This is a genomic window from Streptomyces sp. NPDC005438 (assembly GCF_040606315.1).
Taxonomy (GTDB): domain Bacteria; phylum Actinomycetota; class Actinomycetes; order Streptomycetales; family Streptomycetaceae; genus Streptomyces.
Window position 1 is genome coordinate 285635 of sequence record NZ_JBEXEP010000007.1, and the last position, 57257, is coordinate 342891.

48 protein-coding genes and 1 riboswitch are annotated in these 57257 nt (G+C 72.7%); of the genes, 31 read left to right on the forward strand and 17 right to left on the reverse strand.

The genetic code is table 11. The features are described 5' to 3' along the window. The first annotated feature begins 143 nt into the window (after window positions 1-143). On the forward strand, window positions 144-986 hold the full coding sequence (locus tag ABZT14_RS17135) for a MurR/RpiR family transcriptional regulator (protein ID WP_356302890.1): 843 nt from the start codon (window positions 144-146) through the stop codon (window positions 984-986). A gap of 80 nt (window positions 987-1066) precedes the next feature. On the opposite strand, the gene hutI is transcribed toward ABZT14_RS17135, so the two are convergent. From hutI to hutU, 4 genes are read right to left on the reverse strand one after another with little or no spacing between them, the layout of a single operon-like run. Continuing rightward, window positions 1067-2266: an imidazolonepropionase gene (gene hutI, locus ABZT14_RS17140; RefSeq protein ID WP_356302893.1), complete on the reverse strand. Its 1200-nt coding sequence runs from the start codon at window positions 2264-2266 to the stop codon at window positions 1067-1069. 5 nt (window positions 2267-2271) lie between these two features. Continuing rightward, window positions 2272-3627 carry a formimidoylglutamate deiminase gene (locus tag ABZT14_RS17145; protein ID WP_356302896.1) on the reverse strand — a complete coding sequence of 452 codons (1356 nt, stop codon included), beginning with the start codon at window positions 3625-3627 and terminating at the stop codon, window positions 2272-2274. Then, complete coding sequence (locus ABZT14_RS17150) at window positions 3624-4853, reverse strand: allantoate amidohydrolase (protein WP_356303131.1); 1230 nt, start codon at window positions 4851-4853, stop codon at window positions 3624-3626. The genes ABZT14_RS17145 and ABZT14_RS17150 overlap by 4 nt, the downstream gene beginning before the upstream one ends. A gap of 44 nt (window positions 4854-4897) precedes the next feature. After that, window positions 4898-6568: a urocanate hydratase gene (gene hutU, locus ABZT14_RS17155; RefSeq protein WP_356302899.1), complete on the reverse strand. Its 1671-nt coding sequence runs from the start codon at window positions 6566-6568 to the stop codon at window positions 4898-4900. A gap of 269 nt (window positions 6569-6837) precedes the next feature. On the opposite strand from hutU, the gene ABZT14_RS17160 reads away from it, so the two are divergent. Beyond that, window positions 6838-8256 carry a diaminopimelate decarboxylase gene (locus tag ABZT14_RS17160; RefSeq protein WP_356302901.1) on the forward strand — a complete coding sequence of 473 codons (1419 nt, stop codon included), beginning with the start codon at window positions 6838-6840 and terminating at the stop codon, window positions 8254-8256. A 141-nt stretch (window positions 8257-8397) separates the two neighbouring features. Here ABZT14_RS17160 and sph read toward each other — a convergent pair whose 3' ends face one another. Both sph and ABZT14_RS17170 read right to left on the reverse strand, forming a co-directional pair. Beyond that, window positions 8398-9336, reverse strand: a complete 939-nt coding sequence (gene sph, locus ABZT14_RS17165) for a sphingomyelin phosphodiesterase (protein WP_356302903.1) — start codon at window positions 9334-9336, stop codon at window positions 8398-8400. A 1416-nt stretch (window positions 9337-10752) separates the two neighbouring features. Continuing rightward, the gene (locus ABZT14_RS17170; protein WP_356302905.1) at window positions 10753-11694 is read right to left on the reverse strand and encodes an RNA polymerase sigma factor SigF; all 942 of its coding nucleotides are present in this window, start codon (window positions 11692-11694) and stop codon (window positions 10753-10755) included. A gap of 273 nt (window positions 11695-11967) precedes the next feature. Here ABZT14_RS17170 and ABZT14_RS17175 point away from each other — a divergent pair, with 273 nt between their 5' ends. Both ABZT14_RS17175 and ABZT14_RS17180 read left to right on the forward strand, forming a co-directional pair. Continuing rightward, entirely contained in the window at window positions 11968-12348 is a 381-nt protein-coding gene (locus ABZT14_RS17175; RefSeq protein WP_356302908.1) for an STAS domain-containing protein, read from the forward strand. Window positions 12349-12583: 235 nt separating this feature from the next. Continuing rightward, a complete protein-coding gene (locus tag ABZT14_RS17180; RefSeq protein WP_356302911.1) occupies window positions 12584-13141 on the forward strand; it encodes an ATP-binding protein in 558 nt (185 codons plus the stop codon). A 448-nt stretch (window positions 13142-13589) separates the two neighbouring features. On the opposite strand, the gene ABZT14_RS17185 is transcribed toward ABZT14_RS17180, so the two are convergent. The 3 genes from ABZT14_RS17185 to ABZT14_RS17195 all read right to left on the reverse strand — a co-directional run bounded on the left by ABZT14_RS17185 (window position 13590) and on the right by ABZT14_RS17195 (window position 16739). Next, window positions 13590-14450: a carbohydrate ABC transporter permease gene (locus tag ABZT14_RS17185; protein ID WP_356302913.1), complete on the reverse strand. Its 861-nt coding sequence runs from the start codon at window positions 14448-14450 to the stop codon at window positions 13590-13592. Window positions 14451-14454: 4 nt separating this feature from the next. Then, the gene (locus tag ABZT14_RS17190) at window positions 14455-15333 is read right to left on the reverse strand and encodes a sugar ABC transporter permease (protein ID WP_356303134.1); all 879 of its coding nucleotides are present in this window, start codon (window positions 15331-15333) and stop codon (window positions 14455-14457) included. 116 nt (window positions 15334-15449) lie between these two features. Further along, on the reverse strand, window positions 15450-16739 hold the full coding sequence (locus tag ABZT14_RS17195) for a sugar ABC transporter substrate-binding protein (RefSeq protein WP_356302916.1): 1290 nt from the start codon (window positions 16737-16739) through the stop codon (window positions 15450-15452). 365 nt (window positions 16740-17104) lie between these two features. Here ABZT14_RS17195 and ABZT14_RS17200 point away from each other — a divergent pair, with 365 nt between their 5' ends. Next, complete coding sequence (locus ABZT14_RS17200; protein ID WP_356302919.1) at window positions 17105-17788, forward strand: response regulator transcription factor; 684 nt, start codon at window positions 17105-17107, stop codon at window positions 17786-17788. A 6-nt stretch (window positions 17789-17794) separates the two neighbouring features. Then, window positions 17795-19069, forward strand: coding sequence for an ATP-binding protein (locus tag ABZT14_RS17205; protein ID WP_356302922.1), 1275 nt, complete (start codon window positions 17795-17797; stop codon window positions 19067-19069). On the opposite strand, the gene ABZT14_RS17210 is transcribed toward ABZT14_RS17205, so the two are convergent. After that, window positions 18995-19546: a GtrA family protein gene (locus ABZT14_RS17210; protein ID WP_356302924.1), complete on the reverse strand. Its 552-nt coding sequence runs from the start codon at window positions 19544-19546 to the stop codon at window positions 18995-18997. The genes ABZT14_RS17205 and ABZT14_RS17210 overlap by 75 nt on opposite strands. A 483-nt stretch (window positions 19547-20029) precedes the next feature. On the opposite strand from ABZT14_RS17210, the gene ABZT14_RS17215 reads away from it, so the two are divergent. From ABZT14_RS17215 to ABZT14_RS17240, 6 genes are all read left to right on the forward strand, one after another. Then, a complete protein-coding gene (locus ABZT14_RS17215) occupies window positions 20030-21157 on the forward strand; it encodes a 5-(carboxyamino)imidazole ribonucleotide synthase (protein WP_356303137.1) in 1128 nt (375 codons plus the stop codon). A 62-nt stretch (window positions 21158-21219) separates the two neighbouring features. Next, on the forward strand, window positions 21220-21717 hold the full coding sequence (gene purE / locus ABZT14_RS17220) for a 5-(carboxyamino)imidazole ribonucleotide mutase (RefSeq protein WP_356303140.1): 498 nt from the start codon (window positions 21220-21222) through the stop codon (window positions 21715-21717). 86 nt (window positions 21718-21803) lie between these two features. Continuing rightward, on the forward strand, window positions 21804-23018 hold the full coding sequence (locus ABZT14_RS17225) for a dipeptidase (RefSeq protein ID WP_356302927.1): 1215 nt from the start codon (window positions 21804-21806) through the stop codon (window positions 23016-23018). A 321-nt stretch (window positions 23019-23339) separates the two neighbouring features. After that, window positions 23340-23489: riboswitch (cyclic di-AMP (ydaO/yuaA leader) on the forward strand. Window positions 23490-23494: 5 nt separating this feature from the next. Continuing rightward, window positions 23495-24664, forward strand: coding sequence for a transglycosylase family protein (locus ABZT14_RS17230; RefSeq protein ID WP_356302930.1), 1170 nt, complete (start codon window positions 23495-23497; stop codon window positions 24662-24664). A 353-nt stretch (window positions 24665-25017) separates the two neighbouring features. Further along, window positions 25018-25584, forward strand: coding sequence for a DoxX family protein (locus tag ABZT14_RS17235; RefSeq protein WP_356302933.1), 567 nt, complete (start codon window positions 25018-25020; stop codon window positions 25582-25584). Window positions 25585-25622: 38 nt separating this feature from the next. After that, the gene (locus ABZT14_RS17240; RefSeq protein ID WP_356302936.1) at window positions 25623-27275 is read left to right on the forward strand and encodes a helix-turn-helix domain-containing protein; all 1653 of its coding nucleotides are present in this window, start codon (window positions 25623-25625) and stop codon (window positions 27273-27275) included. 293 nt (window positions 27276-27568) lie between these two features. Here ABZT14_RS17240 and ABZT14_RS17245 read toward each other — a convergent pair whose 3' ends face one another. Both ABZT14_RS17245 and ABZT14_RS17250 read right to left on the reverse strand, forming a co-directional pair. Next, entirely contained in the window at window positions 27569-27808 is a 240-nt protein-coding gene (locus tag ABZT14_RS17245; protein ID WP_356302939.1) for a hypothetical protein, read from the reverse strand. Next, window positions 27808-29172, reverse strand: coding sequence for a PspC domain-containing protein (locus ABZT14_RS17250; protein WP_356302942.1), 1365 nt, complete (start codon window positions 29170-29172; stop codon window positions 27808-27810). The genes ABZT14_RS17245 and ABZT14_RS17250 overlap by 1 nt, the downstream gene beginning before the upstream one ends. A 177-nt stretch (window positions 29173-29349) precedes the next feature. On the opposite strand from ABZT14_RS17250, the gene ABZT14_RS17255 reads away from it, so the two are divergent. From ABZT14_RS17255 to ABZT14_RS17270, 4 genes are all read left to right on the forward strand, one after another. Next, window positions 29350-30576, forward strand: a complete 1227-nt coding sequence (locus tag ABZT14_RS17255; RefSeq protein WP_356302945.1) for a serine/threonine-protein kinase — start codon at window positions 29350-29352, stop codon at window positions 30574-30576. Window positions 30577-31521: 945 nt separating this feature from the next. Further along, window positions 31522-32550, forward strand: coding sequence for an FkbO/Hyg5 family chorismatase (locus tag ABZT14_RS17260; RefSeq protein ID WP_356302948.1), 1029 nt, complete (start codon window positions 31522-31524; stop codon window positions 32548-32550). A gap of 132 nt (window positions 32551-32682) precedes the next feature. Then, window positions 32683-33942, forward strand: a complete 1260-nt coding sequence (locus ABZT14_RS17265; RefSeq protein ID WP_356302951.1) for a PspC domain-containing protein — start codon at window positions 32683-32685, stop codon at window positions 33940-33942. Then, window positions 33939-34631, forward strand: coding sequence for a response regulator transcription factor (locus ABZT14_RS17270; protein ID WP_356302954.1), 693 nt, complete (start codon window positions 33939-33941; stop codon window positions 34629-34631). The genes ABZT14_RS17265 and ABZT14_RS17270 overlap by 4 nt, the downstream gene beginning before the upstream one ends. A gap of 63 nt (window positions 34632-34694) precedes the next feature. Here ABZT14_RS17270 and ABZT14_RS17275 read toward each other — a convergent pair whose 3' ends face one another. Continuing rightward, a complete protein-coding gene (locus ABZT14_RS17275) occupies window positions 34695-34910 on the reverse strand; it encodes a DUF397 domain-containing protein (protein WP_356302957.1) in 216 nt (71 codons plus the stop codon). After that, a complete protein-coding gene (locus ABZT14_RS17280) occupies window positions 34873-35763 on the reverse strand; it encodes a helix-turn-helix transcriptional regulator (RefSeq protein WP_356302959.1) in 891 nt (296 codons plus the stop codon). Before ABZT14_RS17280 ends, ABZT14_RS17275 begins: the two co-directional genes overlap by 38 nt. A 225-nt stretch (window positions 35764-35988) precedes the next feature. Here ABZT14_RS17280 and ABZT14_RS17285 point away from each other — a divergent pair, with 225 nt between their 5' ends. From ABZT14_RS17285 to ABZT14_RS17330, 10 genes are all read left to right on the forward strand, one after another. After that, window positions 35989-36462, forward strand: coding sequence for a hypothetical protein (locus ABZT14_RS17285; RefSeq protein ID WP_356302961.1), 474 nt, complete (start codon window positions 35989-35991; stop codon window positions 36460-36462). A 198-nt stretch (window positions 36463-36660) separates the two neighbouring features. Next, on the forward strand, window positions 36661-37431 hold the full coding sequence (locus ABZT14_RS17290) for a hypothetical protein (protein WP_356302964.1): 771 nt from the start codon (window positions 36661-36663) through the stop codon (window positions 37429-37431). 126 nt (window positions 37432-37557) lie between these two features. Next, window positions 37558-37797 carry a hypothetical protein gene (locus ABZT14_RS17295; RefSeq protein WP_356302967.1) on the forward strand — a complete coding sequence of 80 codons (240 nt, stop codon included), beginning with the start codon at window positions 37558-37560 and terminating at the stop codon, window positions 37795-37797. A gap of 200 nt (window positions 37798-37997) precedes the next feature. Continuing rightward, on the forward strand, window positions 37998-38828 hold the full coding sequence (locus tag ABZT14_RS17300) for a TIGR03084 family metal-binding protein (protein ID WP_356302969.1): 831 nt from the start codon (window positions 37998-38000) through the stop codon (window positions 38826-38828). Further along, window positions 38825-40549 (forward strand): acyclic terpene utilization AtuA family protein, encoded by a 1725-nt coding sequence (locus ABZT14_RS17305; protein ID WP_356302971.1) that lies wholly within the window; start codon window positions 38825-38827, stop codon window positions 40547-40549. Before ABZT14_RS17300 ends, ABZT14_RS17305 begins: the two co-directional genes overlap by 4 nt. Continuing rightward, window positions 40546-42144: a carboxyl transferase domain-containing protein gene (locus ABZT14_RS17310; protein ID WP_356302974.1), complete on the forward strand. Its 1599-nt coding sequence runs from the start codon at window positions 40546-40548 to the stop codon at window positions 42142-42144. The genes ABZT14_RS17305 and ABZT14_RS17310 overlap by 4 nt, the downstream gene beginning before the upstream one ends. 5 nt (window positions 42145-42149) lie before the next feature. Then, entirely contained in the window at window positions 42150-44129 is a 1980-nt protein-coding gene (locus ABZT14_RS17315; protein WP_356302977.1) for a biotin carboxylase N-terminal domain-containing protein, read from the forward strand. A gap of 63 nt (window positions 44130-44192) precedes the next feature. Beyond that, a complete protein-coding gene (locus tag ABZT14_RS17320) occupies window positions 44193-45371 on the forward strand; it encodes an acyl-CoA dehydrogenase family protein (RefSeq protein WP_356302980.1) in 1179 nt (392 codons plus the stop codon). Window positions 45372-45685: 314 nt separating this feature from the next. Further along, entirely contained in the window at window positions 45686-46459 is a 774-nt protein-coding gene (locus ABZT14_RS17325; protein ID WP_356302983.1) for an enoyl-CoA hydratase family protein, read from the forward strand. After that, entirely contained in the window at window positions 46447-47118 is a 672-nt protein-coding gene (locus tag ABZT14_RS17330; RefSeq protein ID WP_356302986.1) for a TetR/AcrR family transcriptional regulator, read from the forward strand. The genes ABZT14_RS17325 and ABZT14_RS17330 overlap by 13 nt, the downstream gene beginning before the upstream one ends. Window positions 47119-48145: 1027 nt before the next feature. On the opposite strand, the gene ABZT14_RS17335 is transcribed toward ABZT14_RS17330, so the two are convergent. Next, a complete protein-coding gene (locus ABZT14_RS17335) occupies window positions 48146-49246 on the reverse strand; it encodes a citrate synthase 2 (protein WP_356302989.1) in 1101 nt (366 codons plus the stop codon). 520 nt (window positions 49247-49766) lie between these two features. On the opposite strand from ABZT14_RS17335, the gene pdxH reads away from it, so the two are divergent. Together pdxH and ABZT14_RS17345 are read left to right on the forward strand one after the other, a co-directional pair. Next, a complete protein-coding gene (gene pdxH / locus ABZT14_RS17340) occupies window positions 49767-50390 on the forward strand; it encodes a pyridoxamine 5'-phosphate oxidase (protein WP_356303143.1) in 624 nt (207 codons plus the stop codon). Between the two features lie 762 nt (window positions 50391-51152). Then, window positions 51153-52520, forward strand: a complete 1368-nt coding sequence (locus ABZT14_RS17345) for a PAS domain-containing protein (protein WP_356303146.1) — start codon at window positions 51153-51155, stop codon at window positions 52518-52520. Between the two features lie 85 nt (window positions 52521-52605). Here the strand turns inward: ABZT14_RS17345 and ABZT14_RS17350 are convergent, their stop codons facing one another. Together ABZT14_RS17350 and ABZT14_RS17355 are read right to left on the reverse strand one after the other, a co-directional pair. Then, window positions 52606-53184 carry a VOC family protein gene (locus ABZT14_RS17350; RefSeq protein WP_356302992.1) on the reverse strand — a complete coding sequence of 193 codons (579 nt, stop codon included), beginning with the start codon at window positions 53182-53184 and terminating at the stop codon, window positions 52606-52608. 37 nt (window positions 53185-53221) lie between these two features. Then, window positions 53222-54061 carry an SIS domain-containing protein gene (locus tag ABZT14_RS17355; protein WP_356302995.1) on the reverse strand — a complete coding sequence of 280 codons (840 nt, stop codon included), beginning with the start codon at window positions 54059-54061 and terminating at the stop codon, window positions 53222-53224. Window positions 54062-54310: 249 nt separating this feature from the next. Between ABZT14_RS17355 and ABZT14_RS17360 the strand changes: the two genes are divergently transcribed. The 3 genes from ABZT14_RS17360 to ABZT14_RS17370 all read left to right on the forward strand — a co-directional run bounded on the left by ABZT14_RS17360 (window position 54311) and on the right by ABZT14_RS17370 (window position 56953). Further along, window positions 54311-55006 (forward strand): metal-dependent transcriptional regulator, encoded by a 696-nt coding sequence (locus tag ABZT14_RS17360; protein WP_356302998.1) that lies wholly within the window; start codon window positions 54311-54313, stop codon window positions 55004-55006. A gap of 59 nt (window positions 55007-55065) precedes the next feature. After that, the gene (locus ABZT14_RS17365; protein WP_356303001.1) at window positions 55066-55686 is read left to right on the forward strand and encodes an AAA family ATPase; all 621 of its coding nucleotides are present in this window, start codon (window positions 55066-55068) and stop codon (window positions 55684-55686) included. A gap of 325 nt (window positions 55687-56011) precedes the next feature. After that, on the forward strand, window positions 56012-56953 hold the full coding sequence (locus tag ABZT14_RS17370; RefSeq protein ID WP_356303004.1) for an alpha/beta hydrolase: 942 nt from the start codon (window positions 56012-56014) through the stop codon (window positions 56951-56953). Window positions 56954-57257 lie beyond the last annotated feature (304 nt).

Below are 57257 nucleotides of genomic sequence, written 5' to 3' on the forward strand. Positions count from 1 at the left end.
CACAGTGGAGCTAGCCCCACTCTTGCCCACCGGTGACGTCCACCCCGAGCCGGCCGGGGCGGCACAATGCTGTAAGAGGTCATACAGCCGGCCGCCGCGATGAATAGACGCCCGGCAGTTCCGAACCCGAGACGGGAGCGACGATGGGCAGCGCCAGCGCACGGCTGCTGGAACTCTTCGAAGGGCGGCGGCTCACCCCCACCCAGCGGCGCATCGCCCACTGCCTGGTACGGCAGGCCGGCGAGGCCCCGTTCCTGTCCAGCGTCGAACTGGCCGAACTCGCCGGGGTCAGCCAGCCCTCGGTGACCCGCTTCGCGGTCGCCCTCGGCTTCGACGGCTACCCGGCGCTGCGCCGCCACCTCAGGGAGAACGCCCCCGAACGCGACGTGGACCCCGAGGAGGGGAGCGACGGGCACAACGAGTACCAGCAGGCCGTACTCGCCGAGATCGACAACCTCCGCCAACTCGCCACGCTCCTCGCCGAGCCGGCACCGGTGAGCCGGGCCGGGCAGCTCCTCGCCGCCTCCCGCCCGCTGCCGGTACTCGGCCTGCGCGCCGCCTCCGCCCAGGCCCGGGGCTTCGGCTACTTCGCCGCCAAGGTCCACCCCGACGTACGGGTCCTCGACGAGGGCGGCTCCATGCTGGTCGACCGACTCAACGCCTGTGTACGCGCCGGGGCCACCGCCCTGCTGTGCTTCGCCCTGCCCCGGCACCCCCGCGAGTGCGCCGAGGCCCTCCACCACGCCCGCGCCCAGGGGCTGCGGGTGGTCACCGTCGCCGACAGCGCCTTCGCCCCGGTCGCCCACCCGGACGACCTGCTGCTGCCCGCCGCCGTGGGCACCGGCCTCGCCTTCGACACCCCCTGCGCCCCCATGCTGCTGGGGCGGGTACTGCTGGAGGCGATGTGCGACAACCTGCCGGACGCGCAGGCCCGGCTGGAGGACTTCGACGCCCGCGCCGCCGAACGCGCCCTCTTCCTCGACTGAGGCACCCACGCCGCACCGGGCCTCACCGGCCGCCAGGTCACCACCCGGCGCCGCCGGGCGGCGAGTCCCGTGGCCCGACCTCAGTCGACCGCCACCCCACGCCGCCACACCCGCCGCACCAACGGCACCCCCGGCCGGTACGCCAGGTGCACGTGCGAGGGCGCGTCCAGCAGGGCCACGTCCGCCAGGCACCCCGGAGCCAGCCGCCCCACGTCCTCGCGCAGCAGCGCCCGCGCGCCCCCCGCGGTGGCCGACCACAGCGCCTCGTCGGGCGTCATGCCCATCTCCCGTACCGCCACCGCCACACAGAACGGCACGGACGAGGTGAAGCTGGAACCGGGGTTGCAGTCCGTGGACAGCGCCACCGTCACCCCCGCGTCCAGCAGCCGGCGGGCGTTCGGATACACCGCCCGGGTGGAGAACTCGCAGCCCGGCAGTAGGGTCGCCACCGTCGAACCCGAGGCCAGCGCGTCCACGTCCGCGTCGGTCAGATGGGTGCAGTGGTCGGCCGAGGCCGCGCCCAGCTCCACCGCCAGCCGTACGCCGGGCCCCTCGCCCAACTGGTTGGCGTGCACCCGGGGCACCAACCCCCGCTCCACGCCGGCAATCAGTACCGCCCGCGCCTGGTCGGCGTCGAAGGCCCCCCGCTCACAGAACACGTCCACCCACCGGGCGTACGGGGCGCAGGCGTCCAGCATCGGGCCGGTCAACTGGGCCACGTAGCCGTCCGGGTCGTCGGCGAACTCCGGGGCCACGATGTGCGCCCCCAGATAGGTCACCTCCTCGGTGTGCCGGGCGGCGATCCGCAGCGCCCGGGCCTCCTGGTCGGGAGTGAGGCCGTAACCGGACTTGGTCTCCATGGTGGTGGTGCCCTGCCGCAGCGCCTCCGCCAGGTGCCGCACCAGGTTGGCCTCCAGCTCCTCGTCACCGGCCGCCCGGGTCGCCGCCACCGTGGTACGGATACCGCCGGCGGTGTAACTCCGGCCCGACATACGGGCGTTGAACTCCTCCGTACGGTCACCGGCGAACACCAGGTGCGAGTGGCTGTCCACGAACCCGGGGATCACCGCCCGCCCCCCGACGTCCACCCGCTGGTCGGTCGCCGGCACCCGCGCCGAGGGCCCCACCCAGGCCACCCGCTCACCCTCCAGCACCAGCGCCGCGTCCCGCAGCAGCCCCAACGGGCCCTCCCCGAGGGAGGGTTCGTTGGTCACCAGGGAGCCGATACCGGTCAACGCCGTACTGCCACCGTCCACGCGCTTCCCCGTCCCGTCCGTCATCGCCGTCACCGGCCCCACTTCCCGATCGTCTCCGCCAACTCACGCGCCGGTTCGGCCACCGACAGGTGCCGCCCCTCCCACACCACCGGCCGCCCGGCCACCACGGTGTGCCGCACGTCCGCACTGGTCCCCGCGAACACCACCGCCTCCGCCGCCAACCGGGGAGCCGGCCCGGCGGTACGCACCGAGTCCAGCGCCACCGTGGTCAGGTCCGCCAGGCTCCCGGCCTCCAACCGGCCCGCCTCCGGCCAGCCCAACGCCGCGTGCCCCCGCTCCGAGGCCGCCCGCAGCAACTGCGCCGCCGTCCAGTGCCCCCGGGTACGGCTACGCAACCGTTCGTCCAGCTCCATCGCCCGGGCCTCCTCCAACAGGTCGATCACCGCGTGCGAGTCGCTGCCCAACGACAACGGGCTGCCCGCCGCCCGCAGCTGCGGCGCCGGCCCGATACCGTCCGCCAGGTCCCGCTCGGTCGTCGGGCACATGCACACCCCGGTGCCCGAACCCCCCAACGCCCGGATGTCCTCCTCGGTCAGATGGGTCGCGTGCACCGCCGTCGTACCCGGCCCCAACACCCCGTGCTCGGCCAGCAACCCGGTCGGGGTCAGCCCGTGCGCCCGCAGGCAGTCCTCGTTCTCCGCCACCTGCTCCGACAGGTGCACGTGCAACGGCGCGCCCCGCTCCCGCGCCCAGGCCGCCACCGTGCCCAACTCCCGCGCCGGCACCGCCCGCACCGAGTGGATCGCCGCGCCCACCCGGGCGTGCGAACCCCCCGGGCGCAGCGCCGACACCCGCGACGCCCAGGCCTGAGCGTCCCCGTCACCGAACCGCGACTGGGCCGGCGACAGCGGCTCGCCCCGCCCGTCCGGGCCCAGCCCGGACGACAGGTAGGCGGTGTCCAGCAGGGTCACCCGGATACCCGCCTCCTGGGCGGCGGCGATCAGCGCCTCCCCCATGGCGTTGGGGTCCGCGTAACGGGAACCGCCCGGGGCGTGGTGCAGGTAGTGGAACTCGCCCACACAGGTCACCCCCGCCAACGCCATCTCCGCGTACACCGCCCGCGCCAGCGCGAAGTAGCTGTCCGGCGTCAGCCGCGACGCCACCCGGTACATCACCTCCCGCCAGGTCCAGAACGTGCCCGAACCCACCTGCACCGTGCCGCGCAGCGCCCGGTGGAAGGCGTGCGAGTGCGCGTTGGCCAGCCCCGGCAGGGTCAACCCCACCAACACCCGCGCCCCCGGCGGGGGTTCGGCCACCCCCGCCCGCACCCGCTGCCACAGCCCGTCCCGGGCCTCCAGCAGCACCCCCGGCTCCACCGTGCCGTCGAGCCAGCCGTACTCCGCCCAGTAGGTGGCGTCACTCACGAGGTCAACAGTCCTTCCAGTACGTCGGCCAGAGCACCCACGCCCGCCACACAGTCGTCCTCCTCCGCGAACTCGGCGGGGGAGTGGGACACCCCCGTCGGGTTCCGCACGTACAGCATCGCCGTGGGCACCGACGCCGACAGGATCCCCGCGTCATGGCCCGCCCCCGTCGGCAGCACCGGCACCCGGCGGTCCCCGCCGTCACCCAGCAACTCCAACAACCGGTTCCGCAGCGCGTCCTCGAACTCCGTCACCGGCGTGAACGACTCCCGGGTCACCTCCAGCCGCACCCCCTCGCGCCGCGCCTCCTCGGCCGCCGCCCGCTCCACCTCCTCCACCAGCTTGCCCAGGGTGCCCTCGTCCGGGGCACGCGAGTCCAGCCACCCCCGCACCAGCGAGGCGATCGCGTTGACCCCGTTGGGCTCCACGCTCACCTTGGCGAAGGTCGCCAACGCCCCCGTCAACCGGGCCTGTTCCCGCGCCGCCCGCACCGTCTGCGCGTAGCTGAGCATCGGGTCCCGACGGTCGGCCAACCTGGTGGTGCCCGCGTGGTTGCCCTCCCCGTGGAAGTCGAACCGCCACCGCCCGTGCGGCCAGATCGCCGACGCCACCCCCACCGGCGCCGGCCCACCACCCCGACCGTCGGGATCGTCGGTGGCCAACGCCCGCCCCTGCTCCACATGCAGCTCCACGAACGCCCCGACACCCGCCCACCGCTCCGGGTCGGCACCGATACCGTCCGGGTCGTACCCGGCACGCTCCATGGCGGACGCCAGACCCACCCCGTCCGCGTCCCGCAGCCGGTGCGCCGCCTCACGCGACAGCTGCCCCGCGCTCAGCCGCGACCCCACACAGGCCAGGCCGAACCGGGCGCCCTCCTCGTCACCGAAGTTGACCACCCCCAGCGGGCGCCGCGCCCGCACCCCTCGGGCCAGCAACTCGTCCAGCGCCGCGAAGGCCGACACCACCCCCAACGGCCCGTCGAACGCCCCGCCGTCCGGCACCGAGTCCAGATGGGAACCGGTCACCACCGCGTCCCGCCGACCCTCCGGGTCCCCGGCCCACGCCCACTGGTTGCCGTTACGGTCCACCTCGTACCGCAGCCCACGGTCCGCCGCCTGGCGCCGGAACCACTCCCGGCACTCCAGGTCGGCGCCGGTCCAGGCGTAACGGCGGTACCCGCCACTGTCGGGATGCCGACCCACCGGCAGCAACTCCCGCCACATCCGGTGGAAGGAGTCCCCGCCCGACAGCCCCTCGGGAAGCCCGGTCACGCCCCGCCCTCCTGGCCCTCGCGCATCGGCACCCGCACCCCGCGTTCCTCCGCCACTCGTTCGGCGACGTCGTAGCCGGCGTCCACGTGACGGATCACGCCCATCCCCGGGTCGTTGGTCAGCACCCGCCGCAGCTTCTCCCCGGCCAGGGCCGTACCGTCGGCCACCGTCACCTGCCCGGCGTGGATCGACCGGCCCATGCCCACCCCGCCACCGTGGTGCAGCGACACCCAGGACGCCCCGGAGGCCACGTTCACCATGGCGTTCAGCAACGGCCAGTCCGCGATGGCGTCCGAACCGTCCAGCATCGCCTCCGTCTCCCGGTACGGAGAGGCCACCGAACCGCAGTCCAGGTGGTCCCGCCCCAACACCAGCGGGGCCGAGATCTCCCCGGCGGCCACCATGTCGTTGAACCGCTCACCCGCCCGGTCCCGCTCCCCGTACCCCAGCCAGCAGATCCGCGCCGGCAACCCCTGGAAACGCACCCGCTCCCCGGCCATCCGCAGCCAGCGGGCCAGCGACTCGTTCTCCGGGAACAGCTCCAGCAGCGCCCGGTCGGTCGCCGCGATGTCCGCCGGGTCACCCGACAGCGCCGCCCAGCGGAACGGGCCCCTGCCCTCGCAGAACAGCGGCCGGATGTACGCCGGCACGAACCCGGGGAAGTCGAAGGCCCGCGCGAACCCCGCCGTACGCGCCTCCCCACGGATCGAGTTGCCGTAGTCGAAGACCTCCGCGCCGGCGTCCATGAAGCCCACCATCGCCTCCACGTGGCGGGCCATCGACTCCTGCGCCCGCCGGGTGAAGTCGGCCGGCTTCTCCGCCGCGTACGCGGCCATGTCCTCGAAGTCCACCCCCACCGGCAGGTACGCCAGCGGGTCGTGGGCACTGGTCTGGTCGGTCACCACGTCGATCGGCGCCCCCTGGGCCAGCAACGCCGGCAACACCTCGGCCGCGTTCCCCAACACCCCGATCGACAGCGGCCGTCGGGCGTCCCGCGCCTCCACCGCCAACCGCAGCGCGTGGTCCACCGAGTCCGCCCGCACGTCCAGGTAACGGTGCTCGATACGACGCTCGATGGCGCGCGGATCACAGTCGACGCAGATCACCACCCCGTCGTTCATGGTCACCGCCAGCGGCTGCGCCCCGCCCATGCCGCCCAGCCCCGAGGTGAGGGTGATGGTGCCGGCCAGGGTCCCCCCGAACCGCTTGGCGGCCACCGCCGCGAAGGTCTCGTAGGTGCCCTGGAGGATGCCCTGGGTGCCGATGTAGATCCACGAACCGGCCGTCATCTGCCCGTACATGGTCAGGCCCAGGGCGTCCAGCCGGCGGAACTCCTCCCAGTTGGCCCAGTCGCCCACCAGGTTGGAGTTGGCCAGCAGCACCCGGGGCGCCCACTCGTGGGTCTGCATCACCCCGACCGGCCGGCCGGACTGCACCAGCATCGTCTCGTCCTGCCGCAGCGTGCCGAGGGTGCGCACCATGGCGTCGAAGGAACGCCAGTCCCGGGCGGCCTTGCCGGTGCCTCCGTAGACCACCAGCTGGTCCGGGTGCTCGGCCACCTCCGGGTCGAGGTTGTTCTGCAACATCCGCAGGGCTGCCTCCTGGGGCCAGCCGAGGGTGGTCAGCTCAGTGCCGCGCGGGGCTCGTACGGGCCGGGGTCCTGACATCGGGGCCGCCTCTCTGGATGGTGACTTCCGCCTGGGTGCTGTGGATGGGGCCGTGGGTGTCGCGAAGGTGTCGCTGTAGCCGTACCTCATGACGTCCGGGTACGGAGCGCCGCTCGCCCGGAGGGCGCGTTCCGTCGGGGTCGGGACGCTGCCGCCGCGTGCCCGGGCAGCGGCAGACTAGGGCTATTCACGGAGTCTAAGGGTGAATAGGGCTAGTCACCAGGGGGCCGGGTGCACCACCCCCGGCACGCCCGTGCTTGGCTGGATCCATGCAGCACCTCAGACGCCCCACCACGGCCACCACCCGTACCCAACGTCGTGACCTGGCAGTTCGCGCGGCCGTCAGCCAGGGCCTGGTCACCGACGACGCCAACCCCCTCGTCGGACTCCTCGACCTGGAGACCATCCGCGAAGCCGCCGCGTCCCTCCACGACGCCTTCGCCCAGGTCGCCGCCCCCGGCCAACAGGTGCTGCACACCTTCGCCATCAAGGCGTCCTCACTCGTCCCCGTACTCCGCTACCTGGACCACCTCGGCATCGGCTGCGAAGCCGCCAGCCCCGGCGAACTCGCCCTCGCCCACGCCGCCGGCGTCAGCGCCGAACGCACCGTCCTCGACTCACCCGCCAAGACCGTCGACGAACTCCGCGAGGCCCTCCAACGCGGCGTCGCCGTCAACGCCGACAACCCCCAGGAACTCGTCCGCCTCGACGCCCTACGGGAACAGACCCGCAGCGACTCCCCCCTCGGACTGCGCGTCAACCCCCAGATCGGCAGCGGCACCATCGGCGCGATGAGCACCGCCACCGACACCTCCAAGTTCGGCTTCCCCCTCCGCGACCCCGGCGCCCGCGAAGCCGTCATCCGCGCCTACCGCGAACGCCCCCACCTCACCCGCCTCCACGCTCACGTCGGCTCCCAGGGCTGCCCCCTGGAACTGATGGCCCAGGGCGTCCAGGCCACCCACCAACTGGCCGAGGAGATCAACGCCACCGTCGGCCGCCAGCAGATCACCACCCTCGACATCGGCGGCGGCCTCCCGGTGAACTTCGACACCGAGGACGTCACCCCCAGCTACGAGCGGTACGCCCGCCTCCTCGCCGACACCGTCCCCGCCCTCTTCGACGGCCGCTACGGCCTGGTCACCGAGTTCGGCCGCTCCCTGCTGGCCAAGGCCGGCACCATCCTGGCCCGCGTCGAGTACGCCAAGACCGCCGGCGGCCGACCCATCGCCGTCACCCACGCCGGCGCCCAGGTCGCCACCCGAACCGTGTTCGCCCCCAGCTCCTGGCCCCTGCGGGTCACCGGCTACGACCCCCACGGCCACCCCAAACAGGGACCCGCCGTCGCCCAGGACGTCGCCGGCCCCTGCTGCTTCGCCGGCGACCTGGTCGCCACCGCCCGGGAGCTGCCCCCGCTGGAGGCCGGCGACCTGGTGGCCCTCCTCGACACCGGCGCCTACTACTTCTCCAACCCCTTCGGCTACAACAGCCTGCCCCGCCCGGGGGTGTACGGCTTCACCCTCCCCGAGGACGAGACCGGTGCCGGGCCCGGAACCGAGCCCGCGGCCGAGAACACCCCGGCCACCCCGGGCGGCATACGGTTCGCGACCGTACGGGAACCCCAGTCCATCGCCCAGGTCGTCGCCGAGTCCGGCCTCGACCAGCGGGACGCCCTGCTTCCCCGCTGAGGCCTCGACCCTCGCAGCGCCCCCGGGCTTCTTCCCCGGAACGCCGTGGGGGGGGTACCCGAGCTGTCTCGGGTACCCCCCCCACCTCCGGGCCGCGCCGGGCCGCTCAGGCCACGGCACCACCCGCCGCAGTACCGGACCTCAGCCGGCCGAACCGGTCACCGGATAGTGGTCCGACAGGTTGCTGTACTCCTTGCCGTCCGGCGCCGTCCACGGAGCGCTCTGCTCCTGGTACACCTCGTTGGTCCACCCCTCCGGCTTCGCGTGCCCCTTGCGGTGCAGCACGTAGTCCAGGTCCCGGGGCGGGTTCTCCGCACCACGGGCGTGGGCGATGGTGTTCTCCTGGGTGTCGAAGGAGTACGCGTGCCCCGTACGGTCGTCCGCCCCCTCCAGACCGGCGTCGGCCAGCATCTTCGGGTACTCGTCGCTACGGGAGTCCACGTTGAAGTCACCCGCCACCAGCACCTGCTCGTCGGTGGGAATGTCCTTGGCGTCCAGGAAGGCGTTCAGCTCACCGAACTGCTTGCTGCGCACCTCCGCGGCCTGACCCTCCGAACACAGCTTGTCGTCGGACTGCACGTGCGTCCCCACCACGTGCACCGGCTCCCCGTTCACCTCCAACTCCACATAGGCGAAGCCCTTGTTGGCGAGGTCGTCCACCCCGCACCCGTCCTTGTAGACGTACTGTTCCTTGCGCTTGATCGGCCACTTGCTCAGCACGGTGACCCCGCCGTCCTCCAACGTGGTCGCGTACGAGCCTCCCGTGGCGTCCCACCCGTCCTTGGTACGCCCGACCACCGGAGTCTGGTGCGGGTACTGGGACTTGGCGCTCTCCATCAGGTTCTCGGAGGTGCCGTTCTCGTACATCTCCTGGAGCACGACCACGTCGTTGCCCTGGAAGAAGTCGGCCTGCGGTATCTCCTCGGCCCGGTGGTCCTGCCCCAGGTTCGGGTAGATGAGCTTGTTGAACAGGAAGGTGTTGTAGGTGAGCACCTTCGGGCTCGCCGCTCGGGGGGCCTCCTCGGCCGCCTGCCCGGGAGAGGCGGAGGCGGTCAGCGCGGTCGCCGCGAGGGCGGCCACGCTCAGGCCGGCCGCCCATCTCCGTGCGCCCGGCCGCCGGCCAGGGCCTCCATGGTCCGGGCTCCCGGTTGCCGACCGCGCCGGCTCGGGGCTCACTGCGTCGTTCGTCCGTCGGTGCGTGGGTGCGACCATGTGGCGGCTCCGTCACTGTGGGGGGCGGTCGATGTCGCCGCCCATCCAAGCAGGTTGGGCTCCGTAGGCCAGGGGTTCGCCCCAACCCGTCCCGAGGAGGCCGGTCAACCCCGCCGGTGTTGCGGTGACTTGCCCGGGGATGGGGCGGTGGTGGGCGTGCGTAGTCCGGTTGTTGGTGGGTGGGGGAGTGGTTGCGTGGGTGGTGCGTGGAGCGCGGTGAGGCGGGGGTGCGGTGATGTGTCTGGGGGGCGCATGGTGCGGTGGCGTGGGTGGGGTCGCGGCGCCTGTGGGTGCGGTGAGGTTGCGGTGATGTGGATGGGGCGGGGTGAGTTGGGTTGGGGCTCGGGGAGGTGGGCGGGTTGAGTGGGGGGCTTGCGCGTCGGGCTCGCGCTGGCGGGCCTGGGTGGGGCTGGGGCTACGTGTCCAGTTGTGGGTGGGGGCGGGTGCGGGTGGTGGTCGGGTGCTGGGCCGGGCCGGAGGTGGGTGGGCTTCTGTCAGTCGATGTCCGGTGTGATCTGTCAGGGGCTGCTGTGGATAACTTCGGCCCGTTTTCCGGGGGTTGAGGCATGATGGGCTCTGCCGCGGTGGTCCCCGAACCGAGCACCGTACGGGCCCGTTGTGACCGGCCGTAGCTCCTCCTGGAGCCTCGGCGTCGTGGACAACGGGTGGTTTCGGGTACCCCTTCTCGCCTGGGAGTCGGCGCGCGCTCCCAGGCGTCTCGGAGGTGGTGGCGGAGGGTGGGCATGGGGAGGGGGGAGGGGCCCCGAACAGCTCCCCGCCACAGCCCGGCCATGGCCACCGGGCGCGAGGGCCCCGTACATCGCGGGCCAGCGGGGCCACCTCGGAGGAGCCGGCGCCTCTCACCTGACCGGGAGGATGCGCCGGATGCTGGTCGGACCCGGCCCCCGGATACCGGTCGGACCCAGGCCCCGGATGTCGGCTGAGCCCGCGCCCCCGGAGGCTGGGCGGGCTCGTGTTCCACGGGGTGCCGGACGGGCCCGTGACCCGCCCATCCAAGCCCCCACCCACAAGCCCCCGCCCAAGCCAAAGGGCCCGGTTCCCGAAGCTCGGAAACCAGGCCCCTCGTACGGAACGGCACACGACATGGGGCCGTCGCCCCGACCGCCTGCGCGGTGGGCGCGCCCTCGTCCTCCGGCTCGCTTCCTCGTGGTTGTTGTCGGGGCCCCTCCAGGGGAGAGTGCCCGCACCACTGTCAGGAGCGTGGTGGCGGAGGTCCGTGCGCCGTGCCGTGAGACACGGCTACGCGTCGACTGCTTCCTCGACCTACTCCTCGACCATCAGGCCCTTCCGCAGGCGACCGAGAGTGCGGGACAGCAGCCTGGAGACGTGCATCTGCGAGATGCCCAGCTCCTCGCCGATCTCGGACTGTGTCATGTTCGCCACGAACCGCAGCGACAGGATGTGGCGGTCGCGCGCCGGGAGGTCGGCGATCAGGGGCTTGAGGGACTCGACGTACTCGATGCCCTCCAGTCCGTGATCCTCGTACCCGATGCGGTCGGCCAAGGCGCCCTCGGTGTCGTCCTCCTCGGGCTGGGCGTCCAGCGAGCTGGCGGTGTAGGCGTTGCTCGCGGCCATGCCCTCGACGACCTCGTCGGTGGTGATGCTGAGCCGTTCGGCCAGCTCCTCCACGGTCGGGGCGCGGTCCAGCTTCTGGGCGAGTTCGTCGCCGGCCTTCGCCAGGTCCAGGCGCAGTTCCTGGAGGCGGCGGGGGACCCGTACGGACCAGGAGGTGTCCCGGAAGAAGCGCTTGATCTCGCCGACGATGGTCGGCATCGCGAAGGTGGGGAACTCGACCCCGCGCGACAGCTCGAACCGGTCGATGGCCTTGATCAGGCCGATGGTGCCGACCTGGACGATGTCCTCCATGGGTTCGCTGCGGGAGCGGAACCGGGAGGCCGCGAACTTGACCAGGGCCAGGTTCAGTTCGACCAGGGTGTTGCGTACGTAGGAGTACTCGTGGGTGCCCTCTTCCAGGGTCTCCAGGCGCTCGAAGAGCGTCTTGGACATCGCCCTGGCGTCCACCGGTCCGACCTCGTCGAAGGGCGGCATCTCCGGCAGGTGAAGCTGGTCGAGGAGCGCTTCCAGCGTCTCGTGGTGCTCGCCGGACGAGGTGGAGCTGCTGTGCGTCACCTCAGGGGTCGCGTACTGCGGGTCGGTATCCGATATCCCGGGATCATCGAGCCTGGGTGACATGCGGGGTGACATGCTGGTGTCCCTCCATCATCTCGGCATGTGGCTGCCGAAGCCTTGACGTGCACTACGGGGTGCGGCGCCTCCAGAGCCGACTGGAATTGTCTGCCTTCTAGGCCTACCTGGTTCTGTGTACGCATGGCAAGTGCGCCTTGTCTGAATTTGCCCCAATGTGTTGGTTGTTCGTCTACCGGAGGTCCCCAGGAAGGCGTAGGGTTCGAGGCGGCCGTCAGGGGGTGTCGTGCACGGCTGGTGGGAAGATCTGGAGCGACCTGAGATGGGGTGTGCATGGACCGCGGAATGCCCGGCAGTACGAGCCGTGGCCGGCTGACGGTCGACGTACGGCAACACGGCGCGAGCATGGTGTTCACGCCCGAGGGTGAGCTGGACCATCACACCGCCGAGTTGTTGAGCGAGCCGTTGGAGCGCAGCGTCGACGAGGGCTTCAGCCGGCTGGTGGTGGACTGCTCACTCCTGCAGTTCTGTGACTCCACGGGGCTGAACGTGTTGCTGGCGGCTCGTCTGAAGGCCGAGGCCGCCGGAGGCGGCGTACATCTGGCCGGAATGCAGCCGGTGGTGTCCCGCGTCTTCACCATCACGGGCGCTGACATGGTGTTCTCGGTGCACGAGGATCTTGGCGCCGCGCTGGCGAACGTGACGGAGGCCTGACCGTTCGCGGTGGTCTCCGGCCTGTTCGCCGGTGTTCCTGGGCATGTCCGGGGCGCTTGGTTACCTGCGTCACAACAGTCCGCTCAGATCGATGAGTGTTCTCCCGCTCTCGCAGGGCAGGAGACCCACTGAATCGGTGCGGGCCTCTGGGCCCCGGTCCAGTCGGGCGGCTGTGATCAGCTCCGATGTCCATTCGTTGATTCGGTCAGTCAGTGATCGGTGAGGTGAACCGCTGATGAGCACCACCCGGCCGTACTCGGCGGGCGACCGCGGCTCCCAGTCGGATGACGTGGCGCCTCGCTCCGTCATTCCGGTGAACGGGGCTGGTGGGCCCTTCGAGGCGAACGGTGACCAGCCGGTGGACCTGGAGGAGGGCCCAGTGTTGCGTCAGGTGCGAAGACTGCGGCTGTTGGGCGCCAGCGGCGTGGTGCCCCGTGCCCGTGACTTCACCCGTCAGGCGTTGCACGACTGGGGCTGGCTTCCGGCGGCGACCGGGGACCAGCGTGCCGCGGCCGAGGACGTGCTGCTGGTGGTGTCGGAACTGGTCACCAACGCCTGTCTGCACGCGGACGGCCCGGAGGAGCTGCGTATCGGCAGCGGCCCCAAGGTGTTGCGGCTTGAGGTGGTGGACCAGGGGTCCGGTGCGCCGGCTCCCCGGAGTCCGCACCGCGCGGGCCGGCCCGGTGGGCACGGGATGTTCATCGTGCAGCGGCTCTGCCTGGACTGGGGCGTGGTACGTAACCCCCTGGGGTCGGGGAAGACGGTCTGGGCCGAACTGGCCGCGCCCGCCTGACGGTTGGGGCCGGGCCACCGCGCCCGCGCCCAGCCGCCCGGCCCGGCGACCGTGGGTGGGGACGCCGCCGTGGCGCCCCCACCGGCAGACCGACCGCCCCTCCGCTCCCTCGCCGGCACCCGGCTGTACGTGACCGGAGCCGTACGTGACCGCGCCGCACGCGGAGGACCGCGCCCGGCGCTCCCCTCTCCACGAGTTCCCGCGGATTCCACGGGTCCCCTTCGGGAGCCGCGCCCGTGAGGGCCGGCCCCTCGAAGCCGTCCCGTAGGGACGCGGCGCCCCTGGGGCCCCGGCCCGCACCTGACCTGCGACGTGCCCCCTGGGGCTCCGCGTGCCCGGCTCCTGAGGTCACCGCGCCCCCGAGGCGCCGTACGGAGAAGGCGGGGTCGGGAGTGGGAGAACCCCGGAGGGTCTCCCCGCCCGACGGCGAACGCCCCCGCTGAACGCTTCAGTCGTCGATGCCGGTGCGTTCCACCCCGGCCACGATGTGGCGCTGGAGGAGCAGGAAGACCAGCAGCAGCGGCAGGATCGAGACGATCGCCGCCACGAACAGCTGGTGGATGTTGACCGTCTGCGCGGTGGTGAAGGTGGAGAGGGCGACCTGCACCGTCCAGGAACCCCGGTCCTGGCCGATCACCAGCGGCCACAGGAAGGCGTTCCAGGCGCCGATGAAGACGATGGTGCCCACGGCGGCGAACACCGGCCGGGAGTTGGGCACCACGATGCGCCAGTAGGTGCGCCAGTAGCCCAGGCCGTCGACGCGGGCGGCGTCCTCCAGTTCGCGTGGGAAGCCGAGGAAGTACTGCCGGAAGATCAGGCAGGCGATGGCGCTGAACAGGGTGGGCACGATCAGTCCGCGCAGGGTGGAGATCCAGCCCAGCGAGGAGACCAGTACGAAGCTGGGCACGAAGGTCACCGCGGCCGGCACCATCAGGGTGCCGACGATGGCGTAGAAGACCAGGTCGGCGTGCCGGTAGGGGATACGGGCCAGACCGTAGCCGGCCAGGGAGGCCAGCAGCAGGGTGCCCAGGGTGGTGAGTACCGCGATCACCGAGGAGTTCAGCAGCGAACTGGCCATCGGCACGCTGGAGTCGGAGAACAGCTCGCTGAAGTGGGACCAGCGAAGTTCGCGCGGGAGGAGGGTCCACCCGGGGGCGGTGATCTCCTCCTCGCTGGCGAGGCCGTTGCGCAGCAGCAGGTAGAAGGGGATCAGGAACAGGGCGGCCAGGGCGCAGAGCAGCACCAGGCGTACCGCCCGGCCGACGCGGACCAGGGAGTCGTCGGTGGCCGTCGCGGGGTGGTGGGGCACGGGTTCAGTCCTCCTTCCTGCCCAGCCCGAACCAGCGGGACTGGACGACGGTGGCCACCGCGATGATCAGCGCGAGGATGACCGCTCCCGCGCTGCCGATGCCGAGGTTCTGCCCCTGCCCGAGGGCGGTGTAGTAGAGGTAGACCAGGGGTGGGCGGGCGTACGGGGGGTAGCCGCGGGCGTCGGAGAGCAGGTTGTAGAACTCGTCGAAGGCCTGGAAGGCGTTGATGACGAGCAGCAGGACCACGGCGACCGAGGTGGGGCGCAGCGCGGGGAAGGTGATGTGGCGGAAGGTCTGCCAGCCGGGGCGGGCGCCGTCGACGGCGGCGGCTTCGTAGAGGTGTGGGGGGATGCGTTGGAGGCCGGCGAGGAACAGCACCATGTAGAAGCCGGTCTGGAGCCATAGTCGGAGGGTGACGATGACCAGCCAGTACCAGGGTGGGTCGGTGGTGGACAGCCAGGCGATCTGGTCGAGGCCGACCCAGCCGAGGACGGTGTTGGCCAGGCCGAAGCGCACTCCGTTGAAGAGGGAGAGTTTCCACACCAGGGCGGCGACGACGTAGCTGCAGGCGGTGGGGAGGAAGAAGACGGAGCGGAAGAAGGCCTGGGCGTGCCGTAGGCGGTTGACGCCCAGGGCGAGGGCGAGGGACAGGGCGAAGGTGGTGGGGACGATGAACAGGGAGAACAGGGCGAAGGTGCCCAGGCTCTGTCGGAACGCGGGGTCGCCCAGCAGGGTGCGGTAGTTGTCGAGGCCGACGAACTCGGTGGGGGAGACGGTGTTGTAGGCGTCGAAGAAGCTGAGGTAGAGGCTCCAGAGCAGGGGTACGTAGGTGAACAGGGCCAGGCCCAGGGCGAAGGGGCCGACGAAGATCCAGAACCACAGGGTGCGGTTCCGGGTTCCTTGTGGCCGGCGTGCCCGGGGGGTGTTCCCGTGGGGGGACCGTGGGGTCCGTGACGGGGTGGGGTGGGCCTGGGGCTTGGTCGGGTGGGCGTCGGTCTTCAGTTCCCGCTCCGGTTCTTCCGCTTGGCCACTCGGGCCAGTTCCCGTTCCACTTCGCGGATCACGGCGCGCAGTTCCTTCTCGGGGTTGGCGCCGTTCTTGATGATGCGGTTGAGCGCGTCCTGGTAGGCGGTGCGGGAGCGGGAGGTCCACAGCAGGGGTTCGGCGTGGCCGTTGTCGGTGGCCAGTCGTACGGCGTCGGCGGCGGGGCCCTCGCGGAGGCGTTCGGCCTTCTTGGCGAGGGACAGTCGGGCGGGGATGTGGAAGCCGTAGGAGAGGGCGAAGTCCTCCTGGTAGGAGGTCTTCTCGATCCACAGCCACCTGACGTAGTCCTTGGCCTGGGTCTTGTGGGCGCTGCGGGCGCTGACGGCGGCGGCGTAGGCGCCGACGGGGACGGCGGGTTGGCCGTCGGTGCCGTCCTTGGGGAAGGCCAGTACGCCGAAGTCGTCGCCGAGTTGTTTCTTGACCTGGGGGAGGGCCCACAGTCCGGTCCACTGCATGGCGGTGAGGCCCTGGACGAAGGCGGAGGGGTCGGACCAGTCGGCGGGTGCGCCCAGCAGCAGGGACTTGTCGGTGTACAGGGTGCGGAGTTTGCCGAGGGCGCGGGCGGCGGCGGGGTCGTCGAAGCCGACCTTGCCGTCCTTGGTGACCAGGGAGAGTCCGGCGGCGTGGAGGGGTACGCCGCCGAGGACGCCGGCGCCGCCGTCGTTGCCGAGGAAGAGTCCCTTGGTCTTCTTGGTGGTCAACTCGCCGGCGGCGTCGACCAGTTCGTCCAGGGTGCGTGGGGGTGTGACGCCGGCGTCCTTGAGGAGGCTCTTGCGGTAGTAGAGCAGTTGGGTGTCGATGACCTGGGGGATGCCCCAGATTTTGTCCCGGTAGGTCTTGGGTTCCAGTACGGCCTGGTTGAAGTCCTCGCGGACGCCGTCTATCAGGGAGGTCAGGTCGACCACCTGGCCGCCCTGGATCTGGTCGATGGTGGGTCCGTTGACCTCGAACACGTCCGGCCCGGAGTCGGTGAGCAGGGCGGCGGCGGTCTGCTGGTCGTAGTTGCCCGGCCGCCACTGCACGCGGATCTGGGCGTCGGGGTAGGCCTTGGCGTAGCGGCGTACGGCCTGTTCGGTGCCGTCCTCGCCGTACTGGTGGTACCAGTGGGAGAGCTGTTCGCCGGAGCCTCCGCCCTCGCGGCCGGTGTTGGAGCCGCACGCGGCGAGGGCTCCGGCCGCCAGCAGTCCCCCACCGGTGGTGAGCAGTCCGCGTCGGCTGAGCGGGCTGACGGATGGTCCGGGCATGGGTGATCCCCCTCGGTGGTCGCGTGGCGGGGCCGGACGACAGGGTGTCGCCGGTGGTCGCGTGCCGCCGCCCGTGGGGGGACGGGGCCTGCGCTGGCCCCACACTATGCGGGGTGGGTACGACCGTGTCGTTGCGGGAATGTGTCAGCCTTTCCGGCCCGACGGTCGGGCCGGGCCGGGGGCGTTCCGGGGCGTGGTCCGGCGGTGCTCCCCGGCGCCTCCGGCCGGTCGGGGTCGGGTGGGCGGGGGTGGCCGTACGGCTGTCGCTTCCGCTGGCGCCGCCGTGGGGGCGGGCCGGTCGGCGGGTGTGGGGGCCGGAGGCCGGGAACTGCCCTTGGGCGCTCGCTGAGGACTACCATCAGGCCATGACCCGAGTACTGCTCGCCGAGGACGACGCCGCCATCTCGGAGCCCCTGGCCCGCGCGCTCCGCCGGGAGGGATACGAGGTGGAGGTGTGCGAGGACGGCCCCGGCGCCCTGGACACCGGTCTTCGTGGCGAGGTCGACCTGGTGGTTCTCGACCTGGGCCTGCCGGCCATGGACGGGCTGGAGGTCTGCCGTCGGCTGCGGAACGAGGGGCTGAGCGTGCCGGTGCTGGTGTTGACCGCCCGCGCGGACGAGGTGGACACGGTGGTCGGTCTGGACGCCGGCGCCGATGACTACGTCACCAAGCCCTTCCGGTTGGCCGAGTTGTTGGCGCGGGTGCGGGCGCTGCTGCGCCGGGGGGCGAACAGCGCCGAGCCTCCGCAGCCGCCGGCCCCGCAGGGGGTGCGGATCGACGTGGAGTCGCACCGGGCGTGGATGGGGGAGGAGGAACTCCAGCTCACCGCCAAGGAGTTCGACCTGTTGCGGGTGCTGGTGCGGGACGCGGGCCGGGTGGTCACCCGGGACCAGCTGATGCGGGAGGTGTGGGAGACGACCTGGTGGTCGTCGACCAAGACTTTGGACATGCACATCTCGTGGTTGCGGAAGAAGTTGGGTGACGACGCGGCCAATCCCCGGTACATCGCCACCGTGCGGGGTGTGGGCTTCCGTTTCGAGAAGAGCTAGGCGGGCGTGCGTCGGCGGCTGATCCAGTCCACCCTGGCCGTGGTGCTGGTGGTGATCTCGGTGTTCGGTGTGTCCCTGGTGCTGGTGGAGGCGCGGACCATCGAGACAGGTATCCGGGACAACGTGAACGCCGAGGCGGTGCGGCTGGTGTCGGCCGTGGAGAACCGTATGGCCGCTGGTGAGGAGATCACCGCGGCCTCCCTGCGTCCCCAGCTGACCGGCCGCCGGTACGCCCGGATCAAGGTGCCCGGGCAGCGGGTGGTGGAGGTGGGGGCCCGTCCCGGGGGTGAGGTGATCGAGTCCCGGCAGTCGGGGGGCCGTGGGGCCACGGTGGTGGTACGTCAGTCGCGGGACGTGGTGACCTCGGAGCTGGTGCGCAGCCTGTGGGCGATCCTGGCGGTGGCGGCGCTGGCGGTGTGCGCGGCGGTGCTGTTGGCGATGCGGCAGGCGCGCAGGGTGGCGGCTCCGCTGGTGGATCTGGCGGAGACGGCGGAGCAGCTGGGGTCGGGGGATCCACGTCCGAGGCAGCGGCGGTACGGGGTGCCGGAGCTGGACCGGGTGGCGGACGTGTTGGACGCCAGTGCGGAGCGGATCGCCCGGATGTTGACGGCGGAGCGGAGGTTGGCGGCGGACGCCTCGCACCAGTTGCGTACTCCGTTGACGGCGCTGTCGATGCGGTTGGAGGAGATCGTGGAGGCGGCGCCGAGGGAGCCGGCGGCGGAGGGGGAGACCTCGGTGCGGGAGGAGGCGATGATCGCTCTGGCGCAGGTGGAGCGGTTGACGGACGTGGTGCAGCGGTTGCTGACCAACTCCCGTGATCCGCGTAGTGGCTCGGCGGTGGCCTTCGAGCTGGACGAGGTGATCCGGCAGCAGTTGGAGGAGTGGATGCCGGCCTACCGCAGTGAGGGTCGGGCGTTGGTGTGGTCGGGGACCAAGCGGCTGCGGGCGGTGGGTACGCCGGGGGCGGTGGCGCAGGTGTTGGCGACGTTGATCGAGAACTCGCTGATGCACGGCGGGGGCACGGTGGCGTTGCGGACCCGGGTGACCCGTAACCAGGTGGTGGTGGAGGTGTGGGACGAGGGTCCGGGGGTGGACCCGTCCCTGGGGTCACGGGTGTTCGAGCGGACGGTGAGTGGGCGCAACTCCACCGGCCTGGGGTTGGCGGTGGCCCGGGACCTGACGGAGGCGGACGGGGGCCGGTTGGAGCTACTTCAGCAGTTGCCGGCGGTTTTCGGCCTGTTCCTCAGCCGGGACGTCGAGGAGGTCCAGCGACGTTCCTGAGGGGGTGGGCCGGCCCTGGGCCTGGGGTTCGCCGTGGGGGCGGGGGAAGGTGCCGAGGGGGTCGGCGGGGGTGTCGGCGTCCTGGTGGGCGGGTTCGGGCCGGGAGGCGGCCGGGTCCTCGCGGAACACCCAGGTGCGGTAGGACCAGAAGCGGAAGGCGGTGGCCAGGCCCAGGCCGATGACGTTCTTGGCGACGTTGTCGGCGAGGGAGGAGGTGTAGCCCAGGCCGTAGTGGGACAGGGCGAGCATCCCGTTCTCGATGACGAGGCCGAGGCCGCTGAAGAACAGGAAGAGGGTCAGCTCGCGGTGCAGCCGGCTCTTGTCGGCGTGCCGGTAGGTCCAGTACCGGTTGCCGACGTAGTTGGTGCAGATGGCCGCCGCGGTGGCGAAGACCCCTGATCTGACCGGGGCCAGCTGGTAGGTGTGGATGCACAGGTTGAACACGGCCACGTTGACCAGCACACCGAAGGCACCCACGGTGCCGAACTTGGCGATCTCTCGTGCCAGCTGAGTCAGCCGGGTACGCAGCCCCGGCCCGTCTCCCCTACCGATCGCGCATCGCCCCGTTCGTCGTGGTTCTCTCCACCGCCGCTCCGGCTGGTGGCCGGTGCCTCGCGGTGGTCGTCCGTCGGGCCATGGTAGCCAGAGCGCGAGCGGGGTCGCGCGCCGAGCGGCAAACCCTCACAGGACGGGGACATTCCCCGCGCTCCCCCCGTCGTTCACCCGCCGGCCGGCTCGCGTGCTCCGGGTGTTCGCCGGGCCACGGTGGGTGGGCGTCGGCCCGGGGTGCCGTAGCGGGCGGATGGCGGGGGCCCCGGGGCGTCAACGTGCCGGTGCGGGGCGGAGGTTGGGGCGCGGGCCGGTCGCCGGGTGGGCGGGCGCGCCGGTGGGGTGCCGCCCCGGCGTCGGGCGCCGTGGCCGGCGGATACGCTGTGGCGCGTGACATTCCCGGTAGTCGGCATGGTGGGCGGCGGCCAGCTCGCCCGGATGACCCACGAGGCGGGCATCCCCCTCGGTGTGCGGTTCAGGCTTCTCTCGGACGGTCCCAGGGACTCGGCGGCCCAGGTGGTGCGGGACGTGGTGGTCGGTGACTACCGCGACCTGGACACCCTGCGGTCCTTCGCCCGGGGCTGCGACGTGGTGACCTTCGACCACGAGCACGTACCCACCGAACACCTGCGCGCCCTGGAGGCGGAGGGGGTGGCGGTGCGGCCCGGCCCGGACGCGCTGCGGTACGCGCAGGACAAGGGGGCGATGCGGGCCCGGCTGACCGAGCTGGGGGTGCCCTGTCCCCGGCACCGGATCGTGGCGGACCCGGCCGAGGTGACGGCCTTCGCCACCGTCGAGGAGGGGGCGTCGGGGTTCCCGGTCGTCCTGAAGACGGTGCGTGGCGGCTACGACGGCAAGGGCGTGTGGCTGGTGCGCGACGAGGCGGAGGCGGCCGAGCCGTTCCGTGCCGGGGTGCCGGTGCTGGCCGAGGAGCGGGTGGACTTCGTCCGGGAGCTGGCGGCCAACGTGGTGCGGTCGCCGCACGGGCAGGCGGTGGCGTATCCGGTGGTGGAGTCGGTCCAGGTGAACGGGGTGTGCGACACGGTGATCGCGCCGGCTCCGGGGCTGTCGGAGGAACTGTCGGCGCGGGCTCAGGCGTTGGCCCTGGGGATCGCCCGGGAGCTGGGGGTGGTGGGTCATCTGGCGGTGGAGCTGTTCGAGACGCCGGACGGGCGGGTGCTGGTGAACGAGTTGGCCATGCGCCCGCACAACTCGGGCCACTGGACCCAGGACGGGGCGGCCACCTCGCAGTTCGCCAACCACCTGCGGGCGGTGCTGGACCTGCCGCTGGGGGACCCCAGGCCCCGGGCCCGGTGGACGGTGATGGCGAACGTGCTGGGCGGGGACTACCCGGACATGTACGGGGCCTATCTGCACTGCATGGCGCGGGACCCGGGGTTGAAGATCCACATGTACGGCAAGGACGTGAAGCCCGGGCGCAAGGTCGGCCACGTCACCACCTACGGCGACGACTTGGACCAGGTGCGGGAACGCGCCGCCCATGCGGCCGGCTATCTACGAGGGACGATCACCGAGTGAGCCACCCACAGCGCGAGCGGTCCGAACCGTCCGAACGACCCGGTCCCCTGGTCGGGATCGTGATGGGTTCGGACTCGGACTGGACGGTCATGGAGGCCGCGGCCCAGGCCCTGGACGAGTTCGAGATCCCCTACGAGGTGGACGTCACCTCCGCCCACCGGATGCCCCGGGAGATGCTGCGGTACGGGGAGGAGGCGGCCTCCCGGGGGCTGCGGGTGATCGTGGCGGGCGCCGGGGGCGCGGCGCACCTGCCGGGGATGCTGGCCTCGGTGACCCCGTTGCCGGTGATCGGGGTGCCAGTGCCGTTGAAGTACCTGGACGGCATGGACTCGTTGCTGTCCATCGTCCAGATGCCGGCCGGGGTGCCGGTGGCGGCGGTGTCCGTGGCCGGGGCGCGGAACGCCGGGCTGCTGGCGGCGCGGGTCCTGGGCGCCCATGACGCCGATCTGCGCGAGCGGTTGGAGCGGTTCCAGCAGGAGCTGGGGGAGCGGGCCGCGGAGAAGGGGCGCAGGCTGCGGAGCCGGGTGGCCGGTAGCGGCGGCTTCGGCTTCGGCGGCTGAGCACACGGGTACGGATCACCGGCCGGCGTCCTCCTGGTGGGGGCCGGCCGGTGGCGTTGACGGGCGAGTGGAGACGGGAGACCGGTATGACCCTGGGCGAGGACACCCTGCGGCGGGCGCGTGAGCTGTTGGCCGAACACCCGGTGGTGGACGGGCACAACGACCTGCCGTGGGCGCTGCGTGAGCAGGTCGGCTACGACCTGGACCGGCGGGACGTCTCCCAGGACCTCAGCGCCCATCTGCACACCGACCTGCCCCGGTTGCGGGCGGGCGGGGTGGGCGCCCAGTTCTGGTCGGTGTACGTGCGTACCGACCTGGCGGGGGACGACGCGGTGAGCGCCGTACTGGAGCAGGTGGACGTGGTGCGGCGGCTGGTGGAGCGCTACCCGGACGACCTGGCGCTGGCGTTGACCGCGCGGGAGGTGGAGGAGGCCCGGGCCGCCGGGCGGATCGCCTCCCTGATGGGTGCCGAGGGCGGGCACTCGATCAACAACTCGCTGGCCACCCTGCGGGCGTTGTACCAGCTGGGGGTGCGGTACATGACCCTCACCCACAACGACAACGTGCCCTGGGCCGACTCGGCCACCGACGAGCCGGCGGCCGGTGGGCTGACCCGCTTCGGTGAGGAGGTGGTGCGGGAGATGAACCGGCTGGGGATGCTGGTGGACCTCTCGCACGTGGCGGCCTCCACCATGCGGGACGCGCTGCGGGTGAGCGAGGCGCCGGTGATCTTCTCGCACTCCTCGTCCCGGGCGGTGTGCGACCACCCGAGGAACATCCCGGACGACGTGCTCCAACTGCTGGCGGACAACGGGGGCGTGGCGATGGTGACCTTCGTGCCCAAGTTCGTGCTGCCGGAGGCGGTGGAGTGGAGCGACCGGGCGGACGCCCACCTGCGGTCGCTGGGTCTGCACCCGCTGGACGGTACGGAGCGCGGGGTGCGGGCGCGGCGGGAGTTCGAGGAGGCGAACCCCCGGCCGGAGGCGACCGCTTCCACGGTGGCCGACCACCTGGACCACATGCGCCAGGTCGCCGGGATCGATCACCTGGGTATCGGCGGGGACTACGACGGGGTGCCCTTCACCCCGGCCGACCTGGGCGATGTGTCCTGCTATCCACGGCTTGTGGGCGAGTTGTTGGCGCGTGGCTGGTCCGAGACGGACATCGGCAAGGTCACCTGGGGGAACGCGGTCCGTGTCCTGGGCGAGGCGGAGGGGGTCGCGCGTGAACTGTCCGCGCGGCGCGGACCGTCGATCGCCACCCTCTCCCAACTCGACGCTCCGAGCGCCCAGAACGGGTAATTCGGACTCCCGTGACGCAATTCACCCCGCCTTCGGGCGGGGTGATGTCCGTTGCGCGCCGTTTGTTTTCCTCCCGCGCCATTCCCCTTGCTGGGGGCGGTAGTTGAGGAACGGCTTCCGTTCGTGCCGGTGGCCGCGCGTCGGCGTCGTCCGCCGTTCGGTCACTCCATCGGGTCGTCCTGGGTTAAATGTCTATTTCGCTCTCACGTTCAACTTCCCCGAGCCGCTTGTTTCGTCGCATTTTCTGCGTTTAACGTTCAGCTCCGCCGCTACCCCAAAGTGGCGGTCCGCTGCCGGACGCCGAATCCTGCCGGCGGCAGCGGATCCCAGACGTCACGTCTAACGGCAGGAGCGGGGGACCCAAGGTAAGTGCCGGACCCACGGGCCGGCTTGGGGTGAAGCCACCGAGAGGTGGCCGGGCAACTCCAGCCCGAACCCGACAGCTCACCTCGCAGGCGTCGGAGAGGAGCACCACTATGTCCGGACGCGGACGCCACCGGCGGCCACGCGACAGCCGCCTCAACAAGAACGTCACCCGCATCTCCGTGGTCGCCGCCGCCGGCGGGGTCACGACCATGGTCGCCGGCGCCAACGCCCAGGCCGCTTCCGTCAGCACCTGGGACAAGGTCGCCGAGTGCGAGTCCAGCGGCGACTGGAGCATCAACACCGGCAACGGCTACTACGGCGGGCTCCAGTTCGCCCAGAGCACCTGGGAGGGCTTCGGCGGCAGCAAGTACGCCTCGCGGGCCGACCAGGCCAGCAAGTCCCAGCAGATCGACATCGCGGAGAAGGTGCTGGCCGAACAGGGGCCGGGCGCCTGGCCGCTGTGCGGTCCCAAGGCGGGGCTCGCCAAGGGCGGTCCCGCCCCGGGTGTCGACCCGGGTGGCGAGTCCAAGCCCACCACGCCGGCCAAGCCCAAGGCCCCGTCCAAGCCCGAGCGGCCCAAGGGCGACCAGGCCAGCAGCCACGGCCGCAACGGTGAGTCCTACACCGTGGCCAGCGGCGACACCCTGTTCAAGATCGCCAAGGCCCAGGACGTACAGGGCGGTTGGGAAGCGCTGTACGAGGACAACCGCCAGGTCATCGGCGGCGACCCCGACGTGATCATCCCCGGCCAGAAGCTGAGCGTCGACGGTGGCCCGGCCAAGTCGGAGTCCAAGGCGACCCCGAAGAAGTCCGGTCCCAAGCACGCCAAGCCGAAGCAGTCCAGCGACCAGGCGTCCGCCCCCAGCGGCAACTCCTCCGGCTTCCAGGCTCCGGTGAACGCCCCGACCAGCACCGCCTACCGCGCGTCCGGCGGCTCCTGGTCCAGCGGTTACCACACCGGGGTGGACTTCTCGGTCTCCAGCGGCACCAGTGTCAAGGCCGTCGGCCAGGGCACCGTGGTGTCCGCCGGCTGGGGCGGCTCCTACGGCAACCAGGTCGTCATCAAGCACTCCGACGGGCGCTACAGCCAGTACGCCCACCTGTCCTCGCTGTCCGTCAGCGCCGGGCAGACGGTCAGCGGTGGCCAGCAGTTGGGGCTGTCCGGTTCCACCGGCAACAGCACCGGTCCGCACCTGCACTTCGAGATCCGTACCGGTCCCGACTACGGCTCGGACATAGACCCGCTGGCCTACCTGCGCGGTAAGGGCGTCTCGCTCTGACCCACGCCGGGAGGTCGACCGCTCCTCTCCGGTGCGTCGAGGCCCTCCCCGCCCTTCCCAGGGCGGGGAGGGCCTTCGCGTGCGCCGGTGGCCCGCCCGATCCGGTACGGGTCCGGTGAGGGAGCAGGTGTACGAGGGCCCCCGCCTGGTACCCGCCCCGGTGGGCGACCGGCCGACCCGGTCCGAGGCTCCCGTGTGGCGTCCCCCGTACCGCGGGGCGGATTCGGGGGCTTGGCCCGGACATCCACGTGCTTGGCACGGATAGTCGCAACCTTGAGACGTGGACGCCCCGGGCAGAATGCCGGCACAGCCGGACACGTACACGTGAGCGACCGGGAGACGGGAGTGGGGCCATGTCTCTGGCGGACCGCATGGGCGGCGAGGGCGGTGGGCCGAAACCCATCAAGGGGGTGAACGGCCCCGGCGGCCTCGGGGGCGGCGGCCTCCGGGACACCGCGGCCCGGTACGCCCTGCTCCCCCTGCGCCTCTTCCTCGGAGTCACCTTCGTCTACGCCGGCCTGGACAAGCTCACCGACCGCGCCTTCTTCGCCTCCTCCGGCACCGGCTCCCTGGCCGCCACCCTGGACGGGGTCCGCGACACCGCCGCCCTCCCCTTCCTGGTGGAGCTGGCCCAGCGGAACCCCGAGGGTTTCGGGTACGCCATCGCCCTGGGAGAACTGGCCGTCGGACTGGGCACCCTGCTGGGCCTGTGGTCCCGGGTGGCCGCCCTCGGGGGAGCCCTGATCTCGCTCACCTTCTGGCTGACGGTGAGCTGGTCCACCGAGCCGTACTACCTGGGCAACGACCTGGCCTACCTGATCGCCTGGCTGCCCCTGCTGCTCGCCGGAATCCCCCGCCACTCCGTGGACGCGGTACTGGCCGCGCGCCGGAGGCGGAAGGGGAGGGTCATCTTCGGGTAGGGCGTACGGGGTGGACCGCCTCCGGTTACCGTGACCGCATGGGAGGCAGGGGCGGGGCGGGAACGACGGACACGGCCGGACCCGGGGAGGGCCGGATCGGCGGACAGCGGGGAGCGGCCGGTACCGGTGCCGGCTCCCCGGACCACAGCGACGCGTCGGGCGATGCCGGAGCCGCCTCGGCCGCCGCGACCCTCGCGCGCCTGACGGCCGGCCCCGAACCGGTCGCCCGGGTACTGGACTGGCTCGGCCGCCGCTGTCCGGGCACCGCGACCCTGCTGTACGCCGACGGCACCCCCGCGTACCCCGCGCACCACACACCCCCGGAGGAACTGGCCGACCTGGTGCGCGCGGTACACCGCCAGCGCACCCCCTCCACGGTCCGGGGACTGGGCCGGGACACCGTCCACGTGGTCGCCCTGGGCACCCCCGCCGACAGCGCCCAGCGCCCCGACCTGCCCTACCTGACCCTGGTCGAGGTAGCGCCCAACACAGCGCCCGGTGCGCTGACCAGGTCGGAGGGGGCACCCCGGGGCGCCCCGCTCGCCGAGGCCGCCCGCGCCCTGGGCGTGGCCTGGCGCCTGGAGGAGGCCGACCGGCGCTGGCAGCGGGCCTGGCACGCCGAGGCCAACAGCCGGGAGACGGTGCTCCAGTTGCTGATGGCCGGGCAGATCGTGATGGCCCAGCGGGTCGCCCGGATAGTGGACCGCGGACTGCCGGAGCTGTGCTGGCTCCAGGTGATCGAGTGCCCGGACGGCGACCGTGGCCGGATGGCGCTGCTGGTGGAGCGGGCCAGCGAGGGCCGGGCCTGGTGGGCGCCCTGCTCGGTGCGGCCCCGCCACCTGATCACCCTGGTTCCCGCCTCGGAGGGCGGCGACGTGGCCGTACTGGCCCGGCGACTGTTGCACCTCGAACCGCACTGCCGGATCGGCGCCAGCGAACCCTCCACCCTGCCCGAGGCCCCCCTCGCCTACGAGCAGGCCTTCCACGCCCTGGCCGTGGCCCGCCAACTCGTCGACGGCCACGCCCGGTTCAGCCCGGACGCGGCACCGATGCCCCGGGTGAGCGCGGAGGCCCGCCGCTGGGCGGACGCCCTGCTCCAGCCGGTCGCCGGCCACGTGCCCCCGCGCCGCGCCGACCCCGACGGTGGGGAACTGATGGCCACCCTGGCGTCCTGGCTGAGCTTCGCCGGGGCCGCCAACCACCACCTGAAGATCCACCGCAACACCCTCAGCGCCCGGGTACGGCTGCTGGAGCACCTGTTGGGGAAGGACCTGGTCGGCTCCCTGGCCGACCAGTCCGCCTGCTGGCTGGCGCTACGGCTGCTCCAGGCCCCCTCACCGGCGCCATCCACCGGACCGGATGTCGACCCGGACGCCGACGCGGGTGCCGACGCGGGTGCCGCGCCGGACGTTCCGGCGCCCACCCTGGAGGCGTTGCTGTCCACCCCGGAGGTCGTCAAGTGGGCCCGTACCCAGGTGGCCCCGCTCTCCCCGGAGGCGTTCACCACCGTCCGGGAGTGGCTGCGCGCGGACGCCCGACTGCCGGTCGCCGCACGGGAGTTGGGGATCTCGCTGCCGGGGGCCCGCAAGCGGCTGGCCCGGGTGGAGGAGCGGCTGGGGCGCTCCCTGCTGCGGGCTCCCAGCGCCCGGCACCAACTGTGGCTGTCGATGCGAGCACTGGGGCAGCTGTGACCCCGGTGGCCCTCACTGTTCGGGAAGAAACCGCCGGTCCCGGTCACTGTGCGAACTGTTCCTGGTGACCGCCGGCCCGCCCGGTCTACCTTCGTGGTGGCCCTCTTCGGGCCTACCCGGGCATCCAGACCCGTGCCACCGCCGGTTCTGTCAGGCTCCCCTCGGTACGGGTCTGGAGGCCTCACCGTGGCGAGCGGTCCGCCCACCGGTCGCGGTGGCGTGGGGTCGCCCGCCTCCCCCGGTCCGCAGCGCGGTGACGGGGGTGCCGCGCTGCGGGCCTTCGCACCGCCCGGTCAGCGGCTGGCCGACCCCGGTCCCGTCTTCCCGTCGCGCTGGCCGGACACCACCCGTCCGACCAGCCAGCCGAAGACCACCAGCAGCCCGGAGGCCAGCACCCCCGCCGGGGCCAGCAGCCACAGCAGCGGCTCGGACGGGTGGAGCACCCCCGTGGCGTCCAGGACGTAGACCAGCCCCACCGTTGCCAGCAGCAGCCCCACCAGCAGCCGCGTCGGTCGGAAACCCCGCCGCCCCATCAGCGCCCCACCCTCTCGTCCCTGGTGATCGGGGTGATCCGCTCGCCCTCGCGGGCGAGGGACACCTGGCCCCAGGACACCTCGGCGTCCAGCCGCAGCACCCCGTGCGGCTTCTCCCCGCGCTGGGGGCTCAGCCGCAGCCCCTCGTGCTCCACCCGGGGGCCGTTGCGGAACCCGTGCCGCCGCTGGGCGTCCTGGGGGAGCCGCAGGTCACCGAGCCCCACCCGTACGTCGAGGATCACCGTCATCTCGTCCGGCACCGTGACCAGCACCTGCCCGGCGCCCACCCGCATCCGGGTGCGCACGGTCTCCTTGGCGCCGGCCCGCAGGTCGGTCAGGTCCAGTTCGGCGACGCCGGTGCCCACCTCGTAGCGCGGGCGTACCTGCTCGGTACGGGTCGGCGCCCAGTGCGCGTCCCGTACGTCGGTGGTGACCGCCTCCGGGATCAGGGCGGCGCCGGCCAGCAGCCCACTGGTCACCACCACCACGAACACGGTGCCCCCGCCGACCCTGCCGACGAAGGCGCTCAGCGCCAGCCCCAGGCCCAGCACCACCAGGGCGCTGCCCAGGCCGACGGCCAGGGTGGCGCCCAGCGGGCTGTCGTGCCAGGTGGTGCCGGTGCCCACCACGGCGGCGGCCAGGGCCAGCAGGCACAGCGGGCCGCCGATGCTCAGCCGCTGGGGGCCGCGCTCCCGTTCGGGGGCCGAACCCTTCGGGGGCGGTGGCGGGTTGGCCTCGGTGGCGGTGGCGTCCGGTGGGCCCCACAGGTAGCCGGTGGAGGCGCCCGGTTCCTTGGTGAGGGGCTCCCGCCACCAGGAGGGCCCGGAGGGTACCGGCGGTGCCTGGGTCTCCGGGGGCGCCACCGCCACCGCCTGCGCGGTGGCCCCGCCCATCTCGCCGCCCCCGGCCCCGAACCGCTCGGCCCGGTGCCGCCGCCGCGACCACACGGCCGCGCCCCCCACGGCGGCGGCCAGCATCATGGCGAAGGGGGTGCCGGCTCCCGAGGAGGCCAGCGACAGTCCGCACCCGGCCAGTGCCAGCAGTACGGCGGCCAGACCGTTGCCGCCCACCCGGCCGGTCAGCAGCTTGCGGCCCTCGTTGTCCTCCTCGCCCTCCAGGGGGAGCAGCAGCCAGGCGAACCCGTAGCCGATCAGCCCCAGGCCACCGGTGACGCTGAGCACGCCCACCGCGATGCGGAAGATCACCGGGTCCAGGTCGAAGTACCGGCCCATACCGCCACACACGCCACCGGCGACCCTCAGGTCCCGGCTGCGGGTGAGCCGCCCCGTGTCGGGGGGCGGCGTTCCGGCACCGGGGCCCGGGGGGCTGTCGGTGTCGGTTCCTCCCCGCTGCTCCTCGCTCATGGGTCCATGGTCCACGGTCGGCGGGCCGCTGGGCACCGTGGGTGACCCTGGACGGTCCCTGAGATCCGGCGGCCTCGTCCCGGAGGGGCGGTGGGGGCCCGGGGTTCGGGAGAATCGCCCACTGTGGCCCACGGTGGCTCCCGGCTAGGGTGACCTCCGCACACAGGGGAGTCGTGGATGGCGGAACTTGCTCAGATAGGACGGCTGATCGCGGACCGCTATCGACTGCGGGCGCTCATCGGCCGGGGCGGTATGGGGACCGTCTGGCTGGCCGGGGACGAGTTGCTGGGGCGGGACGTGGCCGTCAAGCGGCTGCGGTTGCCGGCTGAACTGTCCGCCGAGGAGCGGGAGCTGAGCTTCGAGCGCACCCGCCGGGAGGCGCAGAGCGCGTCCCGGATCACCCACCCGCACGTGGTGGCGGTGCACGACGTGGTGGATGACCCGGACACCGGCGGCCCCTGCCTGGTGATGGAGTACGTGGAGTCCACCAACCTCGCCGAGGTGCTGCGGGCCGACGAGCGGCTGCCGGTGGAGGAGGTGGTGCACATCGGCCTGGGCATGGTGTCGGCCCTGGCCGCCGCGCACGCCGCCGGGGTGCTGCACCGCGACATGAAGCCGGGCAACGTGCTGTTGTCCCCGGCGCGGCCCCCGGCGACCGGACGGTGGGGGAGGGTGGTCCTCACCGACTTCGGCATCGCCCGTACCAACGACAGCACCACCCTGACCCGTACCGACGAACTGTTGGGCTCCGTCTGCTACGTGGCCCCGGAGCGGGTACGGGGCCTGAGCGTCGGCCCTCCCTCGGACCTGTACGGGCTGGGCGTCACCCTCTACCAGGCGTTGGAGGGGCACCTGCCCATCGACCGGCCCGGCCTGATGGAGACGGCCATCGCGGTCACCGAGGAGGAGCCCCCGGTACCCCAACGAGCCGGCCCGCTGGGCCCGTTGCTCATGGCGCTGCTGCGCAAGGACCCGGTGTCCCGCCCCTCAGCCCAGGAGGTACGGGCCGAACTGCACGCCCTGAACGGGGCCCGCCACTCCCCGGCCCGTACCGACCGGGTGACCTCCCGGGCCAGCGGCCGGGTCACCCCGGGCGGCACCCCCGGTCGCGGCCACCGCGCCGGCGCGCGAACCGCGCTGCCCGACCGCGCGCCGGTGCCGGCCCGTACCGCGCAGCCCCTGCCCCCGGAGGCGCCGCCCCCACCGGAGCCCGTCGGGGCGGCCGTGGAGGGGGCCACCGGCGGTGCCCCCGCCCGGGTCCCCTCGACGGCGCTGGTACCGGTGGCCCGTGGGCACCGTCGCCGCGCCGCCCGCAGCCGGGCCCGGCGTCGCGCCCTGCTGTGGAGCGTGGCGGTGCTGGGCGCCGCCCTGGCGCTGTTCGCCGGCGTGCGGTGGCTGGTGTAGGGCGGGACCGTCCCGCGCCTCGCCCGCCCACGTACCCCACGGTGTCGACCCGTGCTCGCGGGGTGCCGGGTTGGCGGGTGCGTGTGGGGGTCGATCCGGGGCCGGGCCTCGGTGTGGGGTCGCGGTGCTGGGTTGTCGGGCGGGTGTGGGGCCGATCCGGGGCCGGGCCTCGGCGTGGGGTCGCGGTGCTGGGTTGGCGGGTGTGTGTGGGTGTTCGTGGTGGGTTCGGTTCGGGGTCGGGGTGCTACGGGGTTGTTGTTCGGGTCACGGTCACGGGGGTGCGTGCCGCACTGTGCGGGGGCGCTGCTCGGGGAGTGGTGAGCCGTCCGGGCCCTGGTGGGGTTCGGTTCGGGGCTGGGCCTCGGCGTGGGGTCGCCACGTGATCGCCGTGTGGGCACCGCACCGGCCCCCGCTCCACTCCGCCTTCCTCCCGCGGCGTACGCCACCGGAACGCGCTCACCGATCCCCCCGCGTGCCCCGGCGGGCTGGAGCGGGGGCGCCACCCCGGCCCGGCGGCCCCGCGAGTCCGGCCGGATGTGGAGCCGTCCGGGGTGGCGGGTCCACCGGACCCGTTCCCCTCCCTCCCCTGATGAGGAGTCAACTCTTTTGTGGCGCGCCCCTGTTGTGGAATGCTGATCGGCCCTTCGTTCGAGCGGGAGCGGGTCCGGCCGGGCCGTGGACGCCAGGCCCCGAGCACCGGGCCGGCCTCCCGTACGGGGCGGGAAGGCGGAGGGTTCGGGGGGAGGGAAGGGGAACAGGAAGTGGCGTGACCAGCGGGGGCGGGCGTACTGCTGCACGACGGCCGACCCCGCTCACCGGGTTCCCGGCCCCGGACGACCGCTGCCCCCATCGCCCCTCACGGCACCCCAGACGGAACGAGCGCCCCCGACTCCACGGTCCCGCCAGGAGCGGGTACGGCAGACGGAACCGACCGAAAGCGTGAGCATGAGCGACATCGTCACCACCGGAGCGCCACCCACCTGTTCGTTCCTCCCCCAACAGCCCTTACACGGCGGGGTGTTGGGCGCCGTCCACTTCGGTGACCGGGCCGCCGGACCGTCACTGACCGCCCCCGTCGGTGCCTCGCCCGACGCCGGCGCCGGTGTCTCGCTGGCCCTGCACACCGGCGGGGCCTCCGGCGCGGAGGGGTTCACCGAGACCTGGGCGGCCGAGGGGCCGGTCACCAGTGGCACGTACCAGGGCATCCACTACGCCCACGACGAGCGGAACCTCTTCTGCGCGGTCCGGGTGCCGGCCTCCCCGCGCTACGCGGAGTCCACCGAGCGGGTCTACGAGGGCTGTCTGAGCCTGGTGGAGTCGCTGGGGTTCGACTCGGTCTACCGCGTCTGGCACTACATCAGCGACCTCAACGGCGACAACGCCGACGGGCTGGAGGTCTACCGCGACTTCTGCCTGGGCCGGGCCCGGGCGCTGGAACGGCACGGCAGGACCCGTTCGATGCCGGCCGCCACCGTGATCGGCACCCATGGCGGGGGCCTGGTGCTGTACCTGCTGGCCCGTCGGGGCCCCGGCGCGGTCAACCTGGAGAACCCGGGGCAGACCCCGGCCTACGAGTACCCCGCGCGGTACGGGCCCCGCTCGCCCAACTTCGCCCGGGCCAGCTGGTTGCCGGGCACCTGCGGTTCCAGGGGGCACATGTACGTCTCCGGCACCGCCGCGATACTCGGTCACGCCACCATGCACCAGGGAGACGTCACCGCCCAGTGCCACCTCGCCCTGGACAACGTTGCCAGGGTGATCGGCCCGGACAACGCCACCCGGCACGGCCTCGACCACGGCTTCGCCCTGGACGACCTCCGCCTGGCCAAGGTCTACCTCCGCGCCGCCGAGGACCTGGAGACCGTACGGGGAGTGTGCCGCCAACGGCTCTCCCCGGGCACCGAGGTGCGCTACGTGGTGGGCGACGTCTGCCGCGCGGACCTGCTGGTGGAACTGGAGGCCGTGGCCTGGTGAGCGGGTGTGGTCCCGGCCCGGGAAACGCGGCCCCAAGAGGGGCGACCGTACCGGGGGTTGATCGTCCCCTCGGGGGTTCCTCGGGGGTCGTCCCTGATGTGCGGTGACCGGGACACGTGTGACGATCAGGGCATGAGCGTCCCCTCCGGTCTGACCACTCCACCGCCGGCTGAGGCCACCCCTCCCCGGAAGCTGTACCGCAGCGCGGAGGGGCGGATGCTGGGCGGGGTAGCCCGGGGGCTGGCCGGCCACCTGGCGCTGCCGGTGTCCTGGGTACGGGTGGTGATGATCGCCCTGACCATGGCCAACGGCCTCGGTGTGCTGGTCTACGCGGCGTTCTGGTTCCTCGTACCGCTGGGCACCGGAGGGGTGCAGCCACCCGGGCGGGACCGCGCGGACCGCTCGCAGAAGCGGGACCGGGGCCAGCTGCTGGCCATGGTGATCCTGCTGGTGGGCACCGGGGTGTTCGTCGACGACCTGCGCACCGGCTACCCCCGCATCTACCTCTGGCCGCTGCTGCTGATCGCGGCCGGCGTGGCCCTGGTGTGGCGGCAGGCCGACGACGCCCGGCGCGCGCACTGGGCGGACGTCACCCGCCGCAAGGGGCTGCTGCCCCTGGCCCGTAACTCGGCCGGGGTCGTGCTGGTGTGCGCCGGGGTCGTGGCGATCATCTTCATCCAGGGCAACTTCGCCCAGCTCGGCAGCGTGCTGACCGCCGCCGTGGCGATCCTGGTGGGGGTGGCGCTGCTGGTCGGCCCGTACCTGGTGACGATGGTGCAGGACCTGTCCGAGGAGCGGCTGATGCGTATCCGCGCCCAGGAGCGCGCGGAGGTCGCCGCCCATGTGCACGACTCGGTACTGCACACCCTGACCCTGATCCAGCGCAACGCCGACGACCCCGGACAGGTACGCCGGCTGGCCCGGGCGCAGGAACGGGAGTTGCGGGTGTGGCTGTACAAGCCGGAGGGCACCGGCAAGGACGAGGAGGACGAGGAACCGGACACCCTGGCCGAGGCGGTACGGGTGACCGCCGCCGAGGTGGAGGACCACCACGGGGTGCCGGTCGAGGTGGTGTGCGTGGGCGACTGCCCCCTGGACGAACGGCTGACCGCCCAGGTGCAGGCGGCGCGTGAGGCGATGGTGAACGCCGCCAAGTACGGTGGCGAGGGCGGGACGGTACAGGTCTTCGCCGAGGTGGAGGGCCGCACGGTCTTCGTGTCGGTACGGGACCGGGGCCCCGGTTTCGACCTGGACGCGGTGCCCGAGGACCGCATGGGCGTGCGGGAGTCCATCATCGGCAGGATGCGGCGCAACGGCGGTACGGCCAGGCTGCGTTCGGCGCCCGACGGTGGCACCGAGGTGGAGCTGGAGATGGAGAGGGCGGAAGCGTGAGCGAGCAGACGTCGGAGGCGCGTGAGGACGGCCGGGTGAGTGTGGTGCTGGTCGACGACCACCGCATGTTCCGGGCCGGGGTGCGCGCCGAGATCGGCCAGACCGAGACCACCGGGGTACGGGTGGTCGGGGAGGCCGGAGACGTGGACGAGGCGGTGGCCGTGATCCAACAGCGCCGCCCGGAGGTGGTGTTGCTGGACGTCCACCTGCCTGGTGGCGGCGGGGTGGAGGTGCTCCGTCGGGCCAGCGCGCTGACCAGCGCGGCCGAGGAGCCGGTACGGTTCCTCGCGCTGTCGGTCTCGGACGCGGCCGAGGACGTGATCGGGGTGATCCGGGGCGGTGCCCGGGGCTACGTCACCAAGACCATCACCGGGGCGGACCTGGTGGACGCGATCTTCCGGGTGGCCGACGGCGACGCGGTGTTCTCCCCGCGTCTGGCCGGCTTCGTCCTGGACGCCTTCGCCTCCACGGACGCCCCTCCGGTGGACGAGGACCTGGACCGGCTCACCGGCCGCGAACGGGAGGTGCTGCGGCTGATCGCCCGGGGGTACGCGTACAAGGAGATCGCCAAGCAGCTGTTCATCTCGGTGAAGACGGTGGAGAGCCATGTGTCGGCGGTACTGCGGAAGTTGCAGCTGTCCAACCGCCACGAGCTGACCCGCTGGGCCACCGCCCGCCGGTTGATCTGACCCGCGCGCCCGGTGCTCGGGGGTGGCCCACTTCGGCGTTGCCCCCCCCGGGCGCGCACGGTTTCAGCCCTTGAGGCCTCGCACGAAGGACGACCAGGCGCTGGGTGGGAAGACCAGAGGAGCCCGGCGCGTGTCCTTGCTGTCGCGGACCGGCACGACGGGGAAGCCGTCAGCGACCTCGACGCACGCGCCCCCCGAGCTGTTGCTGTGACTGGACTTGCGCCAGGCGGTGGCACTGAGGTCAGGACGGGGGAACATGAACGCCCTCCAGAAGGTCATGGATGAACTGTGCTGACGCAGCCGGCATCAGGCAGTGGTCGCGCAGGCGATCGTACATCCGCTGGAGGTACTCCACGGATGCGGATTTCTCTACCAGTTCGCCACCGTGCGTGTTCTCCACCCATGCCACCGTGTTGCCGGAAACCTCGCGCAGGAGATGCAGGTCCGTGGCGTTCAGCTCGCGGATGCCGGCGGAGAAGGGCAGGACCTGGATCGTGACGTTCGGCAGTTCCATGACGTCCAGCAGTGACCCCAGTTGTTCACGCCACCATTCGGGACGCGGCAGGGTCCGGTGGAAGATCGCCTCGTCCAGGATGGCGCGGACGTGGGGGGCGTCTTCGCGGGTCAGCAGTTCCTGGCGACTCATACGGGCTTCCACCTGCTGGGCGAGAGCCTCTGGCGCGATCTTTTCTCCCTCGTCCAGCTTCATTACCGTCTGGGCGTAACTCTCGGTCTGGAAAAGGCCTGGAACGAGTACGGGGGCGTACAGGTGGATGGCGCGAGCTTCGGATTCCAGCTGCATGAAACGCTGGTACTCCTCTCGGAACTGGGTCGGCACCGCCAGTTCCCAGAGTGAGAGGAGTAGAGGAGCTGAGCTGTAGTGGTGATCCAACGCTTCGACGATCTCGGGGGAACCAAGTGACTCGCCCCGTTCCACTCGGCTCAGGGTGGACTTGTCCCAGCCGAGACGTTCGGCGAGCTGACCGAGAGTCTCCCCGCTCTGGCGGCGCAGGATGCGTACCTGTTCGGCGAACCTCCGGCGAGGCTCGTTGCTCAGTCCCGTGATGGTCTTCCTCGGTGGCATCGGTCGCCGTCCCTCGCCGTGAGTTGCGTCTGTTGCGTTACCGGTCATCCTGGTGCGGTACGAGGCCAGTCGCTCCCCGAATTCCGAACCGTGCCGCATATTGATAGCACGTGGGTGTGGGCGGCGGTCCAGCTCTCACTCTTCTCCCATCGAAGGGTGGAACGCCGCAGGCTCTGGAAGCGTTCGGGGCCTGCGGTGGGAAGGGGAGAGAGGAGTGACTCTCCTCCGCCGTTCCCATGCCTGGAAAAGTCTCTCGATGGCGAAGGAGTTTCCTTGAGTGACACCCTGGAGCGTTCTGCGCTTTCTCTGGTAGACCCGGAACTGGCGGCTCGTCTCACGAGTCATATCCGCGGTGAATTTCCACAGCTGCCGGAAGGGTATCCCGAGAGGATCCTGGAACAGGCGCTTGCCTATCTCAAGGCGTGTGCGGGAAGTCCTGGTTCGGTGCTTTCCCCGTCGCCTCTGGTCGACATCGGCTGGCACACCTTCATTCTCCACAGTCGAGAGTATTCCGAGTTCTGCGACGAGGTGGCCGGCCACTTCATCCATCATGTCCCCGAAAACGAGTCGAATCCTCCGCCCGGCGATCCTGATGAAATTCGCCGTCGCACGATGAAGGCGATCGAGGAATGCGGTTACCGGGTGGACCCCGAGCTGTGGGCCTCCTTGGACCACAAGTGCAAGGGAGGCGGGGGCCCGGGAGGTCCGGGTGGCGGTTGCCATCAGGGGTGTCACGACAGCGCGTAGCCTGACCGGACAACCGGCCGCCACCCCGCTCATGGGGTGGCGGCCCTGCTCGCCTCGGAGAAGCCCGTGCACCTGGACTGGCCAGACCTCCCTGCCGGATTGCGCGCCCGTGTGGACCAGGCGTGTGGGGCCCCGGTTGTTCGCGCTTTCGCGGCGAGTGCCGGCAGCAACTCCGCGATCGCGGTCACGCTGTGTCTGATGGACGGTCGGCGGGTGTTCTGCAAGGGGGTGCCGATCGAACCCGGCAGGCGTCTGCGGATGCTGCGTACGGAGGCTGAAGTCGCCGTCGCGATACCGGGGTTGGGGGCCGATCTGCTGTGGAGCGTGGAGGCCGACGGCTGGCTGTGTCTCGGCTTCGCCCACCTCGACGGTCGTTCGGCCGAGTGGGGCCCGGGCTCCTCGGACCTTCCCCGTATCGCGGAACACCTCAGGGCGATCGACCACGTGCGCACCCCCTCTCCGATTCCGGCCCAGCCACTGGGAGAGCGCTGGAGGCTGAGCTACTGGGAGCGGTTCGGCGAGTGTGGGTCGTGGAGTCCCCACGAACTGCGCACGCTTCGCGAAGTGGAGAGAGCCACCCCCGCGCTGGTCGCCGGCCACTCTCTCCAGCACACCGACATGACCCGACACAACTTCCGCGTGGGCGACGGGTTCGTGAGGCTGGTCGACTGGTCCTGGCCGGCGATGGCCGCGCCATGGGTCGATGTGGCCCTGCTGGTTCACCGGGTGATCGAGGCCGGCCATGCCCCGGACGCGGCGGAGGCGTGGGCGGCGACCGTGCCCCTGTGGGCGGACGCTCCGGGTGAGGGGGTCACGGCGTTGGCGGTCACCATGCTCTCCGTGTGGCAGGGGCGCGAGCGGTCCCACACGGCCGCACCGCACCACCGGGGTCTGGCGCGGGCGGCTCGTGTCTGGGTCCGCCACCGTCTGGGGCTGGTGGGGGAAAGGCGGCAGGCCGACGTGTGGTGAGAGCCGCCTCCACCCGACCCGCGCACTCGGGCTTCGCCGGGGGCGTGCCGGTCGGAGACTTTGGTCGGGGGGCCCGGTCCCTTGGCCTACAGAGGGGGATCCGGTGGCGTGGCTAGCGTGCCGGGCATGAAGGGTCTTCTCGGGTTTCTCAGCTTCGCCTTCCTCGCTTCGGGTGTCACCGGGCTGCTGCGGCAGTGGATCGACTGGATGCCGACGGTGTTCGGTTTCGTGCGCTTCGCGCTGCCGGACGGGTACGAGATCCCCGGCTACCTGTTGCTGATCTCGGTCGGGGTCGGGCTGGTGCTGGTCTACTCCCGGGTGGAGGAGGCCGAGAGCACCTCCCCGGACACCTCTGACAACTCCTGACCGGGCCGTCCGTTCCCAGGTGCCCCACCCGGAGGGCCGGGTGGGGCACCTGGGGTTTCCGGGGGTGTCCCGGGCTTCGCCAGTACAAGCACGCTTGCTTGTTTTCCGTTCTGCTGTCACGCTCACTTCCCAGTGGACGGCCGAGGAAGCCGCCGTACACCGGTGCGCCCCGGCGTGCCCCGGGGCGGAGAGGGAAGCGGATGAGCGTCGGTGAACCGGACGTCGACCCCCGGGTCGCGGTGGTGGACGACCTACGGGCCGAGGGTGACCAACTCGACCTGCTGGTGGGCGAGTTGCCCCCCGAGCGGTGGGGTACCCCCACCCCGGCCGAGGGCTGGACGATCGCCCACCAGATCGGCCACCTGTGGTGGACCGACCAGCAGTCGTTGCTGGCCCTGGACGACCCGGAGGCCTTCCAGGAGTCGGCCCGCCAGGCGATGGAGCACCCGGACTCCTTCGTCGACCTCGGGGCGACGGAGAGGGCCGACCGGCCCCCCGAGAGCCTGCTGCACCAGTGGCGCGAGGCCCGCGCCACCCTGGCCGTACGGCTGGCCGAGCTGCCCCGGGGGCGGAAACTGCCCTGGTACGGGCCACCGATGAGCGGGCCCTCGATGGCGACCGCCCGGCTGATGGAGACCTGGGCACACGGTCAGGACGTGGCCCAGGCCCTCGGGGTGCGGCCCGAGCCGACCGCGCGGCTGCGCCACGTGGTCCGACTGGGCGTCCGTACCCGGGACTTCGCCCACCTGGTGCGCGGCCTCACCCCGCCCCAGGAGCCGTTCCGGCTGGAACTGCGCGCCCCCGACAGCGGGTTGTGGACCGAGGGGCCCGAGGACGCCGCCCAGCGGGTGACCGGTTCGGCGCTGGACTTCTGCCTGCTGGTGACCCAGCGGGTGCACCGGCAGGACACCGACCTGACCGCCCAGGGCCCGGACGCCGAACGGTGGTTGGACATCGCCCAGGCCTTCGCCGGTCCACCCGGACCCGGCCGACCGCCACGGGGCACCGCGACCGGGGCGGGTGACCGATGAGCGTGGGCGCCCGTACCGACCGGTTGCTGGTGGGCAACGCCTCCGGGTTCTACGGGGACCGTTTCTCGGCCATGCGGGAGATGCTCCAGGGCGGCGAACTGGACGTGCTGACCGGGGACTACCTGGCCGAGTTGACCCTGCTGATCCTCGGCCGGGACCGGATGGCCGACCCCGAGCGTGGCTACGCCCGCACCTTCCTGCGCCAGTTGGAGGACTGCCTCGGGCTCGCCCACGAGCGGGGGGTGCGACTGGTCGCCAACGCCGGGGGTCTCAACCCCGGCCGACTCGCCCGGGACGTGCGGGAGTTGGCCGGACGTCTGGGGCTGCCCACCACGGTGGCCTGGGTGGACGGCGACGACCTGTCCGACCGTGACTGGGGCGAGGGGGTGCTCACCGCCAACGCCTACCTGGGCGGTGCCGGCATCACCACCGCCCTCCGGGCCGGGGCGGACGTGGTGGTCACCGGACGGGTCACCGACGCGGCCCTGGTCAGCGGGGCGGCGGTGGCCCACTTCGACTGGGACCGGCTGGACGATCCGGGCGCCCGCCGGGACCGGCTGGCCGGCGCCGTGGTGGCCGGCCACGTACTGGAGTGCGGCACCCAGGCCACCGGCGGCAACTACTCCCGTTTCACCGAGCTGTCACAGCCCCTGGAACACCCGGGCTTCCCCCTGGCCGAGCTGTACGAGGACGGCACCGCCGTGATCACCAAGCACCCCGGCACCCAGGGGGCGGTGACCGTGGGGACCGTCACCGAGCAGTTGCTGTACGAGACCGACGGCGCCCGCTACCTGGGCCCGGACGTCACGGCACGGATCGACACCGTACGGCTGGAGCCCTGGGGGCCGGACCGGGTGCGGGTGCGCGGGGTGCGGGGCGAGGAGCCGCCGGAGCGGTTGAAGGTGGGCCTGACCCGGCTGGGCGGGTACCGCAACGAGGTGGAGTTCGTCCTCACCGGGCTGGACGTCGAGGCCAAGGCCGACCTGGTACGGCGTCAGATGGAGACGGCCCTGGCCGAGGCCGGGCCGGCCCACCGCGCGTGGACCCTGGCCCGTACCGACCACCCGGACGCCCCGGTGCAGCAGGAGGCCGCCGCCGTACTGCGGCTGGTGGTCCGCGACCCCGACCAGCGCCGGGTCGGCCGCGCCGTCAGCTCGGCGGCGGTGGAACTCGCCCTGGGCAGCGTCCCCGGGTTCCAGCTGACCGCCCCGCCCGGCAAGGGCAGCCCGTACGGGGTGTTCGAGGCGGCCTCGGTGGAACGGGACCGGGTGCCGCACCGGGTCCACCTGCCGGACGGCACGGTCCACCAGGTGCCGCACCAGCCGCTCCCGGGCGACCGGCCCCAACCCCTGGAGCCGGACCCGCCACCGCGCCCCCTGCCGGCGGGCCCCACCCACCGGGCCCCGCTGGGCCGGGTGGTGGGCGCCCGTAGTGGGGACAAGGGCGGTGACGCCAACCTGGGGGTGTGGGCGCCGACCGAGGAGGGCTGGCGGTGGCTGGCCCACCACCTGACCACCGAGGAACTGCGGCGGCTGCTGCCCGAGATCGGGGAGCTGACCGTGGAACGCCACCCGCTGCCCCACCTACGGGCGGTCAACTTCGTGATCCGGGGGCTGCTCGGCGAGGGGGTGGCCTCCCAGTCCCGTTTCGACCCACAGGCCAAGGCCCTGGGGGAGTGGCTGCGCTCCCGGGTCGTGGACGTACCGGAGGTACTGCTGTGACCGTGCTGCGCAGCGCCCTGGACACCGCCGGCGAGGGATACCGCCGAGCCCGGGCGGCCATGCTGGAGAAGCTGGAGGCGTTGGAGGGCGAACACGCCAAGGCCGTGGCCGGGGGAGGGGAGAAGTACGTCCAACGGCACCGCGACCGGGGCAAGTTGACCGCCCGGGAACGGGTGGAGCTGCTGGTGGACCCGGACACCCCGTTCCTGGAGCTGTCCCCGCTGGCCGGCTGGGGCAGCGACTACCAGGTGGGCGCCTCCCTGGTCACCGGAATCGGGGTGGTCGAGGGGGTGGAGTGCCTGATCACCGCCAACGACCCCACGGTGCGCGGCGGTGCCAGCAACCCCTGGACGCTGCGCAAGGCGCTGCGGGCCAACGAGATCGCGTACGCCAACCGGCTGCCGGTGATCAGCCTGGTGGAGTCCGGGGGCGCGGACCTGCCCAGCCAGAAGGAGATCTTCATCCCGGGCGGCGCCCTGTTCCGTGACCTCACCCGGCTGTCGGAGGCGGGCATCCCCACCGTGGCCGTGGTGTTCGGCAACTCCACGGCCGGCGGGGCCTACGTACCGGGGATGTCGGACCACGTGGTGATGGTCAAGGAGCGGTCCAAGGTGTTCCTGGGCGGGCCGCCCCTGGTGCGGATGGCCACCGGCGAGGTGTCCGGCGACGAGGAGCTGGGCGGGGCCGAGATGCACGCCCGCACCTCCGGGCTGGCCGACCACTTCGCGGTGGACGAGCCGGACGCGCTGCGTCAGGCGCGGCGGGTGGTGGCGCGGCTCAACTGGCGCAAGACGTACCCCGATCCACCGGAGGCCGAGCCGCCGCGCCACGCGCCCGAGGAGTTGCTGGGCATCGTCGGGGAGGACCTGAGGGAGCCCTTCGACCCCCGGGAGGTGATCGCCCGCCTGGTGGACGGTTCGGACTTCGACGAGTTCAAGCCGTTGTACGGGTCGAGCCTCACCACCGGGTGGGCCCGGCTGCACGGTTATCCGCTGGGCATCCTCGCCAACGCGCAGGGGGTGCTGTTCAGCCAGGAGTCGCAGAAGGCCACCCAGTTCATCCAGTTGGCCAACCAGCGGGACATCCCGCTGCTGTTCCTGCACAACACCACCGGCTACATGGTGGGCCGGGAGTACGAGCAGGGCGGCATCATCAAGCACGGCGCCATGATGATCAACGCGGTCTCCAACTCCCGGGTCCCGCACCTGTCCGTACTGATGGGCGCCAGCTACGGAGCCGGCCACTACGGCATGTGCGGCCGGGCCTACGACCCGCGCTTCCTGTTCGCCTGGCCCAGCGCCAAGTCCGCCGTGATGGGCCCCCAGCAGTTGGCCGGGGTGATGTCCATCGTGATGCGGGAGTCCGCAGCCGCCAAGGGCAAGCCCTTCGACGAGGAGGCCGACGCCCAGCTGAGGGCCCTGGTGGAGCAGCAGATCGAGACCGAGTCCCTGCCGATGTTCCTGTCCGGCCGGCTGTACGACGACGGGGTCATCGACCCCCGCGACACCCGGACCGTGCTGGGCGTCTGCCTGTCCGCCCTCCACACCGCCGCCATCGAGGGCGCGCGCGGTGGCTACGGCGTCTTTCGGATGTGAGCCCCGTGACCGACACCCCCAGCCCCGTCGCCGCCCTGCTGGTCGCCAACCGGGGCGAGATCGCCCGCCGCGTCTTCGCCACCTGCCGCCGCCTGGGCATCGGCACCGTGGCCGTGCACTCCGACGCCGACCGCGACGCCGCCCACACCCGGGAGGCCGACCTCGCGGTACGGCTCCCCGGGGACGCCCCGGCCGACACCTACCTGCGCGTCGACGCCCTGGTGCGGGCCGCCCTGGACACCGGCGCCCAGGCCGTACACCCCGGGTACGGCTTCCTGTCCGAGAACGCCGACTTCGCCCGCGCGGTGACCGACGCCGGCCTGGTGTGGGTCGGGCCGCCCCCGGAGGCGATCGAGGCGATGGCCTCCAAGACCCGGGCCAAGCGGCTGATGGCCGAGGCCGGGGTGCCGTTGCTGGAACCGCTCGACCCGGAGCGGGTCACCGCCGACGAGCTGCCCCTGCTGGTGAAGGCCGCCGCCGGGGGCGGTGGCCGGGGGATGCGGGTGGTGCGTCGACTGGACGCCCTGCCCGGGGAGTTGGAGGCCGCCCGGGCCGAGGCGCGGTCGGCGTTCGGGGACGGCGAGGTGTTCCTGGAGCCCTATGTGGAGCGGGCCCGCCATGTGGAGGCGCAGGTCCTCGCCGACGGCCACGGCACGGTGTGGGTGCTGGGCACCCGTGACTGCACGCTCCAGCGCCGCCACCAGAAGGTCGTGGAGGAGGCGCCCGCCCCCGAGCTGGCCGAGGGCGTGGAACGGCGGCTGGTGGAGGCCGCCGAGCGGGCCGCCCGCGCGGTGGACTACGTGGGCGCGGGCACCGTGGAGTTCCTGGTGGACGGGGAGCGGGTGTACTTCCTGGAGATGAACACCCGCCTCCAGGTGGAACATCCGGTCACCGAGGCGGTGTACGACCTGGACCTGGTCGCCTGGCAGATCGCGGTCGCCGAGGGGGAGCGGTTGCCGGCCCGGCCTCCCGAGCCGTACGGGCACGCGGTCGAGGCCCGGCTGTACGCCGAGGACCCGGCCGAGGACTGGCGGCCACAGACCGGCACCCTGCACCGGCTGCGCGTCCCGGGTGCCGTGGCGGGTCCGGCCGGCCGTCGGGGTCTGCGGCTGGACAGCGGGGTGGAGGCCGGGGACGAGATCGGTGTCCACTACGACCCGATGCTGGCCAAGGTCGTCGCCTGGGCGCCCACCCGGGCCGCCGCCGTACGGGCGTTGACCCACGCGCTCAGCCGGGCCCGGGTGCACGGGCCGGTGACCAACCGCGACCTGCTGGTGCGGGTGCTGGGGCACCCGGAGTTCCAGGGTTCCCGGGCGGACACCGGTTTCCTGGAGCGGGCCCTGCCCGAGCTGACCGGGGAGCGGCCGGAGGAGGAGTGGCGGCTCGCGGCGCTGGCCGCGGCCCTGGCCGACGCGGCCCGGCGTCCGTCCCGGTTCGGCGGTTGGCGCAACGTGCCGTCGGTGCCGCAGACCAAGCGCTACCGCGCCGAACCCTCCGGCCGGGAGTACCAGGCCCGCTACCGCCTCACCCGGGACGGACTCCACGCCCCCGACCACCCCGGGGTGCGGCTGTGCGCGTCCACCGGGGAGCGGGTGGTGCTGGAAGTGGCCGGCGTGGAGCGGCCGTTCACGGTGTACGCCCACGGTGACCAGGTGTGGGTGGAGGCCCCGGGGGCCGACCCCGGCCGGCTCGGCTCGTACGCCCTCACCGCCCTGCCCCGGTTCACCGACCCGGCCGACCGTGACGAGCCCGGTTCCCTGCTGGCCCGGATGCCCGGCACCGTGGTCCGGGTCGCCGAGGGGCTGACCGTCGGGTCGGCGGTCCGGGCCGGTACGCCGCTGCTGTGGCTGGAGGCGATGAAGATGGAGCACCAGGTGGTGGCCCCCGCCGACGGTGTGCTGACCGCCCTGGAGGTGGAGGTGGGCCAGCAGGTCGAGTTGGGCGCCACCCTCGCCGTGGTGGCCGAACCCTCCGATGACGCCTGACCGCGCCGACCGATCCGACCGCGCTGACCGTCCCGCTGTTCGTCCCGTGTCGAAGGAGTACCCATGAGCACCACGAGCACCTCCCACGCCCTGTTGGAGTCCGAGGAACAGCGTGCCCTGCGGGAAGCGGTGGGTGCGCTGGGCCGGCGTTTCGGCCGGGAGTACTTCCAGGACGTCGTACGACGGGGTGAGCACACCCGCGAACTGTGGGCCGAGGCCGCCAAGCTGGGCTTCCTCGGGGTCAACCTGCCCGAGGAGTACGGCGGTGGCGGGGCCGGCATCAGCGAACTGTCCCTGGTGCTGGAGGAGTTGGGCGCCGCCGGCTGCCCGCTGCTGATGCTGGTGGTGTCCCCCTCCATCTGCGGCACCGTGATCGCCCGGTTCGGCACCGAGGAGCAGCGGCGGCGCTGGCTGCCCGGACTGGCCGACGGCAGCACCATCCTGGCGTTCGGGATCACCGAGCCGGACGCCGGCTCCAACTCGCACCGCATCACCACCACCGCCCGACGGGACGGGGACGGATGGGTGCTCAACGGCCGCAAGGTGTTCGTCTCCGGGGTGGACATCGCCGACGCCACCCTGATCGTGGGCCGCACCGAGGACGCCCGTACCGGCAAGCTCAAGCCCTGCCTGTTCCTGGTGCCCCGGGACACCCCCGGCTTCCAGTACCACCACATCGGCATGGAACTGGCCGCGCCGGAGAAGCAGTTCGAACTGGTCCTGGACGAGGTGCGGCTGCCGGACGACGCCCTGGTGGGGGAGGAGGACGCCGGACTGCTGCAACTGTTCGCCGGCCTCAACCCGGAACGGATCATGACCGCCGCCTTCGCGATCGGTATGGGCCGGTACGCGGTGGAGCGGGCCGTGGAGTACGCCAAGGTGCGGCAGGTGTGGAAGGAGCCCATCGGCGCCCACCAGGCCATCGCCCACCCCCTGGCCCAGTCCCACGTCGAACTGGAGCTGGCCCGGCTGATGAACACAAAGGCCGCCGCCCTCTACGACGCGGGTGACGACGCCGGCGCGGGGGAGGCCGCCAACATGGCCAAGTACGCCGCCGGGGAGGCCTGTGTCCGCGCGGTGGACCAGGCCGTGCACACCCTGGGCGGCAACGGCCTCACCCACGAGTACGGCCTCGCCTCGCTGATCACCGCCGCCCGGGTCGCCCGCATCGCACCGGTCAGCCGGGACATGATCCTCAACTACGTGTCCCACCAGTCCCTGGGCCTGCCCAAGTCGTACTAGGGGCTGCCAGGGGCGCGTCGTTCGGATCACCGCGAGGTGCCGGTGCGGTGCCACCGCGCGCACCGTGCCCCGCCGGGGTCGCTACCGGGTGGGCGCCGATGTCTCGCGCTGTCCCACGGCCCACGACGCCGGAACGCGCACCGCTCTCACGCCGCACGAGACCCGAACGACCCCGGCGCTCCCGCCACACCGGGCGCCCGCGAGCCGACAGGGCCCCCGCCCCACCCGGGCGCCCCCCCCAGACGGCGCCCGCCCTCCGTACGACAAGGTCCCCGCCCGCCACCCGTAGTCCCGCACCCCTCAGGGAGCAGCAGATGAGCCCCGCCGCGACCGACGCCCCCCTGGTACGCCGCACCCGGCACCGGGGGGTCACCACCCTCACCCTCGACTCGCCGCACAACCGCAACGCCCTCTCCACCCGGCTGGTCGCCGAACTCCACGGGCAGCTGGACGCCGCCCGCGAGGACACCGACACCCGGGCCGTGGTGCTCACCCACACCGGCCGGGTCTTCTGCTCGGGCGCCGACCTGACCGAGGTCGCCGGCGCCGAACCGGTCGACAGCGCGCGGGAGTTGGCCCGGTTGCTGCACACCCTGGTGACCCATCCCAAGCCGGTACTGGCCCGGGTCACCGGCCAGGCCCGGGCCGGCGGGCTGGGGCTGCTGGGCGCCTGTGACATCAGCGTCGCCGGACCGGACTCCGGCTTCGCCTTCACCGAGGCCCGTATCGGCGTGGCACCGGCCGTGATCTCGTTGCCCCTGCTGCCCCGCCTCGACGCCCGGGCGGCCAGCCGCTACTACCTCACCGGGGAACGCTTCGGCCCGGCCGAGGCCGCCCGCATCGGCCTGGTCACCCTGGCCGCCGAGGAGGTGGACCATGCGCTGGAACCCGTACTGGACGGGCTGCGGCGCGGTTCCCCCCAGGGCCTGGCCGAGTCCAAGCGGCTGGCCAACGCCGAGGTCGTACGGGCCTTCGAACGGGACACCGATATGCTCGCCCAGCGCTCCGCCCGCCTCTTCGCCAGCGAGGACGCGAGGGAGGGCATCACAGCGTTTCTGGAACGACGGGACCCCTCATGGCTCTTGTGACCGGCCCGCCCTCGGAGGACGGCAACGGCAGGAGAGGCGACGCCCGGGGCGCCGAGCCCAAGCAGGACCGCAGCCGCGCCACGCGCCAGCGGCTGCTGGAGTCGGCGGTGGCCTGTCTGGCCGAACACGGCTGGGGCGGCAGCACGGTGAGCGTGGTCGCTGAGCACGCCGGGGTGTCCCGGGGCGCCGCCCAGCACCACTTCCCCACCCGCGAGGACCTGTTCACCGCCGCCGTGGAGTACGTCGCCGAGGAACGGTCGCTGGCGCTGCGCCGCTCCACCCACCGGCTGGCCTCCTCGGGGCCGGCCAGCGACCCCGAGCGGGTGGCCGCCGCCGTGGCGGCCCTGGTCGACCTCTACACCGGCACCCTCTTCCGCGCCGCCCTCCACCTGTGGGTGGCGGCCACCCACGAGCCCCAACTCGGTACGCGGGTCACCGACCTGGAGGCCCGCATCGGCCGGGAGTCGCATCGGATGGCCGTGGAACTCCTGGGCGCCGACGAGTCCCGCCCGGGCGTACGGGAGACCGTGCAGGGCTTCCTCGACATGGCCCGGGGCCTGGGGCTGGCCAACCTGCTCACCGACGACCGGGAGCGTCGGGAGCGCATCGTCGACCAGTGGGCCCGGCTGTTGTACCGCCAACTGCACGGTGACGGCTGACCGTTGACACCCGGCCGCTGAGGCCACGTCCAGACGCGGCTGCCGCGTCGAGGGCTGTCAGGCCCCCGAAGGGGGTGACTACGGCGACGAAGGCGGCCACCACGACGTTCGGTCGCCAAGGGCCAGCCGGGCCGGAAGCCGCCCACCAGGCGCCATGACTGGAGGGCGCGCGGGCACCCGCACCAGGTTCGTGGCCGCCGCTGCCCCGCGAGGGCGGCCGGCGTCCCCGGCGCCCCGAGCACACCGGAGCCGGAGGCCCAGGGTGCCGGGGTTGCCAGGGGCGCCGGGAACCCCGGGAAAGGGGTCCGCCACCCCGGAGCGTGCGGTCGGGGTGGCGGTGTCGAAGGCGGGCCGGTGGTGTCCCGGCCCGGGAGGTCACGGTGGTCGGAACCCCCGGGTGACCCGTTCTGTTCCGTGACCGGTGCCGACGCGCGGGCCCCTCGGGCCGTACCGGTCCCGGAAGGCGTGGACGGCGGTCAGGGTGCCCGGCTCGTGGCAGCGGGGGAAGCGGCGGGGGAACCCGTGCGCCCGCCTCCGGCCGCCCCGGGTGGGGTGGTCGCGGCCCGTGCTCGTGGGCCCGGAACGTCGGGCCGGTGCCGCCCGGGCCGCCGAAGCCGCCGGGAACGCCGACCCGGTGCCGGCCGCCGTACGGGGCTCGGCGGGGACGGCGGGGAGCCGCGCCACACCGTTGACCGTCGCGGTCCCGATTCCCGGCGACGGATCAGGGCGCCCCGCGACCCGGGCCCGGAGGGGCCGCTCCCACCGTGGAACCAGCGGAAGGGACCCGCGACGGGCGCTGCGGTAGTGCGGCACTGCCGTGGAACCCCCGTCCTCCGCCGTGACTTCTGGTCAGGGACGACCGGCCTGGTCGACGTCACGTCGGACGGCGACCCGGGTCGGACCCCCGGGGGAAAGGGAACACGGTCCTCCCGTTGCTGACAAGGTGGCCGGGTAGCCGAGGGGCGGCCCAACTCCCGGACTGGGTCACGGAGTTGGGCCGCCCGTCACGACGGGTCGGGGTGGTGGGTCAGCGGTGCACCTGGCCGTAGCCCTCGATCTGCTCCGGGCCGCGCGGGCCGGGGCCGACGTACCGGGCCGAGGGCCGCACCAGCCGTCCGGTCCGCTTCTGCTCCAGGATGTGCGCGCTCCAGCCGGCGGTGCGGGCACAGGTGAACATCGAGGTGAACATGTGCGCCGGCACCTCGGCGAAGTCCAGGACGATGGCCGCCCAGAACTCCACGTTGGTCTCCAGCACCCGGTCCGGGCGCCGCTCCCGCAGCTCGGTCAGGGCCGCCCGCTCCAGCGCCTCGGCCACCTCGTACCGGGGAGCCGCCAGCTCCTTGGCGGTACGTCGCAGCACCCGGGCGCGCGGGTCCTCGGCGCGGTACACCCGGTGGCCGAAGCCCATCAGCCGCTCGCCCCGGTCGAGTTGCTGCTTCACATAGGCCCGGGCGTCCCCGGTGCGCTCGATCTCCTCGATCATGCCCAGCACCCGGGACGGCGCCCCGCCGTGCAGCGGACCGGACATGGCGCCGACCGCGCCGGACAGCGAGGCGGCCACGTCGGCCCCGGTCGAGGCGATCACCCGGGCGGTGAAGGTGGAGGCGTTCATGCCGTGCTCGGCCGCCGAGGTCCAGTAGGCGTCGACCGCCGCCACGTGCCGGGGGTCCGGCTCACCGCGCCAGCGCCGCATGAAGCGCTCCACCACGGTCTCGGCCTTGTCGATCTCCTTCTGCGGCACCATCGGCAGCCCCTGGCCGCGCGCCGACTGCGCCACGAAGGACAGCGCCATCACCGCCGCCCGGGCCAGGTCCTCGCGGGCCTGCCGCTCGTCGATGTCCAGCAGCGGCTTCAGCCCCCACACCGGGGCCAGCATCGCCAGCGCCGACTGCACGTCCACCCGGATGTCCCCGGAGTGCACCGGGATGGGGAACGGCTCGGCCGGCGGCAGGCCGGGGTTGAAGCCCCCGTCCACCAGCAGTCCCCAGACGTTGCCGAACGAGACGTGCCCCACCAGGTCCTCGATGTCCACCCCGCGGTAGCGGAGGGCGCCGCCCTCCTTGTCGGGTTCGGCGATCTCCGTCTCGAACGCGACGACTCCCTCAAGTCCGGGTACGAAGTCGGACATCTGGCGGCTCCTCGTGGTGGGGTCGGCGGGTTGGGCCGACACGGTGGCAGGGCGGCGTACGACCCGGGTGAGGTCGGTGACACGGTGGTCGGGGCAGTGTCGTCGGGCGTCGTCGGACGTCGTCGGGCGTCCTCGGACCGTACGGGCGTCAACGGCGTCGGGGCCGCCTCGTGGCACCCGTGGCCACGCGGCCGACCTCGCACCGGTCCCGGAACGATAGCCGCGCGGAGGGGACGGCACACCGCTCCGAGGCGCGATTCTCGCGCCTCGCCGGTCACCGGGGAATGGTGAGAAGCGGCACACCGCGGGATCGTGTGACGGCGGGTGTACGCGGGGGCCACCCGGGGCAGGATGGAAGCCCCCAACCCGGCCCCACGGCGCCGTCGGGGCTGCCAGACTGGGGGCCGTGACGCACACCGATCACTCCGCTCCCGTTCCTCCGCGCGGCCCCTCGAACGCCCCTCCGGGACCCGGTGGGGACGCCCCGAAGGACGGCCCCTCCTCGCTGGACCCGGCCGCGATGCGGGCCCACTACCGCGCCGAGGGACTCGCCGAGGCCGACCTGGCCCCCGACCCCTACCGGCAGTTCCGGCGCTGGTTCGACCAGGCCACGGCCAGCGGGCTGCACGAGCCCAACGCCATGGTGCTGTCCACCGCCGACGCGGGCGGCCGGCCCAGCTCCCGCACCGTCCTGCTCAAGCGCTTCGACGAGCGGGGCTTCGTCTTCTTCACCAACCACGGCTCCCGCAAGGGGCGCGAGATCGCCGCCAACCCCCGGGTGTCCCTGCTGTTCCCCTGGCACGGCGTCGCCCGCCAGGTGATCGTGGGCGGTTCGGCCGAGCACCTGGGCAGGGACGAGACCGTGGCGTACTTCCGTACCCGCCCGCACGGCTCCCAGCTGGGGGCCTGGGCCAGCGAGCAGTCCTCCCAGGTGTCCTCCCGGGAGGAACTGGACCGCCTCTACCGGGAGTTGGCCGACCGCTACCCGGAGGGGGAGGACGTGCCGGCCCCGCCCGAGTGGGGCGGCTACCGCGTCGTACCGGAGACCGTGGAGTTCTGGCAGGGCCGCGAGAACCGGCTCCACGACCGGCTGCGCTACGTGGACGTCGACGGCGCCTGGACCGTGGAACGCCTCTGCCCCTGACCCCTGAGCCCCGGCCGGGGCCCACACTCCGGCGCCTCCTTCTGGACGCGGCCCGGGGAGCGGGCCGGCTCGGGGTATCGGTTCCGGTTCCGGGGCCGGGCAGCGGAACGGCCCGTGGGCTGCTCCCCGCCGCGAGAAGCGGACGGGGCGCCGGTCGGACGAGTCCGACGAGCCCACGGGCCGGGTGACTGCTGGAGATTGGCCGGCTCTGCCGGCGGTTGCGCTGGTGCGCGACGACCGGCGGCTAGGCCGCAGCCACCTCACGCGTCCGGGACTTACTCATCTGCCGAACCACCTCCTCTCTCGTGTACGCACCACGCTAGGCAGTACGCCCACGGCGGGGCAACACATTTCGGCGGGGCAACGATTTTCCGTTTTCCGCTGTGGGGTAGGTCACGTTCGAGTTGAATGATCTCGCGTCCCCGTAGTCATGATGGGAGCGCACATACGGCCGCAGAAGCGTCCAGCCGGGAGTGACCAGTGACCGCACAGTCCAAGAAGTCCGGCGACCAGGGGGAGCCAGGCAGGATAGGCACGCCCGGGGGTTCCCAGGCACCCTCCACCCCAGCCGCCGCCGCGTCAGAGAGCCCCGACGAAGGGGCACAGCCCGACCAGTCCGCCCCCGGGCGGCAGGTACCGGAGCAACCCGACGGAGCCCGACCCCCGGGGAGCCCGACCGACTCCCCGAACATCCCCGAACAGGAGCGGCACCAGCCCCCGCCCGCCGAGGAGGGCGTCACCGAAGCCGGGGCCGACGCCCCGCTGTTGAGCACCCTGCTCAACGGCATGGACACCGCCCTGCTCGCCCTCGACGCCCGAGGCACCGTCACCCACTGGAACCGTCAGGCCCAGCGCATCCTCGGCTGGACCCCCGAGGAGGTCATCGGCCGCCGAGGCCTGGCCGGCTGGGCGGTCCGGGAGGCCGACGCCCCCGAGATCGAGGCCCGGCTGTACCGGGCCATGGAGGCGCCGGGACGCCAGGTCCAGGAGTTTGCCCTGCTCACCAAGGAGGGCAGGCGGGTTCTGGTGCGGACCCAGTGTTCGGCGGTACGCGGTGCCGGCGAGGAGGCCGCCGGCCTGTACTGCGCCTTCGGCGAGGTCCACCAGCAGATCGACCTGGAACGCTCCGTCGCGCTGAGCGACGCCCTGTTCGACGACGCCTACTGGGGCGTGGTGCTGGTCGACGCCGACCTCCGCCCGGCCGCCGCCAACGGCTACGCCTCCCGCGCCCTGCGCGTCCCGCGTACCGCCCTGCTCGGGCGCCCCATCGGGGAGTTGCTGGAACAGGGGCGGGAGGCCCTGGAGGGCGCGCTCACCCACGTACTCGCCGAGGGCACCCCACCGGCGCCCACCGAGACCTGGGTCACCCTGCGCCGCCCCCTGGCCGAGGGGGAGACCGAACTGTCCGCCCGGCGCTGCTGGCGCTCGGACTTCCTGCGCCTGGTATCACCGCTGCACACCGAGGAGCCCGCGCCGCTGGGCGTGGCCTGGCTGTTCCAGGACGTCACCGACGCCAAGCACGCCGAGCAGCAGTCCGCCAAGCTCCGGTTCCGAGGCCGGCAACTCCACCGGGCCTCCCGGGTGGCCGCCGAGTGCGCCGAGCCGATGGAGGCCGCCGCCGTCCACCTGGACTTCGCGCTCGCCGGCTTCGCCGACCACGCCCTGCTGGACCTGGTGGTCGACCCGCCCGCCCCCGGGACGGTGCGCCGTTCCGAGCAGGGGCACGGCATCGCCACCGGCGAGTCGGGGCCGACGCCCCGACTGTGCCGGGCGGTCACGGCGCCCAGCCTGGACTCGGTGGAACCGGCCGCCCCCGGACTGGACGGCTTCCTCCCGCTGTCCTACGAGCCCCACCACCCCGCCGTCCAGGCCTGCCAGCGGGGCGAGACGGTGCGCGCCGGTGTCGGTGACAGCCCCGCGCCCCCTGGCTGGGCCGAGGAACGGGACTGGCCGGAGGGCACCCAGCACGCGGTCAGCGCCGTGCTCCGCAGCAGGGGCCGCACCCTGGGGGTGGTGACCTTCCTGCGGGGCGCGTCCCGGCAGGGCTTCGACCGACTCGACGCCGGTTACGCCGAGGAGATCGCCGGCCGACTGGGGCTGGCCGTCGACCTCGGGCGCGCCCTGCGCTGAGTTCCCGAGGGCCGGGCCGGCCTGACCACCCCGACGCCGGCGCCCGCCACGGGTGCCCGGCCGGGGCCCGGGGCCCGCGCCTCCGTCAGGGCCGCTCGGGCTCCCGCAGGGTGGTCAGCGCGGCGTCGACGGTGCGGTGGACGTAGCTGGGCGGGGCCGAGGGGTCGGCGCGCCAGGTGGGCGCGGTCGGGGGCGCCTGCGAGGGGGCGACGCTGTCCTCGCCGTACTCGAAGAACCACCACAGGTTGCTCCAGGGGTCCTGAACCCGGGCGAGCCGCTGGTGGCCGTGGAAGGGGGTCGGTTCGGTGACGACCTCCGCGCCCTCGGCCCGGGCCCGGGCGACCACCGCGTCGACGTCGCGGACGTACACCTGGAGCAGCGCCGGGGTGAACGACCAGTGGGGCTTGGCGTCGCAGAGCATCACGGTGGAGGCGCCGATCCGCACCTCCGCGTGAATCAGCAGGTCGTCCGCGTCGACGGCGCGGGCCGGCGGGGTCTCTCGACCGTCCAGCACCCGCTGGAGGAAGTCGATGAACGCGGCGGCCCCGCCCGGCCCCCGTACCGCCACGAAGGGGTTCACCGTGCCGTAGCCGGGCGGTAGTTCCGCGCCGTCGAGGATTGCTGGGGAGCCGGGGGAGGCCGGGGGGCCGGTGCTGTCGCTCATCCCCCCAGTCTGGACCCGCGGGCCGGTGAGGGCCGGCTCAGTGGCCGTAGTAGAGGCGGTCCCGGTAGCTGCGCATCAGCCGGGCGTTCCACTCGTGGCCGCCGTCGACGTTGCCCGACCGCAGCAGGGGAGGGGTGATTCCCCGGTGCCGCAGCGTTCCGGCCGCGCTGGCCGTGACCGCCTGCATGATGGCGCTCACCACCACCGTGGAGGCCGGGCCGAAGGGGGCGTCCACGCCCTCCAGGCTCAGTTCGGCGTCCCCGACCGCCACCTGGTTGTCGATCACCAGGTCGGCGTGGTCCTTGAGGAAGGTCCCCGAGGAGTGCCGGGAACGGGTGCTGTCCGCGTACGCCAGGGAGGTCACCGCCACCACCCGCAGCCCCCTCTCGCGCGCGTGCGCCGCCATCTCCACCGGCAGGGGGTTGCGGCCGGACAGCGAGATCACCACCAGCAGGTCCCCGGACTCGGCCGGGCTCTGGTCCAGCACCGTGCTGGCCAGCCCGTCGACCAGTTCCAGGGCGCTGCCCAGGGTGGCGGGGCGTACGTCGACGCCCACCGCGCCCGGTACACCGAGGAGGTTCCACACCGCGAGGCCCCCCGCCCGGTACACCAGGTCCTGGGCCGGCAGGGAGGAGTGGCCCGCCCCGAAGGCGAAGAGGCGGCCCCCGTTCTCCACGGTGTCCGCCACCAGCCGGCCGGCCTCCCGGATGCGCTCGCCCTCCCGTTCGCGAACCGTCTCCAACAGCCGTACCGCCGCCTGGAGATAGCCCTCGGCCAGCCCCTGGTCGGCGGCCCGCGACTCCGCCGCATCCGGGGTGGCGGCGGCCGGATCGCCGCCCGTGCCGGGCTCCGCGTGCTGCTGGGGACGTGCGTCCATGGTCGGTTCCTCCACTGGCTGCCGGACGGGCGAGACCGGTTCACCGGTCGGTCGGTCGACGTCGGGTCGTCGAGCCAGCGCGAGTCGGCCGGTGCCCGGGCGCGGTGCGGCCTCGGGCGGCGCCACGCGGTGATCACGTTCGAGGGGCCCGGGCCGGCTGTCAAGAAGGTCGGCCGGGGAAACACGTTCACCGTCGTGATGCGTCAGAATTGGAGCCGGAGTCACCACACGAACTGACGAGGTGCAGGCATGTCCGGACTCATCGACACCACGGAGATGTATCTCCGCACCGTTCTGGAGCTGGAGGAGGAGGGCGTCGTACCGATGCGGGCGCGCATCGCGGAACGCCTGGACCAGAGCGGCCCGACGGTGAGCCAGACCGTCGCGCGGATGGAGCGGGACGGCCTGCTCACGGTGGCGGGGGACCGGCACCTCGAACTCACCGAGGAGGGCCGTCGGTTGGCGACCCGGGTGATGCGCAAGCACCGGCTGGCCGAGTGCCTGCTGGTCGACGTGATCGGCCTGGAGTGGGAGCAGGTCCACGCCGAGGCCTGCCGCTGGGAGCACGTGATGAGCGAGGCGGTGGAGCGCCGGGTGCTGGAGCTGCTGCGGCACCCCAGCGAGTCCCCGTACGGCAACCCCATCCCCGGTCTGGAGGAGCTGGGCGAGGCCCAGGAGGCCGGCCCGTTCCTGGGCGACGGGCTGGTGAACCTGATGGACCTGAAGCCCGGCGTGGACGGGATGACGGTGGTGGTACGGCGCATCGGGGAGCCGATCCAGACCGACTCCCAGCTGATGTACACCCTGCGGCGCGCGGGAGTGCAGCCCGGCGCGGTGGTGAGCGTGACCCCCGGCGGCGACGGCGGGGTGCAGGTCGGCAGCGGCGGCGAGGCGGCCGAGCTGGAGGAGGACATCGCCTCCCACGTGTTCGTCGCCCGGAGGTGACCGACCCGGGTCGGGGGCCGGAGGACCGCTGACGGCCCCGGCCCACCTACCCTGCCCCCATGCTGGTGTGGATCAACGGCCCCTTCGGCGGCGGCAAGACGGTGACCGCCCACGAACTCCGACGGCGGCTGCCGGGCAGCGTGATCTGTGACCCCGAGCACCTGGGCTTCGGGATGCACCGGATGCTGCCCCGCGCGCTGCGCGGCGACTTCCAGGACCTTCCCGCCTGGCGGCACGGGGTGGTGGAGACGCTGGACCTCGCCGCCCGCCACCATCCGGGCACGGTCATCGTGCCGATGACCGTGGTGGAGCCGACGTACTTCCGGGAGACCGTCGGTGCCCTGCGTGAACGCGGCCACGTGGTGCGCCACTTCGCCCTCCTCGCCCGGCCCGGGACCGTACGACGCCGGTTGCGCGAGCGCGAGGTGGTCCACCTGGCCCGACGTGCCACCGGACAGGTCGGCGAGAGCTTCGCCCACCGTCGGCTGGACCACTGCCTGGAGTCCCTGGCCGGCGAGGAGTTCGCCGAACACCTGTGGACCGACCGGCTTCCGGTGCCCCGGGTCGCCGAACGGATCGCGTCCCGGGCCGGGTTGACGCTCCTGCCGAACCGCGACGGCCCGGTGGCCGAACGGCTCCGCCGGGCCTGGGTGGGAGTCCGTCACATCAGGTTCGACTGAGGGCCCCGACCAGTGCTTCCCCAACCGCCTCGGTACGTCGGGCGGTTGGTCGGGAGGCGGTCGGGAGCGCTCCGGGACCGGTGCGCGCGGAACCGGCGGATCCGGCCGGATTCTCCCGTACAGATACGAAACTTATGTGAACTGTGCGACGGTGGTGTTCGGCAAAGACGAAGGCCGCCCGGCGGTCCCGGTGGGGTGGACGTGGTGTGGGGGCCTTCACTCGAAAGTGGGGAGCGGGTGCCGGAACCCGGGTTTTCGAATAGAGGTTCGATAGCCTGGGGGTGCGGGCACTCGAAACGGACGTGAAGAGGGGGTGTCGACTCGCATGGTGCGACGCGTCGATGTGAGCGGAGCGGGTGAAGTGCGGCTGGCTGCCTGGGAGTTCACGGACGAGGCGGTGAACGACCCGGTGGGGGTTCCCGGTGGACTGGACGGTCCACCTCCCGGCGTGCTGCTGCTCCACGGCCTGATGGGCCGCGCCGCACACTGGGCGGACACCGCGCGCTGGCTCTCCACCGCCTACCGCACGGTGGCCCTCGACCAACGCGGGCACGGCCGCAGCGAGAAGCCCGCCGAGGGGCCCTTCGACCGCGAGGCGTACGTCGACGACGCCGAAGCGGTCATCGAACGGCTGGGGCTGGGGCCGGTGGCCCTCGTCGGCCACTCCATGGGAGCCCTCACCGCCTGGCAACTGGCGGCCCGCCGGCCCGACCTGGTGCGAGCCCTGGTCATCTGCGACATGCGCGCCTCCGCGCTGGGCATCCAGTCCCAGCAGGCCTGGGAGCGGTGGTTCGACTCCTGGCCCCTGCCGTTCACCACCCTCGCCGACGTCCGGCGCTGGTTCGGTGAGGAGGACCCCACCCTGGAGCGCCCCAACCCCTCGCGCGGCGACTTCTTCGCCGAGGTCATGGAGGAGCGGGCGGACGGTTGGCGGCCGGTCTTCCACCATCGCCAGATGCTGGCCTCCCGTGCCTCCTGGGTGCTGGACGCCCACTGGGAGGAGCTGGCGCAGGTCCCCTGCCCGACCCTCGTGGTCCGGGGTATCGACGGCGAGTTGGGGCGTGCCGAGGCGCAGGAGATGGTGCGGGTGCTGCCACGCGGGGTCTACGCCGAGGTGCCCGCCGCCGGCCACCTGGTGCACTACGACCATCCCGAGGGCTGGCGCAGGGTCGTCGAGCCGTTCCTGCGGGCCGCGTTGCCGCGCGGGGTCGTGGGTGGCCATGTGTCGCTGCTGCGGGAACGCCATAAAGGGGGCGTCGTCGCCTAGGCCGTGTCGTTCGGATCGCCGCGAGGTCGGGGTGCGGTGTCACCGAGCGTGCCGCACCTCGCCGCGTTGTCGCTGTGGATCGCTGTGGGCCGCCGTAGAGCGCCTAGGTGTACTGACCCGCAGGGTTGTTGACGCGGGTGTCGGGTGGGTGGCCGCCGAGTGCGGTGTGGCAGCGGTGGTGGTTGTAGGTGGGGGTCGCCGACGCGCCGCGTCGACTCCTCCTCCGCCCTGCTCTGTCCCGTAGCGCACGACACCAGAACGCGCTCACCGATCTCCCAGGATCCGAACGGCACATCCTGGGCAC

Coding starts and splice junctions, on each gene's coding strand:
- ABZT14_RS17135 (WP_356302890.1), top strand. CDS start 144: ATGGGCAGCGCCAGCGCACGGCTGCTGGAACTCTTCGAAGGGCGGCGG.
- hutI (WP_356302893.1), bottom strand. CDS start 2,266: ATGACGGACGGGACGGGGAAGCGCGTGGACGGTGGCAGTACGGCGTTG.
- ABZT14_RS17150 (WP_356303131.1), bottom strand. CDS start 4,853: ATGTGGCGGGAGTTGCTGCCGGTGGGTCGGCATCCCGACAGTGGCGGG.
- hutU (WP_356302899.1), bottom strand. CDS start 6,568: ATGTCAGGACCCCGGCCCGTACGAGCCCCGCGCGGCACTGAGCTGACC.
- ABZT14_RS17160 (WP_356302901.1), top strand. CDS start 6,838: ATGCAGCACCTCAGACGCCCCACCACGGCCACCACCCGTACCCAACGT.
- ABZT14_RS17170 (WP_356302905.1), bottom strand. CDS start 11,694: ATGTCACCCCGCATGTCACCCAGGCTCGATGATCCCGGGATATCGGAT.
- ABZT14_RS17175 (WP_356302908.1), top strand. CDS start 11,968: ATGGACCGCGGAATGCCCGGCAGTACGAGCCGTGGCCGGCTGACGGTC.
- ABZT14_RS17180 (WP_356302911.1), top strand. CDS start 12,584: ATGAGCACCACCCGGCCGTACTCGGCGGGCGACCGCGGCTCCCAGTCG.
- ABZT14_RS17195 (WP_356302916.1), bottom strand. CDS start 16,739: ATGCCCGGACCATCCGTCAGCCCGCTCAGCCGACGCGGACTGCTCACC.
- ABZT14_RS17200 (WP_356302919.1), top strand. CDS start 17,105: ATGACCCGAGTACTGCTCGCCGAGGACGACGCCGCCATCTCGGAGCCC.
- ABZT14_RS17215 (WP_356303137.1), top strand. CDS start 20,030: ATGGTGGGCGGCGGCCAGCTCGCCCGGATGACCCACGAGGCGGGCATC.
- purE (WP_356303140.1), top strand. CDS start 21,220: ATGGGTTCGGACTCGGACTGGACGGTCATGGAGGCCGCGGCCCAGGCC.
- ABZT14_RS17225 (WP_356302927.1), top strand. CDS start 21,804: ATGACCCTGGGCGAGGACACCCTGCGGCGGGCGCGTGAGCTGTTGGCC.
- ABZT14_RS17230 (WP_356302930.1), top strand. CDS start 23,495: ATGTCCGGACGCGGACGCCACCGGCGGCCACGCGACAGCCGCCTCAAC.
- ABZT14_RS17235 (WP_356302933.1), top strand. CDS start 25,018: ATGTCTCTGGCGGACCGCATGGGCGGCGAGGGCGGTGGGCCGAAACCC.
- ABZT14_RS17240 (WP_356302936.1), top strand. CDS start 25,623: ATGGGAGGCAGGGGCGGGGCGGGAACGACGGACACGGCCGGACCCGGG.
- ABZT14_RS17245 (WP_356302939.1), bottom strand. CDS start 27,808: ATGGGGCGGCGGGGTTTCCGACCGACGCGGCTGCTGGTGGGGCTGCTG.
- ABZT14_RS17250 (WP_356302942.1), bottom strand. CDS start 29,172: ATGAGCGAGGAGCAGCGGGGAGGAACCGACACCGACAGCCCCCCGGGC.
- ABZT14_RS17255 (WP_356302945.1), top strand. CDS start 29,350: ATGGCGGAACTTGCTCAGATAGGACGGCTGATCGCGGACCGCTATCGA.
- ABZT14_RS17260 (WP_356302948.1), top strand. CDS start 31,522: ATGAGCGACATCGTCACCACCGGAGCGCCACCCACCTGTTCGTTCCTC.
- ABZT14_RS17265 (WP_356302951.1), top strand. CDS start 32,683: ATGAGCGTCCCCTCCGGTCTGACCACTCCACCGCCGGCTGAGGCCACC.
- ABZT14_RS17275 (WP_356302957.1), bottom strand. CDS start 34,910: ATGACCTTCTGGAGGGCGTTCATGTTCCCCCGTCCTGACCTCAGTGCC.
- ABZT14_RS17280 (WP_356302959.1), bottom strand. CDS start 35,763: ATGACCGGTAACGCAACAGACGCAACTCACGGCGAGGGACGGCGACCG.
- ABZT14_RS17290 (WP_356302964.1), top strand. CDS start 36,661: ATGGACGGTCGGCGGGTGTTCTGCAAGGGGGTGCCGATCGAACCCGGC.
- ABZT14_RS17295 (WP_356302967.1), top strand. CDS start 37,558: ATGAAGGGTCTTCTCGGGTTTCTCAGCTTCGCCTTCCTCGCTTCGGGT.
- ABZT14_RS17300 (WP_356302969.1), top strand. CDS start 37,998: ATGAGCGTCGGTGAACCGGACGTCGACCCCCGGGTCGCGGTGGTGGAC.
- ABZT14_RS17305 (WP_356302971.1), top strand. CDS start 38,825: ATGAGCGTGGGCGCCCGTACCGACCGGTTGCTGGTGGGCAACGCCTCC.
- ABZT14_RS17320 (WP_356302980.1), top strand. CDS start 44,193: ATGAGCACCACGAGCACCTCCCACGCCCTGTTGGAGTCCGAGGAACAG.
- ABZT14_RS17325 (WP_356302983.1), top strand. CDS start 45,686: ATGAGCCCCGCCGCGACCGACGCCCCCCTGGTACGCCGCACCCGGCAC.
- ABZT14_RS17330 (WP_356302986.1), top strand. CDS start 46,447: ATGGCTCTTGTGACCGGCCCGCCCTCGGAGGACGGCAACGGCAGGAGA.
- ABZT14_RS17335 (WP_356302989.1), bottom strand. CDS start 49,246: ATGTCCGACTTCGTACCCGGACTTGAGGGAGTCGTCGCGTTCGAGACG.
- pdxH (WP_356303143.1), top strand. CDS start 49,767: ATGCGGGCCCACTACCGCGCCGAGGGACTCGCCGAGGCCGACCTGGCC.
- ABZT14_RS17350 (WP_356302992.1), bottom strand. CDS start 53,184: ATGAGCGACAGCACCGGCCCCCCGGCCTCCCCCGGCTCCCCAGCAATC.
- ABZT14_RS17355 (WP_356302995.1), bottom strand. CDS start 54,061: ATGGACGCACGTCCCCAGCAGCACGCGGAGCCCGGCACGGGCGGCGAT.
- ABZT14_RS17360 (WP_356302998.1), top strand. CDS start 54,311: ATGTCCGGACTCATCGACACCACGGAGATGTATCTCCGCACCGTTCTG.
- ABZT14_RS17365 (WP_356303001.1), top strand. CDS start 55,066: ATGCTGGTGTGGATCAACGGCCCCTTCGGCGGCGGCAAGACGGTGACC.
- ABZT14_RS17370 (WP_356303004.1), top strand. CDS start 56,012: ATGGTGCGACGCGTCGATGTGAGCGGAGCGGGTGAAGTGCGGCTGGCT.